Source organism: Haladaptatus marinus (assembly GCF_051194195.1).
Genome location: NZ_JBLZNK010000005.1, coordinates 450704 through 504783 on the forward strand (window position 1 = coordinate 450704; position 54080 = coordinate 504783).

The window sequence follows — 54080 nt, forward strand, 5'->3', positions numbered from 1 at the left end:
ACCGGAGCAGTCCTCCTCGTCATCGTCGCCGTACTCGCGGGCGTCGGTGTCGTCGCGTTCGCGGGCGACGACGGCGGAACCCTCTCGGAACGATGGGTCAGCGATACCGGACGGGACATGAAGGGGAACCACCATGCTCCGGCGGCGGCCACGATAGGTAACCGATCGTTCGTGTTCGCGCCGATTAGCGACCAAGGAAACGGAACGGGGTGTGGCCTGTTTGCGCTCGATGGGAGCAACGGCAGCGTCGTCTGGCGTCACCAAGTTCCACCCGCAAACTGTACGATTCACGCCGTCGCCGACCCGACCGTCGCGGATTTCGACGGTGACGGCACGAAAGAAGTGCTCGCTTCGAGCACGGAAGAGCGAGTTACGGCCTACGACGCGCGCTCGGGCGAGGAATCGATGCGCCACCAACTCGACGACTACGGCTACACGCAACCCGTGGTTGCAAATCTCGCGCCGGATTCCGGGCGAGAAACCGCAGTCGTGGACGTGAAGGGCAGGCTCTCGCTCGTCCGGGCGGACGGAACCGCCCTCTGGTCGCGCAACCTCGAAGGAATGGCGTGGGCACAGCCAGCCGCCGCCGATTTCGACGCTGACGGCGACACCGAACTCGTGGTCGGTGTCGCTCCGCCGGATGGCGGCCGAGTCGTCCTCATCGACGGAAACAACACTACAGAGTGGCAGACCGACGATATCGACGCCTCCATCCTCTGGATGGGTTCCGGACAGGCCGACGACGACCCTGCAATCGAAATTTCCGTCGCAACCTCCGACGGCGAAATCGTTGTCCTCGACGGTGCTGACGGAAGCGTCGAGTGGCGGCGGTCGGTCGGCGACCTCGCGGCGGTGCACGATATCTCGGACGGTGACGGGGACGGCAATCCCGAAGTGTACGCCGTCTCGAAAGAAGGAACGCTGTTCGCGCTCCAAGCGACCGACGGAGACATCGAGTGGAAAACGTCGCTGACGACCGGAACCCAGATGACTCCGCCACCGGTCGTCGCCGACGTAGACGGCGACGACGAGACGGAACTCGTGGCTGCCACGAACGACGGCAAAGTGACGGTCGTCGCGCCGGATTCGGGGAACGTGCTCGCGACGTACGAGCGGTCGGTGCCGATTTACACGCATCCGACGGTCGCCGATTTGGATGGTGACGGTGCCGAAGAAATATACGTCATCTACGGCGACGGACGAGTCGTCGCACTCTTATACGAGTCGTAGTCGGGCCATGAAACATAAGTCCCGACCTCACCAACCGAACGGTCAGACGAATTAATTCAATACTGGAGTAATTCATGTCAGGAACAACAGCAAATCCGGAAAAGCTTCGCGTCGGCGTCATCGGCGGCGGCTATATCGGAACCACAGTTGGAAGGGAATTCGAAGAGGACCGTCGCTCGACAGTCGTCGCAATCGCGGACGTGAGCGAGCTCGCCCGAGACGAAGCCGGAGATATGCTTTACGTCGGTCAGGGGTCTCGGTACGACGATTACGTCGACATGCTAGACGCCGAGGAGTTGGATGCCGTCCTTATCGGAACCCCGCACGCGTTCCATTACGAGCAGGTCACGACGGCGCTGGACAGGGGGCTTCACGTCCTCTGTGACAAACCGCTCACGATAGACCGCGAACACGCACGCGAACTCGCCGAGCGAAGCGACGTCCGCGAGGGCGAACAGGTGTTGATGGTCGGCTATCAGCGTCACCTCAATCAGGCCTTCATCCGGGCGCGCGAGCGATGGCACGGGACGGAGCGGACGCCACGGTTCATCAGCGCCGAAATCACGCAAAACTGGATTTCACGGTTCGAAGACGCCTGGCGAACCAACCCCGACCTTTCCGGCGGTGGCAACCTCTACGACACCGGGAGCCACCTCATCGACGCCGTTCTCTGGACGACGGAGTTGACACCGACCTCGGTACAGGCGAGCATGAAATTCGCCGACGAGGAAAACCGCGTGGACGAACGGGCACAGCTCACGGTCGAGTTCGAAAACGGGTCGTCGGCCAGCATCTCGGTGTACAGCGATGCACCCTGCGTCCGCGAACACATCCACGTCTGGGATGACGAGGGTGCGCTCTATCTCGAAGGACGACAGTGGGAACCGCGTCAGTTGACCGAAATCGAGGAGGACAGCACGACGGTCATTCCGTACATGGACAACAGACGGCACGAGAGCAAGGCCGGAGTGTTCATCGACTGCATCGAAAGCGGCAAGGAACCGCCAGCAACCGCCCGCGATGCGTTCGCCGTGACTGCGCTGACCGAAGCGGCCTACGAATCTGCGCGGACTGGGGAACGGATTTCGATAGACCTCGACTGAGAACAGGTATTTTCGAATTTCGCTTTCGAGTGGTCGGAGTCCTTTAAGTAGTTCTCGCGACAAGAAGTAGATACGAGAGATAGTCCCCGTTGCTTTTCGCGGATTCTTTACTCTTCTAGCACCAGCCCGCCGTGACTACATCGCCGGTTCCGTCCGCTTTTTGTCGGTTCGGCGAAGACCATCGTATAGATGACGACGGGAGTGTGGAGGCGGGTTTCGCGCATCCGAAACTACGACACGCTGTTTTTGACCGCCGGAATCTGGTTTCTCGCGAAGTTCCTCCGCTACGCGTTTCCGGCTCTCTTCCCCGTTTTCCGAAGCGAGTTTGCCGTCTCGAATGCGTTCCTCGGGACGGCGTTCACTGCGATGATGGTCGGCTACTCGCTCATGCAGTTCCCAAGCGGCGTTCTCTCCGACCGGTTCGGTGCAGTGCAGGTCATCGTGGCCGGTGCAGTAGTCGCAGCAAGCGGTGCATTGGTGCTCGGAATCACCGCGCCACTCGCCGTGTTACTCGGCGGAATGCTCCTCGTCGGTCTCGGAACCGGCGTGCACAAGACCGTCTCCATCAGATTGCTTTCACGCGTCTACCCGAGCAAGACAGGACGCGCCCTCGGCGTGTTCGACACGCTCGGTGCCTTCGGCGGCGTCGCCGCACCAACCGCCGTCGTCCTCGTAACCAACGCTGGAAACTGGCACGCGCTCTTTCTCGCCGGGGCGGTGTCCGGATTGGCACTTGCCGGTGGCGTCCTCGCGTACGTGCCTCGGAGGACGCCAACTCACGAAGACGACGACTCGGAGCATGCCCTCGCGCTCGAACGATACCTCACGCTGTTCCAAAGCCGTCGGTTCAGACTGTTCGTCGGTGTGACGCTCTGTTTCGGGTTCGCGTACAACGGCGTCGTCGCGTTTCTCCCGCTCTATCTTACCGAACAAGGGCTCACCGAGACGACGGCATCCGTCGTCTACGGCTCGTTGTTCGCGGTGAGTTTTGTCCAGGTTGTAACCGGTGACCTCTCCGACCGGTTTGGCCAGTTGCCGCTCGCCATCGCCGTGCTCACGGTCGCGGCGGGAGCACTTGGGGCACTGTTCGTCGTGGGAGAAGCAACCGTGTTCGTCCTTGGAGCCATCGTCGTCGCGTTCGGTCTCGGCAGTCACGGCTTCCGTCCGATTCGTGGTGCCTATCTCTCGGCGACGATTCCGGGAGAAGTGGCTGGCGGTGGTCTCGGACTCGTTCGAACCCTGTTGATGGGCGTCGGCGCAATCGCGCCAGCCATCGTCGGCATCGTCGCCGACATCGCGGGGTTTTCGGTCGCGTTCGGACTCCTCGCGGTCGTGATGGCGGGTGCGGTACTTCTGGCCTGCGCCACCGCACTTGCTAGATAGTTCAGGGGAAATCCTATCTGACGTAGTGGGCCGCAATCCACGTCAGCAGGCCGAGGAGAACCAGCGGAATAATTGTGAGTCCGAGGCCGATAATACCCATAAACGTATCGTCAGGCCACGGCGAAAAGAATAGAAAGAGGAAAAGGAAGAACGCGAGGATGAACATCGGTACGATGTTCACCGTGATGTCAAGCAGGGTTTCGCGATCGAAGACGGGGTTGGAATCCGCTTCCGCCATCAGTCGTCACCTCGCTCGGGGCGCGCACTTCCAGCATCTTCCGGCCCACTGCCGTCGGTGAGTGCCGTCTCACGGCGCTTCTCGAACCACGTCCACTCGGGCGAATTCATACCTTCGGCTTTGAGGTTCCAGGGGTCGCCGGATTCGACGAGCGGTCCTTCGAGCCACGACTGAACGATGTTCCAGACGAAAATGAGTTGACCCACAGCGAGGATAAGTGCCCCGAGAGTGGCGACTTGCTGCCACGTCGTAAATTGCGGGAGATAGGTCGCGTATCGACGGGGCATCCCGCCGTAGCCGAGGAACATCATGGCGAAGAACGTGACGTTGGAGCCGATCATCGTGAGCCAGAAATGCCAGTGTGCGAGTTTCTTCTGGTACATCTTTCCGGTGTAAATCGGGAACCAGTAGTAGACGCCCGCGAACAGGCCGACCGCAATCGCGCCCATCACGATGAAGTGGAAGTGACCGACGACGTAGTAGGTATCGTGGAGCACGAGGTCAACCGGGATGGCTGCCAGGAACACACCGGTGACGCCGCCGATGATGAAGTTCTGGACGAAGCCGATACAGAACAGCATCGGCGCAGTCATGCGGAGTCGACCGTTCCACATCGTCGTGATCCAGTTGAACACCTTCACGGCGCTCGGAATCGCGATCGCCATCGAGACGGCCATGAAACTCACGCGAATCCGTGGATCGATACCCGTCGCGAACATGTGGTGTGCCCAGACGCCAAACGAAAGCACACCGATGGCGAGCGTCGAGTAGACGACGAACTTGAACCCGAACAGTTTCCGGCCCGAGAATCGCGGGAGGATGAGACTGATGAGGCCCATCGGTGGGAGGACGAGGATGTACACCTCGGGGTGGCCGAAGAACCAAAACAGGTGTTGCCACAGAATTGGCCCGCCACCGCCATCGACCGCGAAGAAGGTGGTGTCGAAGTTGCGGTCGAGCAGGAGCATGATGAAGGCACTGCCGAGCAGCGGGAACGCGAACAGAATGAGTCCCGACTGCGTGAGCATCGTCCACGAGAACAGGTCGAGTTCGGGCCAGTCGATGTCGCGTTCGGTGAAGATGGTGGCGATGAAATTTATTGCCCCCATCGTCGCGCTGATTCCCGAAAGATGCAGGCCAAGAATCATTAGGTCGGTCGCCGGACTTGGCTGTTCCGCCGACAGCGGCGTGTACATCGTCCAACTCGTCTGCGGGGCTTGGATACCAGTCCCCATCGCCGCGAGCGGGAAGCCGATCCAGACGAGAATCGCGGCGGGCGGCAGGAGCCAGAACGCGATGGCGTTGATGCGCGGGAACGCCATGTCGTCGGCCCCGATGAGCAGCGGGATAAAGTAGTTCGCGAACGCGGCTATCATTGGCGTCCCGAACAGAAGAAGCATCGTCAACCCGTGCGTGGTGAGTAACGCGTTGTAGAACCCCGCCTGCATGAGGTCGGCGTCGGGAGCGAGTAGTTCGATTCGCATCAGGAGGACGCCCAGTCCGCCCCAGACGAACGCGATGATCCCGTAGAGGCCGTACAGCATGCCGATATCCTTATGATCGACCGTCGTCAGCCAGCGGAGTATTCCCGCCGGTTTTTCTGCGTACTCGACTCGTCGCTCTTCGACTTGCCCCCACCCCCCACCTGCGGGTGTGTACGACCGCCAGTCTTCGACCCGAAGGACGAAGAACAGAACGGCAAGGAGGAATCCACCCATCAGGATGGTGAGCGCCAAGTCCATGGTTAGCGCGGCCATCGTAGGGTAGTTGGTTGGAGAAGGGTAATTCCTTTCGGTTGATTGTCATTTATTGCGGGAGAAATATCGTCCAATCAATTACCTGAATTGTTTTCGATGGGAGAGATTTGAAAATCCAGAGTCAAAATCTAGCTACGGAATCTCGACAAACCAACATGACGCGCGCTAGCACAAGCCTGAGGAGTTTACCTCCGAAGGCTTGTGTTGACAGCGTGCGAGGTCTTCGTGAGCGAACGCGAGCGAATGGCTCGTCGGAGCATGCCTCCGACGGTGGATGACCGATTGAAACGAGGGAATCGGTTGGGGAGGCGTGTGGCCTACGGTTGCGGTGGCGGTATTTGGAGTCGTGATTTGCTACAGGAAATAGAGTGAGAAAATCACGAAAACAGGATATAATCAAACGGGAGTGAGCAAATCACGACTCCAAACGAAGCCTGCGAAAGACACAACCTTTCGCGGTACCGGAAAACCGTTGCTTTTCCGTAGCTCGCAAACGCTTCGCGTTTGCTCACCCGTGAAAATCTTCGATTTTCTCCGGCCTCGCTTCGCTCGCCCGTCATCCACTGTCAGAGCTTTTTCTGACAAGCATTCGTTCATTTCGTTCACGAGGAACCGCCCCGCACCGCCAGTTCGCGGCTTCGCCGCTCACAATCGAGATTTCGGAGAAATCTCGCACTCCCCACTCCTCTCCGTCAGCGCGGAGTTGCACTCGGTGTTCGCTTCGCTCTCGACTCACGGCTTCGCCGTTGTCTCGCGGCATTGCCGCTCGACAGTCCGCGGAACGGAGTTCCGCGCTATTCGCTTTCGAGGCGACGCCGTCGCCTCGCTCCCTTCGTGCAAATCGCACTGACGCAACCTTCAGCTGAATAGTCAAGCGACGGGAGGGACGTTGACAGGTCAGAGAAGCCCATTTCGGACACCTTACAGAACTGCCAATCTCGAACTGACTCACCGCGAGAAAATCACGCGATTCAGAAGGGCCACGAGGAACAGACCAATGGTCAGGATAGCACCGAAAAACAACCCGAACAATGGTGTCCCGGCAATCGTTCCGCTGGCAGTCGGGAGTTCCAGCAGAGCAAGAACCCCAGAGACGACGAACCACACGCCAAACCAGAGTTCGGGCCTCGAAGTGATGTGGTCATCGCCGGTCGCGGCCCATTCGTTCATTTTCGCGGCGACGAACAGGTACAGCGTCGTGCCAGCACCAGCGAAAACGCCCAGAAACGGCGTTTCCGGTTCGACGTTCAAGAGGAGGAGCGTGAACGCGGACGAGAGGGCGACGAACACCACAGCCCACAGTTTCGAATGTTGGGCGATATGCTCGTCTCGTCCCCGAGATTCGACATTCATATTCGTTGTATCAACGTTTAGAATAATAAACATACCGTGTGGCTACCAAAATTTGAGGTTTCGCTTCACCGCCTCTCGCTTGAGTTCCTGAATATGCTCGGTTAGCGGGATATCCTTGGGACAAACCTCGGTACACGAAAACTGCGTCTGACAGCGCCAGACGCCATGTTCCTGATCCATGAGATTCAGTCGATGTTCGGTCGTCGCCTCGTCCTCGCGTTCGTCCATGATGAACCGATAGGCCGTGCTGATGGCCGCCGGGCCGAGATACTGGTTGTCGCCCGCCGCGATGTTACACGAGGACATGCACGCCCCGCACCAGATGCAGCGCGTTGCCATCTTGATCTCCTCTCGGTTTTCGCGCGACTGGCGCTGTTCTACCAGTTCATCGTCGGGGAGCGAATCGGTCTGCAAAAACGGTTCGATGGCCTCCATCTGGTCGTAGAAATGTTCCATATCGACGACGAGGTCTTTGATAACTTCCTGATGCGGAAGCGGTTCGACCTGTATCGGTTCGTCCAACTCGGAAACCTGTGTCTTACAAGCGAGTCGCTGGCGGCCGTTGATGAAGACGGCGTCGCTCCCGCAGATGGCTTGCCGACAGGAGTGGCGCACCGTCAGCGTGGAATCGAACGTGTCGCGGGCATAGATAAGCGCATCCAAAACGGTCAGACCGCGTTTGTACGGTACGTGAAAGCGGTCGAATCGTGGTTTTTCCTTCTCGGGGACGTCCGGGTCGTATCGGAACACCTTGAGATGAACCGTATCGGCCGAAGTCTTCTCGTCCTTCCGCGCCTCGGATTCACGCGCATCGCGGCGGCGTCGCCGCTTTTCGGCCATGCGGCGCTCCTGCGGCGACTGGCTAGCCCGGAACTCCTCGGCCTGCGTATCCTCCATCGGTTCTTCCGCACGCATCTGTCCCTCAGAATGCTCCGTCTCCTGTTGACTCACTGGAAACCCCTCTCCGAACCGTATCTCGGGTTCGACGGCAATAAACCTCGTCGTTGAATTGACGCCGTGAAATCGGCTATCCGGTGTGAGGAGTCATGCAGGTGCCAACAAGAACTAATCACCCTCCGTCGTACCGTAAACGATGAAAGCATCCGACCTGCTCGTCGAATGTCTCGAAGCGGAAGGGGTCGAGTACGTGTTCGGCCTGCCAGGAGAGGAACTCGAAGACGTGTTGTTTTCGATTCGCGATTCGGATATCGAGTTCATTCCCGTGCGCCACGAACAGGGCGCGGCGTTCATGGCTGACGTTCACGGACGCGTAACCGGATGTGCGGGAGTCTGTCTCTCGACGCTCGGGCCGGGTGCGACGAACCTTCTCACCGGGGTTGCAGACGCCCACCTCGACAAGAGTCCGCTCGTCGCAATCACGGGACAAGCTGGACTCGAACGGCTCCACAAGGAAAGCCATCAGGCGCTCGATATCGTCCATACGTATCGCTCGGTGACGAAGTGGAACGCACAGTTGAGCGACCCCGAAGTCATCAACGAATCGGTTCGTAAGGCGTTCAAACTCGCCGAATACGAGAAACCCGGCGCGACGCATCTCGAATTTCCGGAAGACGTGGCGGGGGAAGAGACGAGCGCCGAACCGCTCGAAGTCCGAGAACAAGTCCGGCGGCCGGACCCCGATCGAAAGTCGGTCGAACGCGCCGCGGAATTGCTCGAAGCGGCGGAACATCCGCTCATCATCGCGGGCAACGGCGCGGTTCGGACGCGAACGGCCGAAGGACTCCGCGACTTCGTCTCCGAAACCTCGGTTCCGGTCGTCGGGACGTACATGGGAAAAGGCGCGCTCTCGGACGCGGACGACCACTCGCTGTTCACGCTCGATTCGGGCGAGAACGGTGAGTCGGCGGATGCCATCTCGCGGGCGGACTGCGTCCTCGCCGTTGGCTACGATATCGCTGAACACGACCCCGAAAAGTGGAACCCGAACCTCGACAAACGAGTCATCCACCTCGACCACGAACCCGCCGAAGTGTACGAACACTACAACCCGGACGTGGAACTCGTCTGTGACATCTCCGCTGGACTCGAGGCGCTGCTGGAGGAGGTTGACGTGGCCTGTCCGGAAGCGTGGTACCGCGACCAGCGCGAGGCACTCGTCGAACAGATGACGAACACGCCCGAAGAGGACGACCCCGTAACTGTTCGGAACGTTCTCCCCCTCCTGCGCGACGTGATGGCCGACGAGGACGTGCTCATCTCCGACGTTGGAAGCCACAAGATGGCAATCGCACAGGATTTTCCGACCTACGAGCCGAATTCGGTCATCATCTCGAACGGGCTCGCCAGCATGGGCATCGCGGTTCCGGGGGGTATCGCGGCTGACCTCGCGCTTGACTCGAACGTTGTGGTCGCGACCGGGGATGGCGGATTTCTAATGAACGCGGCGGAAATCGAGACGGCGACTCGGCTCGGATGTGGCTACACGATTATCGTTTTCAACGATTCCGAGTATCGACTTATCACCGAAAATCAGGAGGCGGACAAGGGTGAACACTACGGAACCGAACTGACGAATCCCGACTTCGTGACGTTCGGGGAGAGCTTCGGCATCGACGCCGTTCGGGCGGAGTCATGGGACAAAATCGGGGATGCACTGCAATGGGCGGTCGAGAGCGACGAAATGACGCTCGTCGAAATCCCGATGTAGCGTAGTACCGACACGCGCTGGCGGAACGACTATCAGAATTCGACTGTCATTGGTACGCAACGAATGACGAATATGACGGAACATTCGTCGTCGACCGAACTCACCGTGCTTCTCCTTCCAGCGTTTGCCGCCGACGATTTCGTCTCCGATGGCGACCTCCCCAACGAAATCGAAGCGTGGTTCGACGCCTAGGATTTTTCGAGTAAAATCGAGGTTCCCGGTGCAAATATGCCGGTGTATTCTACGGACGACGGAATCGGAATCACGTCCACCGGAATGGGAATATCGGAAGCCGCGACGACCGTCACCTCGATACTTGCCGCGCCCGAACTGGACTGTTCGGACACGTATTTCCTGTCGGTCGGAATTGCGGGGACGACGCCGGAAGTCGGAACGCTCGGGTCGGTTTCATCGCCGATACGGTCGTGGATTGGGACTGCAAACAGCGATGGGCCGAGCGCGACGATTCGGAATCTTCCCGCAACCTCCAACTGCTTTCGTATCGCCCCCGAGATTACGTGTATCGGCTAGACGAGAGGCTCGTCGCAGATGCGTACGACTGGGCACGGGAAGTTGAGTTGCGGGACACGAAGTCCGCACAGCGTTTCCGAGACGAATACTCGCAGGAACCAGCACGCGAAAAACCGTCGATCGGGATCGGAGCGACCCTCAGTGGTGACGAATTCTGGCACGGAAAAACGTACTCCGAAGAAGCCCAGTGGCTCGTCGAGCAGTACGACGCGGGAACCTACGCCACGACCGAGATGGAGGATTACGGAACCGCGACCGCACTCGACCGATTCGATCGACTCCATCGCTATCTAAGCGTCCGCTGTGTCGTGAATTTCGACCGACCGCACGAAGGACAGACGGTTCGTGAAAGCTTGGACGAAGACCTCGGTAAACCGATTATGGAACTCGGAATGGAAAACGCATTCCAAGTCGGGTCGCGGATAGTGGACGGGTTACGAAAACGATGAGCGACTAATCAGTCGTTCACCGTTACGCAGTGGACTCCCAAAGTCGATCTTCCGGTTCCCAGAGCGAGTACGGCCCAGTGCCGAGATACAGAATGCCGACTGACGCGAGAAGCACCGTCAGATTGAGCGGGTTCACCCCGGCAGTGATGATGGCGACGAGCATGACGCCGACGAGTGCGAGCGCCGCGACTCGTCCGGCGATTCCCAGGAGGAGCATGAGGACTGACACCGCCTCGATGGTTCCGACGACGAGAACTAGTATTTCGGGCGCAGGAATACCGAGACTCGCGAAGAATTCGACCTGTCCGCCGTAATCCAGAAACTTCCCCACCGCCGGGAGTGTAACGATTGCGGCAACGAGGATGCGTAAGAGGAGTGGCAGCCATTTGCGAAGTTGGCTCGTCGCACTCACGTTAGACCCCCAACCGGCCGCGAAACATCGACATCCCGGTTCGAATGCGCGAGGGGCGAGCGATGAGTTCCATCTCCGTCTCGGTCAGCTCGAAATCGAAGATGTCGAGGTTTTCTTCGAGATGCGCTCTGCTCGTGGATTTCGGTATCGTCACGACGCCGTCATGCTGGATGACCCATCGAAGCGTGACCTGTGCGGGTGTTTTGTCGTATTTCTTTCCCAGTGTCGTGAGAATTTGGTCGTGCAGTGCTCCGCCGTGAGCAAGCGGACTGTAGGCCGTCAACAGCACGTCGTTTGCTCGGCAGTAATCGAGGAGTTCGCGCTGTGGGTTGTACGGATGGAACTGCACTTGGTCAGTGAGAACTGGCGCTTCGGCGTCCTTTTGCGCCGATTTGAGTTGTTCCTCGTCGAAGTTGCTCACGCCGATATGCCGGGTCAATCCGTCGTTTTGCGCATCCGACAGGGCACTCATCACTTCCCGGGTGGCGGCAATCGGGTTCGGCCAGTGGATGAGCAGTAAATCGACGTAATTCGTCCCGAGTCGTGCCAAACTCTCGTGAACCGAGTCGATGATTGCGTCGTGAGTTCGGTGCATCGGCCACACCTTCGTCGTCAAGAAGACCTCCTCACGGTCAACGGCGGCGTTCTCGATGGCTTGTCCGACCTGCCGCTCGTTTCCGTACGCCTGTGCCGTGTCGATGTGACGATACCCCAAATCGATGGCCGTTGCGACCGCGTTTCGGCAGGTTGACCCCTCCATCCGCCACGTTCCGAGGCCGATTTTCGGAACATCTATGTCCTGTATCGTCTCGTACTCCATGGATGGTAGAGGATAGCAAGGAGTAAATAGGACGTGGCAGACTGGTGTGGCGAACGTTCAGATGTAGCGTTGTCAGTCCGCACCCTTGTACGACACCACCCTTCCCCACGAACTCTTCTTGCCCCACAAGCCGGAGCGCATGCACTCCAACTCCACGATTTGGGAGTTGTCCACGAACAGGTTCACCTCCGGGCCGAAGTTCTTGATGTACCACTCGAACACTTCGGGGTCGGCGGCTTCGAACACACAGTTTTCGATGCCGATTTCGTTGGCAATTGCGAAGGCTACGTCGGTGCGCCATTCGCGAACCTGTTCCGTGATGCCCTCCGATTCGACCATGATTTTGTAGGCTCCGGCATCGAGATGGCGCTGTGCCTCCCGAATCGCACTCGCCGGGTCGATCGCCTCCTCGCTCTCCAACTCTTCGACCGCCGAGGCACCGCCAGCGCCGAACTGGACGTTGATTTCGGGTTTTGCCTTCAAGCCGTGCTCTTGGACGAGGTCGGTGAGTGCCACGAGGTCGTCGGTGTCGATGGCGATGAACCCCGACGAAATTTCCACGATGTCGAAGCCGAGGTCTCCGGCCTCCTCGACGTACTGTTCGACTTTGTCATTGTCGCGCACCAGGACGTTCTCGATGAACCCCCCGGTCGAGACTTGCACGTCGTACTCGTGACAAATCGTGATGAGTTCTTCCACTACGTCCTCGGGCATCAGGGCGAACGACCCGCCGGAGAACTTGTAGATGTCCACGTACTCGCCCATCGTGTCGAGGATGTCTTGGAGTTCGCGCGGCCCCATCGGGTCGTAGTACGGCCCGCGCATCTCCGTGATTCCTTTCTCACGTGGTTTCGATTCGCGCTCGTTGACGTGCAGAAAGTCGAATGCTCTGTCGGTCATGAAACCCCCGAATCTCGTACAACGAACTCCTACAAAGATGTTGGCGACGGGGAGATAGTGGTGTTTGTCTTTTTTGCGATTATGTCTTTTCTGGAGTGTTGCTGGCTGTGGCCGACTCCAATGAGACCGCACCCGCCCACACGCCTCCCCAACTGATTCGCTCACTCGCATGATACTCGGCAGGCCTGCGCGTCCCGCAGGCCTGCCAACGCCCGCGCCACAGAACTTACGAAGATTCGAAAGCCCACCATCCAACCGCCATGGCACGCGCTGGCCCACGTCGGAAGGCACGCCGCCCGGAGACGTGGGCTGACAGCGTTCGAGGGATGACTGAGAACCGGAGTGACGAAGGAATCGGTCGGGGAGGGTGTGGCCTGCGGAGGCGGTCATTTGGAGTCGGTAGTACCCAACAACAGTATGAAAACATAACTCACTCCGGAGACACAGAATTACGATTTAAGGTACATCTCGAAAACAGCGCAATCCACTGTGTGAAAACGAACGGCACGAATCGCGACAAAGATAATCAGGTACCGAAACGTCAGAAGGAACCGGTAATCAGGTCAGCACTTCTTCTTTCCGTCTTTCTTCTGTTTCTGGTCGTTCTCGTTGATTGCGTCGGATTCCGCGACCTGCTTGTTCTTGTTGACCTGTTCTGTGTCGGCACTGCCGCCGTCCGCGGCGTACGCGACCGCACTGTTCTGTTCGTTACCGTTCAACTGCTGAACGTCCTGATCCAGGATACCCTCCGAGGACGATTTCTGCGAACTCGTCCGTACTTTGTGCTGGTGATTTTTCACCCACTGATTAAGGTCGGTGTTCGACATGTCCGCGCCGAAGACGAGGGAGACATTTTCGCCGTCCGCCTGGACGACCTTGCCGCCCTCTCCTGTAGGTTTCTCGCCGACCGAAACTGCGTTCACCAATCCGACACCCATCATCGCCGTCACGAGCAGTACTGCGAGGAGCAGACTGCGTCTCGTCTGTGCTTTCGTTACCATTCGTTCACTGAGTTGGAAGCTTTGTTTCGTTCTCAATCATTGTTTTGTTACTCAAATATTTCATCGATATTTTCTCTAATTCCGGTGTTTACCCATGTTATTGACAGTTTGAAAATCGACAGACACAGGCAATTTTACCGACAAAAACGGTTTAACGCCAGTTGATTGATAATTCTGCCGAAATACGGTCTCGCTTGCAGCGGGTGCGAAACTCCGATAATTGCACATCTAACGTGAACATGATTGAATGAAGCCTACTTTCCGACCGTTTTGACCCACAATATCATAATTTACTTGATAATTGGGCAGTGATACGTCAGGACGGGTGTGACTGTATACGTACCAAGCGGTTTCTGTATCGTTGATACGATCGGGCCGAGAGGACGAATGCAAAGAATCAAACACGCATTCAGCTCCCGCTCCGTGTCGCGCTCGATACGCCCATCGATTCGATAGAAGATCCGACTGACGAACCCCATCCAACAGTACAATCACGGACGGGAGCATTCTGGATACCCCCTCCTCGTTCGCCGAAAGGAGTCGCTCTTAGTATCAAGAGAGGAATCGCCGACAGGGCGAGAACGACAACAGTTCGAAGTCGAATCCAACCTTTGCCACCGTGCTATCGAAGGCGATGGAAAATCGATCGAAACTGGTCGAACGGAAACACGAATTGGCGAGGTACTACCCTTGACCAAGGGTTGTACAGAATTCGACGGTTCAACTACCGTCTCCGTTCGTCGACACGGGAGACTTGCCGTTTCTCGCGCTCGGACATCCCGCACCGTATCGTTCGAGATGCCATAGGAGGCCACCTCCAGCCTCCGGAACGCAGGAGTCCATCGTCTCAGTTGTCGCCTTGGCTGTCGCTGCATCGACACCAGCCCCTGCACCGACATCGGTGGTGCGATCTCCATTATCGCTCGTGCTCTCCCCCACAGCAACCAGCCCGTTCGTCGTGGAATCGATTCCTGCCGTCGCTCCGAAGACGACAGTCACGGCCACGCTAGATACCAACACCGCTAGCAGAATAATTCCGATAGTAGCGTTCTTCGTACCCCATCCTTGCTGTTCCGCCTGAGAATCGCCCCGATTGCCCGACTCCGCCCCCCGTTCGGTCATAGCCCTTCCAAAGTGACGCTCGTCCTTTGTTATTCGGCACGCACCGAACCCGTACTTTGGATTACTGACGTCGAACAGTGCCGAACAAACGATATGCGTCGCTTTCGGGTACTGTATGAAAAAATCGAAACGCGCCACTCGGTAAGGTGATGGTATCCCCGTGATGGTTCAGTTACGACTCGGTACCGGGTTACCACTGGTACTGTTCGATTTCAGCTTCGGAATCTGCGTTTAAGACGTGCTGGTTGGCCTGCTCGCTTTCCTGCTCAGCTTTTGCATCACGATAGATATCGACCGCGTAGTCCTGCTCGTTGTCGTTGACTTGGCTCACGTACTGCTTCTATTGGACTTCAGAATTCGTCTACTAGAAGCTCATTTGCTTCTGTTCGTGTCTCTTCCGCCGCGAATATTTAGTATTGAGTTTGTCAGTTTCAACAGCCACGCCAGCGAACCTGGCGGCAAACGTCCGGGACATCACTAAGCCGGATCTCCGTCTACCCTGCTCTCTATTGAGTCGTCGAGAGCACTCGATAAACGCATCCAATGCTTGATATCGCTAAAAATAAAATTCCGCCGTCTATTGGAGTTAGAACTCGAACTCGTTTTCGAGTTCGTTGTCTTCCGCTTCCTGATCCTGTTCGAGCTCGTTTTCGGCTTCCGCTTCACCGATCTGCGCGTTCTCGTTCGACTGCTCGGCCTCTTGCTCGGCCTCAGCATCGCCGTAGACCGCTATCGCACCGAACTGTTTCTGGTTGTTCCAGTTCGCCTGCTTATTCCACTGCTCCTGCTTGACCTCGGCATTGGCCTTCTGCCACGCCTCTTGATCTTGTTCGAGCTCGTTTTCTTGATCTAGTGCTGCGACAGAGCCGCTGAAGCCAGCCGTGACAACCGTCGCCATGACGGCCATTGCGAGTAGTAACCTAAGTGCTTTCTTCATGATTTTCACCTGGCCCGACATCCGGGACATCTCCGCGCCCCGTGTCGGCCAATTACTCCTGTTGCCGCGACTGTATTTCAACCCACAGTACCGTTCAATTCGACTGTCAGTAACGACGAGAGAGATTAACCCGTATAAGCAAATAAAACGTGTGAAACCTAGAAATTCGGGAGGTGCGAGCAATTATTTTGGAAGGGACTTACTGAATATGGTCGTTCTACTCTCCGATATATTGGCACTCATCCGTTAACATTGACACTCCTTCTGCAATGCCATATGGTACCAGATTGCAAAGACTATTCGAGTTAGCGAGAGATTGGGTGGAGGGCTCAGTCGAGGAGCGCAACGAGATCGGCGATATCGTGATTTTCGAGCTGGAGAACTGTTTCGACGATTTGCTCCCGTCGAGATTCATCATATCGCGTAGTAGCCATCCGGTCGAACTTCGCTTCTATCTGCTCCCACGACATCGAATTGTTCGGGTGCCCTTCGAAATCACCCTTCTCGATGCGGTGAGTCGTTCCATCCCCCATCGTGATCTGGATAACCGCTGGCATCTCGCCGGCTTCGAAGCGGTCGGTCAACACCGAATCCTCGTCCACATCCACGGTTCGAAGGAGTTTCTGAACGTCGTTCCGCCGGATTCGCTCGGGGTCGTACTGCGCATTCGTCATCTCGCCGTCGATAAGTGCCGCTGCCAGCATGTACGGCAATGAGTGGTCGGCCTGCGCCTTCGTCTCGACTTCGTATCGGCTTCCCTCACCGCCACCGATAATGAGTTTCGCGCCCGCGAACGTGTCCAGGTGAATCGAAGCGACGTCGTCGGGGTCGATATCCTCCCGTTCCTTCAGTTCGATGATTCCCTCCACCGCGGACTGGGCGTACGTCTCGGCGACGTACTTCTTCGTCATCACGTCGTGGACGCGCTCGCCCGGCGAGAGATCAACCTCGAAGTCGCCGGCGACGATCTGTTTCCACCCCTTCTGGCCTTCGAAGAGATTCGTCGGGCCTTCGACGCCGTTTTTCGCCAGCATCGCGGAGTAAACACCGTTTCTCGCGGCGTTTGCGGAGGCCAACCCTTTCCACTCCGAGATACCCTCGGTTCGTGTTACCCGGAGGGCATTGTGTGCTGTTCCCGCGATGCCGAGTGCAGACCGGATCGCTTCGCGGTCGAGACCGAGCAGTTTCGCGGCCCCCGCAGTGATGGAAATAACGGTGTGCGTGACGTGGTCCCACCCCCGATCACGAACCGGGGCGTTCCACGCGAGTTCACCCTGTACTTCGTAGGCAATTCCAACCGCAGTGAGGAGGGCGTCCCCGGAACGTTCTTCGTAGTCGCCGCACGCGATTATCCCCGCGATGTTGTCACTCGGATGCGGTGTTTCGCCGGGTGCGAGAAACGAATCCATGTAATCTAGGTAGCGCACTGCGGCCGTGTTCAGCATGGTCGCATCCGGGGGTGACGCCGTTCCACCACCCCAGAGTGTGCATCCCTCACCATTCATTTCCTCGACCGTTTCCCGAACGGCTTCGACCGGTTGTTCTCCCATCGCACCCACCGCGATGCCCAGCGAGTCGAGAATCCGTTTTTTTAGTTCGTCCACTGTTTCTCCGGAGAGGTCGTCGTACTCCGTTTCGGTGACGAAATCTGCTATCTCGGCGGTTGTCGTCATGCGATGTGAGTGCAACCGGCACGACCAAAAGCACACTCGGGCGTTCATCGCGTTTCAACAGGGAAAGTCGGCGTTACTCGTCGATCCAGAATCTGTCGTCGCCGTGGTCGTCCTGCCACGCGAACGCGAACAGGCGTCGTACCGGAAGTCGTGTCAATTCACGACCGTCGTCACTCACACCTCGCGCACCGTGCCACCGCGTCCCGTTGGCGCGAAAATACGACCCATCCTCGTGCTCGAACTCGAATCCGGGATTCTCGAAGGCGTGAATCCCCTCCGCCGAGAAGATGACTGCACGGGTTTCACCGACCGTCGCGGCGACGACGCCACCCGCGGCTTCGACGCGAGGCAATGGGAATCCAAGCGCTTCGCCGTCCGATTCGAGACCGAGGACGACGGTTTTCGGGTCGAGGTCGTCACGATGCCATTCGCGGGAGTCGCCCCCGCGATGGGCGTCCAGTCCGAATCCATCTCGCTCGAAATACGACCGATACGAACCATCGTCGTAATCGATGGGTTCCGGGTCGTCACCGGAACCGCTCGCTTCGCTTTTCCCGCCCGGCGGTTGAAGAACGAGACCATCGGGATGGTGCTCGCGGAATCGTTCCCACGAAAGTAGTCCAGCAGGCAATACCGTGAGTGATTCGCCACGGAGTTCGCCCGCTATTGCCTCACCACTCGACTGTTTCCACTCGGTTTCCGTCTCGCGGTCGTACATCACGAGGTCGTCATCTGCGAGTTTGCCCGAAACACCGAATTCAAGCATGTCGTCGTCAACTCGACGCGAATAAACGACTGCACTACCGCAGAGTGGACACCACGTCACTGCAATCGGGCCGTCGTCCGGGGCGTCGTTGACGATTTCGTGATAGTGGAGATACCGGATCGGATACGCTCTCGCTGACCCGGTATCGGGCTGAAAGACCACGACTCGGTCGTCCGGGTTTCCACCGTACTCTCGCCCGAACTCGGGGGAAGTCCACGCTCGGGATGGCGTCGCGGGGAATGACCTGCCTCACGTTCATACCGAGTCGTTCCGCCGAATAATATAAAAGATCGAGGGAGACGGCGGTTTCGTGGGGGAGTCCGTTACTTCGGATACCGGACGTACGGGCCGGGAAGCAGAGCGCGGAGAGAGAACGACCGCCGACGCGGTGTTTCGTCCTCCTCGTCGGGAGTCACCGTTCTCGTAGCCGTCTCGTTTGATTTCTTTTCTGTTGCTATCATCATGTGTATAAAACACCTCAAACACCTTAATTATGGATCGAATAACCGACCGACAGGGAGGGAATGAATTGAAATACGGAGCCGACTAATCGGTTATTATGAACGTTCCGACGCGTCGGTTTCGACGACGTATCGTCGATGTGCTCGAATCGTTCGTCATCGGAATTTGCTGAGTGTGACAACTGATAACACTCATAGTGGATGTTCCTCTCAGTCCGCTTGTCGCGCGAAGACGGGTAGGTGCGGATTATCTTCGACAACACGGCGTTACGACCGGCGCACGGTTGTCAGGTGAAATGGATAATATGGCGGCGTACGCGCGTCCTGACTTCGACCCCGAAGAGGTTCATCCGAACGTCCGGCGATTTTACGAGCACACGGCCGAGTACGACCTCGCCTATCGAGTTCGATGGCATCGCGGATTTCGATTCGGTGCGAGCCTCGTTCTTCGTCTCATGAAACGCATCGAGCAACTCAACCTTCCCGGCCCGACGGAATCGACGACGGGAACCCTCAGCAGTCGAATCGTCGCCGTCAGTCCGGACGACGACCCACGAGATGGAGCACGGGCGTGGATTCGGACGAACGAATCGGGAACCGCCGTCTTCGTCGCCATCTACGCGAATCACGTTCGAGACGGGACTCGGTACGTCAATATCGCGGTACCGCTCCCCTGGTCGAACCTGAGTACAGTTCTCAACGTCCGACACCTCGACATCGGCGGTGAATCGAACGGTCTCGAACTGACGACGAAAACGGAATCCGGCGACGAAGGCCTCTATTTCGTCACTCCGCTCGGTTCCCTCCCGCTCCCAATGAACCAGCGGTTTCGCGTGTGGCCGGACGGTGACGGAATCGAAGCACGCCACGAGATGTGGCTGTTCGGTAACCGATTCCTCACTATCGAGTACGAATCGCACGCCTGAACACCACTACACATATCTCATTCGAGTAGAATGTTAGTAATATGAAGTTCAGCGACGCCAGTTCGTCGGTACGGTCGGTGCTCCTCTCCCGACCAGCCACGGTGCTCCCGGTGTATCTCGCCGGAACGAGCGTCGGCATGGTCGCACAATCGGTGCCAATCGTCGGAGTTGTGTTGGCCTACCTTCTCCTCCTCGGAACCGGTCGTATCGAGTCGGTCTTCACTGCGTTGCAGGGCGTCGATTTCAGCGGATCGGATGTGAGTGAAGCTGAAATAGAACGCCTCGGTGATGCGATGATGGGACTATTGACACCCGGAACGATCACCGTGCTCCTCCTCTCGGTAGTCGGCGCTATCGTCGTCCTGTTCATCGCTCGCGCCATCGCTGAAGCGGCACAGGTTCATACTGCGACGGCTGCCCTCCGAGACGAGCACGCCATCGCAACGGGAATCACGGGTGCGAGCGAGGATTCGTGGACGTTTCTCAAACTGGCCATCGTTCGGGCACTCGTGTTTCTCCTGCTGTTGGTGCCTGTCGGCCTGCTAGCCGCCTTTGCCGCAATCGTCAGCCCCGCATTGATTCTACTGCTCTTCCTCGCAGTTCTCCTCCTGATTCCGGTGCTGTTCGTCGTCTACCTCCTCTTCCTGTTCGTCCCCCAAGCAATCGTCATCGATGGCCTCGGTGTTCGGACGGGAATCCGTCGAAGTGGTAGTTTCGTCTGGAATAACAAAGCCCGTGTCGCGGCGTATCTCGTCATCGTAGTGGGCCTCGTCGGTATCGTCGGATTCGTCGCGGTTCTGTTCCAGTTCCTCGGTGTCGGCCGACTCCTTGGAATCGCCGTCGCGTTCGGTGTGACGCCAACCCTCAGCGTGTTGAAAACCGCACTCTATCTGGATGAATCTCCCCTCGAATCCCGAAAACGCGGGTCGGTTCGCGGCGCTCTCCGCCGCGGACTCGGTGAACTCGCCTCGTTCGTCTTCGGTCGGCCGGGACTCGTTCTGGTCGCAACCGGCCTGTTCACGGTCGGAATCGTCGGCGGATGGTTCGCAACCAGTCCCTTCGCACTCGACAGTCTCCAGACGAACGTGTCCGAAAACGTGTTCGGTTCAATTCCCGTCGATATGTTCGTCACGCTGACGGCAAACAACTGGCTGGTCGCCATCTCGGCGGCGTTCGCCGGACTCGCCTTCGGTGCACCGACCGTCGTCGCACTGCTGTTCAACGGTCTCATCGTCGGCGGTGTCGTGGGACTGCTCCCTAACACGACGCTCGCGGTTGCGCTCATCGCACCACACGGCATCATCGAAATCCCCGCATTGGCGATTGCAGGCGCGCTCGGCCTTCATCTCGGCGGCGTCGCGTGGCGGTACGTCCGCGGTTCCACGACGGCGGCCGACTTGGCAGGGGAACTCATTCGGGCGTACTATATCCTGCTGGGACTCCTTCCGGTGTTCATCGTCGCGGCGTTCATCGAGGCGTTCCTGACGTGGTGGGTCGCAGCCAACATCATGTAGGTTGAACGAACGTTCCCCACCCGGCTACTGTGCGAGTTCGGCGAACTCGTTCGTGTCTTCGTCAGTTCCGGCGATAATAAGTTGGTCGTCTATCCGAATCGTAAACTCCGGGCCGAGGTCGGTGATGACCTCGCCGTTCCGTTCGACCGCGATGACGGTACACCCCGTCCGGGAGCGAATTTCGGCATCCTTGAGGTTTTGCCCCGCGAGCCGTGGCGCGGTCGTTCGAACGATTTCGACCTGTTTGTCCGGCGAGATTACTTCCTCGTCTTCGAGTATCGTCGAGGCGAGCATCCGACCACTGACCGTTTCGAGCGCGAGAACGTAGTCGGCACCGGCGCTGTACAGTTTGCCGATGTTATCCGTCTCGTTCGCTCTGGCAACGATTTCGACCCCGGGTGCGACTTCGCGCGCGACGAGAGTGGCGAAAATCGTCGTCGTATCGTCGCCGAGGGCGAGAATCAGTGCGTTCGCGTGTTCGACACCTGCGTCGCGCAACGCCGCCTCATCCGTCACGTCTCCCACAACATCGACGCCGGGTTTGTCCTCGATATCGACGACGACGGTGCCCATGGCTGTCGATTGCATCTCCTCTTCGACCGTCGAACCGACTTCTCCGTACCCTGCGACGATGACCGACCTGTGAATCGGAGCGTGCTCGTCCGAAAATGTCATCTCTTTTAGCCGTTCGAGCTGTGCCTCTCGACCTGCCACGAGGAGAATCGTACTTTCGTCCAACACGGTATCCGGGGAGGGTGAACTCTGAAATTCACCACGTCGCCAGAGACCGATAATGCTCGCACCAGTTCGTTCCCGAATGCCACTCTCCGCGAGTTTCGTGTTAGCGACTTCGCCGCCGTCCTGAATGGATAGCTCGACGATTTCGAAATCCTCTCCGATGGTAACCGTCTCGCCGAGGTCGGTAGTCACCGACGCTGTCACCTTTTCAGCGAGACTGTGACCGAGCAGACGTCGTGGCGAGAACACCTGGTCTGCTCCGGCGTAATTGAGATAGTTCGTCAAGTCGGCATCTTCGACGAGGCTGATGATCTGGACATCCTCCGACACTTCTCGAACTGCCAGCGCAATACTCGCGTTCTGTTCGTCAGTCGCATCCGCGATGACGGTATCCGCGCGCCCCGCGTGCACTTTTTCGAGCACCTCCGCCGATTCCGGGTCGCCGTGAACCACGCTGACGTTCTGTTCATACAGGTCGAGTGCTTCTTCTCGGTCGGTGACGACGACAACGTAGTCACGACTCCACGACCGGAGTTCGTCGATGAGCGTTTCCGCGCGCGGAGAGTATCCGCAGATAACGATGTGGTCGTCGAGTTCGTCCATCGACGTCGGCGGACTCGCCCGGATGGCTTCCTGAATCCACGGCGCGACGAACAGCGGCAACGCCATGAAGATGAGGACGACGCCGGTCATCTGCATGATGATGACCAGCACCTGCATTTCCACCGAATCCCAGTAGATAGAGTCTGTCCCGTAACCGGTCGTCGTGAACGTCTCGATGACGATACCGAACGCTTCGAGAAAGCTTCGGTCAACGCCCTCGAACGTCCGCATCGCCCACGAGTAGACGACTGTGTACACGACGAGAACCGTGAAGAATGCACCAACGTAGAGTAGCGCTCGCCGCCGTTGTCGTTTCATCCTCGTTTTTGCTCTGTCATCCAGTCGTCTTTATTTTGCCGCCTTTATTCCGCCGTCCGACATCGACTTGCACTCGGTTCCCGAATGCTCGTGTATATACATCGGGAAGACGGAACAGCCTTGCTGCCTCTATGACGACCCCAACGCTACCGCTCGAATCGCGTCTGAGGGAAAAGAGCGACCGAATCATCGAAGAGTTCGGGGACAATCTCTCCCACACCGACCGCGACCTCGTTGAAGCCAACGTCGTCCGCTGGGTGCTCGGTGGAGAAAAAACCGGGTGAGAGGGCTAGCGTGAATTTTTACCGCAAACCGAAGCCAGAACCGGCAGGATGATCGGTGCGCTGTCAGTTCTGTTCACACTCATGTTGTATCTTGACCCGTGCGGGTGATTAAACACCACCTAGTTCGTTATTCAGCGTAATGGCAACCTATCGTGGTGCGATTGTGGACGTAGACGGGACATTGGTTCGAGGCGACGACCGCCTACCCGGTGCGGACGAGGGCATACGAACACTCCGCGAGCACAGGATAGACCTCCTCCTCTTCTCGAACAACCCGACACAACCGCCGAAGCACTACGTCGATCGACTCAGCGCGCACGACATCCCCATCGACGCCGAACAGGTGCTCACATCGGCACTCGTCACCGCCGAGTTCCTCGAAACCGAGTACGAGGAACGCGACCTGTTCGTTGTCGGCGAGACGTATCTCCGCGACCTCCTGCGTGAACGCGGGTTCACGGTTCGGGACGACCCCGACGCGGGCGAAGTCGTCGTCGGGTCTATCGACCGCGAGTTCGATTACGACGAACTCACCCGTGCCCTCTGGGCGCTCGAAGACGGCGCGGCGTTCGTCGGCACCGACCCGGACGTGACGATTCCAGCCTCGGAACGCCTCGTCCCCGGCTCGGGAGCCATCATCAACGCCATCGCGGGCGTTGCGGGTCGGGAACCAGATCACATACTCGGAAAGCCAGCACCGGAGGCCGGAGCGACGGCACTCGACCATCTCGGCATCCGCCCCGAAGAGTGCCTCGTCGTCGGCGACCGCCTCAACACCGATATCGCGCTCGGCGAACACATCGGCGCGACGACTGTTCTCGTCCGTTCGGGAGTGGCAACGTCGGACGATCTCGAAAACGCTGAAATTCAACCGGACTACGTCCTCGACACCGTCGGGCAGATAGGCGAAGTGCTGGCAGACCGAAGATAGCCACACCGTCGTGCTGGACTCCACCCGACAGTTATCCCGCTTCCCGTTGTCCACTACCCATGGCGCTCTACGACCAAGTGGCCGATCTCCCGCTCGAAATCGAATCCTGTGCGTTCGAAACGCACGAACGCGAAACCTCCAGCGAGTTCACGCGCGTCACGACCGAAATCGTGCTTCGCGGTGCTGGCGAAACCGGTAGAGGCGAAGACGTGACATACGACGAAGACGACCAGTATGCGCTGGCCGACGCTGAATTCGACTTGTCCGACGAGTACACCCTCGACGAGTATTCGACGCATCTCGCCGAACAGGATTTGTTTCCCGAAGGGCCATCCCGCGAGGATTTCCGTCACTACCGACGGTGGGGATTCGAGAGCGCGGCGCTGGATTTAGCGCTGCGGCAGGCAGACACCGACTTACCAACAGTACTGGGTCGTACCACGCTCCCGGTCGAGTTCGTGGTAAGCACGCGACTGGGCGACCCGCCGAGTGCGGAGCGCGTTCGACAGTGGCTGGAAATCGACCCAGAGATCCGGTTCAAACTCGATGCCACGCCGGAGTGGTCTGCCGAACTGGTTTCGGAGCTGACCGATACGGGAAACGTCCGGATCGTGGATTTGAAAGCGCAATACGAGAACACCGAAGTCGGCCAGTCGGCAGACACCGACCTCTATCGGCGCGTTCGGGATGGGCTCCCAGATGTGGTTATGGAAGACCCGGCCTACACCGACGAAACCGCGCCGGTTCTCGACCCTGCTCGGGATCGAATTTCGTGGGACGTGCCGATTACGGACGTCGAAAGCGTGGAGTCGCTCCCGTTCGAACCGAAGTGGTTGAACATCAAGCCGTCGCGGTTCGGAAGCGTCGAATCGTTGTTCGACACGCTCGAATACTGCGAACACCACGAGATTCGACTGTACGGCGGTGGACAGTTCGAGTTGAGCATCGGCCGTGGGCAGATTCAACTGCTCGCCTCTCTGTTCTATCCGGAGTCACCAAACGACGTGGCTCCGCGCGAATACAACGACCCGGAACCGACTGACGGGCTTCCGACGAGTCCGCTCGCTGCGCCGACCGTCGAGGGATTTCGGCGACTGTAGGTTACTCCGGGCGAATTTGAAAACACACCCCTCCGTCGTCACCGTCGCAGACCGAAATCGACCAGCCGTGGGCTTCGACAATGCCTTTCACGATCGACAGTCCCAGCCCCGACCCATCGTCCGCGGTGGTGTGGCCGTGTTCGAACACTGCCGTGCGCTCTGTCGGCGGGATTCCGGTTCCATCATCCTCGACGTTAAAACCGGCAAACTCCGTCGAACCATCTGAATCATCGTCGATTCGTCCGACTCGAACCGTCGTCGAACGTCCCGCGTGTTCTACGGCGTTTTGAAACAGGTTCTCGAACAGTTCTTGGAGGCGGCCCCGGTCGGCATCGACATCGCCGAGTGCGTCCACCAGAAGCGTGCTCTCTCCCGTATCGACGTTCGCCCACGCTCGTCGAACGACGGTTTCCAAATCGACCGACTCGGTGTCACTGACGACCAGCCCTTGCCGTGCCAACGTCAGCAGGTCGTCGATAAGACTCCCCATTCGGTCGAGAACGCCCCTCGATTTCTCGAAATGCACGTCATCACCACGTTCTCTGGCGAGTTCGAGATGGCCCTGCGCGACGTTGAGCGGGTTTCGCAAGTCGTGCGAGACGACGCTGACGAACTCCTCCAATCGTTCGTTCTGGCGTTTGAGTTCCTGTTTTCGTTGTTTTCGCTCGGTCACGTCGCGGGCGGAGCCGAGTTGCGTGGTTTCACCCTCGTAGGTGATTTCGCGCACGTTGAACTCCGCGTGCCGAATGCCGTCGTTTTTGGTCACGATTCGCGCTTCGTAGTGTGGCGGGTAATTTCCACGACTGCGTTCGGCTACGATATGCATGATCCGGTCGCGCTCCTCGGGATGTAACAACTCCCAGATACTCATTTCGAGGAGTTCGTCGCGGTCGTAGCCGCTCAATTCACACACTCGCTGGTTGACGAACACGAACTGGTCGTCGCGGTAGATGTAAATCGCGTCGTGACTCTGTTCGACCAGCGTCCGGTATTTCTCCTCGCTCTCGCGGAGGGCGGTCTGTGAGCGGATTCGTTGGAGCGCTTCGGTGGTGTGTGAGAGCAGCAGTTCAGCCAGTTCCGCGTCGTCGGAATCGAATGCGCCGACTTCTCGCGAACCAGCTTGAAACACCCCCTCCTCGCCGATTGGCGAACTCAGCAGCGACCGATATTCGGCCTGTGCCGGGGCGGAAACCCCCTCTTCTCGCACGTCGTCCAGCACGATAGTCTCGTTGCTTTGATACGACAGACCGGCGACGCCTTGGTCGATTCGAAGTTTGGTGTAGCCATCGTCGGTCATCCCCGTCGAGATGGCTTTGGGGATGAAGTAGCCGTCCTCGACGATATCAACGCCGCAGATGTCGAACTGGAGAATGCTTTCGGCAGCATCGACGGTCAAATCACAGATTTCAGCAGGCGTCTTACACGCTTTCATCTCTGATGCGATTTCGTGAAGTTCCTCGATTTTTCCCTTCTGCTCGCGGAGTGCCGCTTTGATTCGCTCGTGTTCCGCGATGCTCCGGAGGACGCCGACGGTTCCCCGGAACTCGTCGCGATGGGTTAACAGACCGATTCTGGCTTCGCACGGAATCCCCTGTCCGTCCGCGGTTCGAAGTTCCGCTCGCAGCTTTCCAACGTCTTCGTCGCCCTGAAGCAGGTTTTTGATGAGTCGGTCGCCGCGGGATACGTCCACGCCGTCTAGGAGGAGGGAGATATGTTCACCGACGAGTTCGTCCCGGTCGTACCGGGACATCTCCGTGAGAGTATCATTGACGGCAGTCACAATGCCCTCGGTGTCCAGCGTGTACACACCGTCACCCATCGCCTGCACGATGGACTGATAATGGTTGAACCGCTCACGTGGGCGTCGAGCGTCGGTGGTTGCGCGTGTGATAGTCGTCGTCACCGCGGTGGGGCGCTCTTCTTCCGTTTCGGTCGGGACGTATCCCGATACGCCTACTTCGACGGCTTTGCTCGCAATTCGCTCGGTTCCGGAGGTAGTAGAGAGGATGAACGGAACGGTCGGGTGTTGGCCGAGCACTCGCTCGGACAGCGTGATGCCATCTCGGTTCGGAAGTACATTGCCACTAACAACACAGTCTACGGCCCCGCTCTCGATTTCGTCGAGAATTTCCTGCTCGTCGTCCGCAGTACGGACCGTTAACGCTGGTGCATCGCGCTCCAAATCGGCCGGAACGACGCCCGTGTCGGCAAGCGGGTCGAAGTAGAGCACCCGGATGTCCGTTTTCATACTATCGGCTCTCTCTACTATGGACGTTTGTCCCTAAAACTAACACTATTTTTTGTTAAATTATTGTCGTGTTTGGCAGACCGGTTTCGTTGAATCGTTCGGTCTGTTCAACGAAGATGTCACTACGTTGTCGTGCGGCCCGAGCACAGTTTCACCACACAACTCGAAAAACTAGAAAATGAAAACTCCCGTGGCGGTGAGAGCGCCCAAGAAGGATGTTTTACAGAATGATTTATAGATAGCTATCTGGATAGCTCTACAGAAATCTCGTCTGTGCGTAGTTTTTTCTCGTCTGCCCGCGAGTCCCGCGACATGGAGTACACGACACTCGGCGACACGGGAATGGAAGTCAGTCGCATCTGTCTCGGCTGTATGAGTTTCGGGTCGAGCGACTGGCGCGAGTGGGTGTTGGACGAGGACGAAAGTATGCCCATCATCGAACGGGCCATCGACCTTGGCATCAATTTCTTCGACACCGCGAATATGTACTCGCGCGGCGAAAGCGAGCGAACCCTCGGAAAAGCGCTCGACGGTCGTCGTGACGAGATGGTCGTCGCCACGAAGGGCTACTTCCAGATGGACGAGACCAACCCAAACTCGGGAGGGCTATCCCGAAAGGCCATCGAACAGGAACTCGATAACTCGCTCTCTCGACTCGGCATGGACACCATCGACCTCTACCAAACCCATCGCTGGGACGACAGAACACCCATCGATGTAACCCTGCGAGCACTCGACGACGCGGTTCGGCGCGAGAAGGTGCGCTATTTCGGCGCGAGTTCGATGTGGGCATACCAGTTCGCAAATGCCCTGCACACGAGCGAGCGACTCGGACTCGACCGATTCGTGACGATGCAAAACCACTACAACTTGGTCTATCGCGAGGAGGAACGCGAGATGCTTCCGTTCTGTGAAAAGGAAGGAATCGGCGTCATTCCGTGGAGTCCGCTCGCCCGTGGCTACCTCACCCGACCGCACGAGGAGTTCGAGGACACGACTCGGGGACAGACCGACGACTACGCCCACGAGCATCCATATGCCGATAATGGTGGTGCGGAAATCAACGAGCGCGTGCAGGAACTCGCCGCGCAAAAAGGCGTCACGATGGCACAAATCTCGCTGACGTGGCTCTTCCACAAGGAATGGGTGGATGCCCCAATCGTCGGCACGACGAGCGTCGAACATCTGGAAGCCGCCGTCGAAGCGCTCGACATCGACCTCTCGTCCGGCGATATGGCGTATCTCGAGGAACCGTACGAAGCGGTTCACGTTTCGGGTCACCAGTAGGTAAACATATCAACTATTCCAATAGATGCCAAAGCTTTGAAGGTATTGAAGATTGACAGCGTTCTGTGGGGGTATACCATGGGTCAACTGTCCGACTACATATCAAGACGGCGTATTCTCGCAGGGAGCACAGTTCTTCTCACCGGGTCGTTTGCTTCGGGGATGGCACGGCAGACGGCGAGCTCTACACAGAGCCAGCAGACAGCGAGCTCTACACAGAGCCAGCAAGCAGCGAATTCCGCCCAGTCACAATCCTCCACGGGAAGCCGTCTCCTCGTGGAGAATCCGACGAACCAACCGCAGCTGTTCTCGCTCTCGGTGTCGAATCGCCCAATTTCTGCGTACCGCATCACGGACCAGCACGGTAAAACGAAGACGATGAAGAGCAAGGACGAACGCGAGGTTCAAGAGGAGGTTGTGGATGAGATCGAGGATGAAGTCGAGGACAGTGACGAATTTTGGGTCGAAAGCGAAGACGAAGTGGGAGGGAGCGAGGATGAAGGTAAGTTCCCGTCTCCGATGCAGGCGACACAAATCACGCCGAAGTCGAACGTGATTTTCGACAAAAAGTACACAGTCAAACCCGATTCCGCCCACTCGTTCCGATTGCAGAGGATACCGGAGAAAGGGGAACTACTCTATACCCTAAAACAGAAGTCCACGGGAGAGCCGACCTTCGTGGAGTCCTGGGGAACCATGGGCTGTAATTCGCAGTTCGATATCTATCTCAGTCCGTCCGAAACGCGAAGTTCGTGTGGAAGCCAACTCAGCGAATTCGACCTCTCCGGCAAAGCGACGGAACATACGATACAGTTGCAGGGTGCCTCGTCCGGAAACGGATAGAACTCCCTTACCACCGCCTATTGTCGAGTTGAACGGTACCGGAAGCCGTTGCTCTTGCCCCTACGACTAACTCCGTACCGAACGAAGCCCGCATATCATGGCCTTCGATTCCGACCGAGTGACGACAGTTACGTTCGACTCCTACAGCACGCTGGTCGACGTGGATGCCGCCGAAACCGCGCTCGCCGAGCGCGTCGAAAACCCGGAACCCGTCTCGAAACTCTGGCGCGCCCGGTCGTTGGAGTACACCTTCGTCGCCAATCACACCGACTCCTACCAGCCGTTTTACGAGATGAACCGCGACGCCCTCCAATACGCCCTGTCAGCTCACGACGCCGATATCTCCGCGGACGAGCGCGACGAAATTCTCGCCGTCTACCACGAACTCGACGTGTTCGACGACGTGCGCGACGGAATCGAACGGCTCCGTGACGGCGGCTACGACTGCTACGTCGTCTCCAACGGCAACCCCGAAATGCTGGATTCGATGGTCGAACACGCCGATATCGGCGACCTACTCCTGGACACCATCAGCGCCGACGAGGTGGAGACGTTCAAACCCGACGCGGAACTCTACCGCCACGCCGCCGGCCGAACGGGTACCCCAATCGAGGAAATCGCACACGTCACCGCCGGATGGTTCGATGTGCAGGGTGCGAAACACGCCGGAATGCAGGGGGTGTGGGTGAACAGGAAAGGCAAACCGTGGGAACCCTTCGGCGATGAGCCGGATTTCGTTATCGAGACGTTTTACGAGTTGGCGAGCGAGTTGGGTGTGTGAGAAGGTACGTTCTTCGTAGATATTGGAAGGGACGACTGTCTCGTACTCGGGTGATGGGGGCGGATTTCTCGGAGAGGAGCAGCTTGCACCGGCACCAATTTACCACCTCCGTCCGCACCAACAGCAGCAACAATTCCGCCTAAACGTGTTCGTCCAAGAACGCAGCGATGCGTTCGAACTCCTCGATGAGGTTCGCACGGGAAGTCGTATGGTGGCCTTCGTCCTCGAAAATGCACGTCTCGACCGGCACGCCGCGTTCCCGAACCTTCTCGGCGATTTGTTCGGCTTCCCCGACCGGCACCCGCGGGTCGTTCGCGCCATGTTGGATGAACAGCGGGCAGGAGATTCGGTCGGCTTTGTGAATCGGGCTGATTCGTTCGAGGAGTTCCGGGTCGTCCAGTGAACCGTACTCCTGTGCGCGATGCGAGCGTCGCCATTCGCCGGTGTTTTCGAGGAAGGTTTCGAAGTCGGCGATGCCGACGAAATCCACGGCTGCGGCCCAGAGGTCGGGATATTCGGTTATCGCCGCGAGCACCATGAATCCGCCGTACGAGCGGCCGTACGCGACGATTCGGTCGGAATCGACCGATTCGTGGTCGTGAAGCCATTCGACCGCTGCCTGGATGTCGGTAACTGAATCCATCCGCTTTTCCACGTCGTCGAGATGCGTGTACTCCGTGCCATAACCAGACGACCCGCGGACGTTCGGTTCGAAAATCGCGTACCCTTGCTGGAGGAAATACTGCTTCGTCGGGTAGAACCACGGTCGGCGTTGGTGTTCTGGCCCGCCGTGAATGTCCACGATAACCGGGACTTCGTCGTCCGAGTTGACGCTCTCGGGAAGCGTCCAGTAGGCCGGAATCTCCCGTCCGTCAAACGTCTCGTATCGAATCGTTTCCGGTTCGAGGAGGCGTTCTCGGGGGATGCCGAGCGTCCCCGGATTCGACCACCGTTCCGCCGCGCCAGTCTCCGGGTCGAGGATGAAGACGCTCCTCGGGTCGTCGCTTCGACTAAGCGAGAGCGCACACTGCTCGCCGTCCGGGTCGAACGTCAGGTCGTACGCCACGCCTTCGGAGAGATTCGGTTCGGCGAGGGATTCGATTTTGCCGTCCGTGAAACGACCGGCGTGAATTTCGGAGTAGCCATCGACGTTACGACTCCAAACGATTCGACCAGTTTCGGCGTGAAGTGCGAACCCCTCGACGTTCCAATCGTCGCCTGCCTGTATCGTTTCGTGTGCTCCGCTGTCAACGTCGATTCGGGCGATGTTGGCCGTATCCGAATCGTAGTTCGTCACGCAGTAGAGTTCGTCGTCCGGGCCGAACCGGACGTTCCCATAGCGAGTTTCCGTGTCGTCGCTCAATCGGCGATGCTCACCCGTGTCGGGGTCGAGCAGGAACAGGTCGTAGTCGAAACTAGCGTGTTCCTTCGAGAGGACGATGCCGGGTTTACCCCACGTTTCGATACTCAGGAAACCACCCTCCCCTTCGTGGACGAGCGTCGCCTCCGACCCGTCTCGGCCCTGTACGTACACGTCGAAGGTATCGCGTTCGCGGCGATTTGCCGTGAACGCGAACGCCTCGCCGTCGGGACTCCACCCGCCCCACAGATGGATCGCTTCGGGCCTGTCGGTGAGTGGAGTTTCGGTGCCATCCCGCAAGTCGTAGCGGTACAGTTGGTCGTGCTCGTTACTTCCCTCGTCCATCCCGAAAATGGCTTCCGGCCGAGTCGGCGACGCTGAAACGAACGAAATACGCTCGTCGTGTGGCGTGAGTCGAGTAGGATAGGTGTTCGGCGCGTCGAGCGACCAAACCTGCGGCGTGCCGGTCGTGTCGGCGAGAAAGACGAGGTCACCATCGACCGAAATCGTCGGCAATTCGGCGCTGTCGATGCTCAAATATCGTGCGATAGAGTACCGTGGTTTGGGCATAGTACCGTCGAAGAACGGGGACGGCAAAAGGATTCGGCTGGGGTGTCCGTTTCCCCGGTACTCAACCGGAACGAGAGAGCCGAACTCAAAACGCCACGCCTCGCGCCGTTTTTGATTCCAAGAATTTCGCCCATCGAGAGCTTTGATTAGTAGCTCCAGAGTGGCAGTAGTTGTCCTCGAACGATGGTTTCGGTACCGAATCCCGAATCACTGAACGAAATCCGCTCGAAATACGCTGTCGAGACTCGTACCGCCGTTTTCGAATTTCCGTTCTATTAACCACAACGACCGAAAGCGTCGTTCCCCTATGATTACCCATGAATATCGTCCAGAGCCTCGTGGATGCCGCGACGTTTTTCGGCGACATGGCATGGAAAACGTGGTGGGCGCTGGTGCTCGGGTTCACCATCGCAGGGGCGGTACAGGCGTTCGTCAGCGAGGAACGAATGACGAACCTGCTCGGCGGAAGAGGGCTGAAGGAGGTCGGACTCGGCAGTCTCTTCGGCTTCCTCTCATCGAGTTGCTCGTTCGGGGCCGTCGCCACGACGAAATCGCTGTTCAAGAAGGGAGCATCGCCGGAATCTTCGTTCGCTGGGTTCCAGTTCGCCAGCACGAACCTCGTCATCGAAATTGGACTCGTGATGTGGATTCTGCTCGGTTGGCAGTTCGTCGCCGCCGACGTCTTCGGTGGGATATTGATGATCCTCCTGCTGGCGGGTATCACGAAATACGTCGTTCCCGACCGATGGTTCGAGGCCGCCCGAGAACACGTGCGGTCGGGCGACGAGAAGAGCGACAGCGTCCGCGACCCGGTTTGTGGAATGGAAGTCGACCCCGAGGCTGACGACACCCTGAGCGTCGAGATGGACGACGGAACCGAATATTTCTGTTCGGAGTCGTGCAAGGAAACCTACGTAAATCAGCGGGAGGACGCGACGTGGCGGGACAAACTGTTCACCGTGTCGGGGTGGAAAAACGCCTTCCGAAACGCCATCGGCGAGTGGGAAATGCTTTGGGAAGACCTCGCCGCCGGGTTCGTCGTCGCTTCGCTCCTCGCGGCGTTCGTCCCTCGGTCGTGGTGGGCAGAGTTGTTCACGATCGCGCCAGAAGGCACCGTCGCATGGGTCGTCCTCGGGGCCGCAATCGGCGTGTTCGTCGGTGTCATCACGTTCGTCTGCTCGGTGGCGAACGTCCCCTTCGCGCTCGTGCTGTGGAACGCGGGAATTCCGTTCGGTGGCGTCATGTCGTTCATCTACGCCGACCTCATCGTGCCACATATCGTGGATATGTACCGGAAATACTACGGGAAACGGCTGGCCGTAACGTTGTTCCTCGCGATCTTCGCGGTGGCAACCCTGACGGGAATCGCCACCCATTACACGTGGGCCGCGGTTAGTCTGATTCCGAAGCGGGGGCAAACCGGTGGGACGGTGCCGGACACCTACACGACGGTTCTCAACGTTGTCTTTACCGCCGTCTTCCTCGCACAGGTGTACGTGACCTACTTCGAATCGAGCAGTGGACGGGAGGAAACGACGCCCCACGCAGATTGAATCCGCCTCAAGAACTACTTCCATCGGTGGTCAATAACACATGATGACCTACTACGACAAGCGTCACGTGGCCGGCGAGTTCGAGGACGTCGTCGCCAGAACCACGGCCGCACTAAGCGACGAAGGCTTCGGAGTCCTGAGCGATATCGACGTGAGTGAAGCGTTCGAGAAGAAACTCGACATCGAGTACCCCGAATATCGGATTCTCGGCGCGTGCAACCCGTCACTGGCTAAAGATGGATTGGACGCGGAACGCGACCTTGGGGTTCTACTCCCCTGCAACGTCGTAATCTACGAAGCCGATGATGGCATCGTTGTCAGTGCGGTTGACCCAGAGGCGATGCTCTCGGTCGTGGACAATCCTGAAATGGACGACATCGCGGCGGACGTTCGGGCGCGTTTCGACCGCGTCTTCGATACGCTTTCAGGAAGGTAGCAACTCGGAGCGGTTCGTCGCGAAGGACACGAGAGAAGAGAAGAGAAGAGAAGAGAAGAGAAGAGAAGAGAAGAGAAGTAGGGAAAACCTGTCCCTAAACATAACAAGAATACGTCCTTATGTACGTGAGAGTCCAATATCCAAACTGCGGTCGAATATGGCAAAGAGTGAAAGAATAGACACAGGAGACTCGGACAAGGGCGCTGGGGATGCCCTTCCGGACGAGTCACGCCGAACGTTCATGAAAAAGGGTGCGCTCGCGACGAGTGCGCTCGCGCTCGGTCTCGGGAGTGTTGGTGCCGCCGCCGCCCAGCGGCAGGAAAACGTGCTCGTATACACGTACGCCTACCACCCGAACGTCCCGTTCCGCATCACGAACGCGCTCGAACAGTCAACCGTCGTTCGACTGCTGGCGCGTCCCGGTGGGGGGGATGTGGCCGAAATCAGCCAACCCGACGACTACAGCGGATGGGTTATCCGATACGACCTCGGCGGACCGGACGCCGCAATCACGGCAATGATGTTCGCACGAGACGCCAGCTTCAGTCGAGGCGAGCGGTATCGATTCTCGGGGGACGCAACGGTATTCAGTAGCGAACTCAACCTGCTGAGTACCACTGCGCGGCGTACCTTCTGAGGAAAGCGGGGGGTCGTCCCCGCTCGTCCGCTCCCGAACGACGGACGAAACCTGCCTTTTTCTGCGCCCGCTATTCGAGTGTGCGTGCGAATTGGCTGGCAAACGTCTCGACTTCGTCCCAGTCGGTATACTCGTAGTCCCGTGACGTGTCCGTTCCACCGCCCATCCTTCGGGCGATTCGCCTCATCACGAACCGTTTGAACGTCCCATATTGGCTGTATTTGAGTGCGCCGGGGACGACCACTATGCTGTCCGGCCTCCACCCGGTGGCCGCGAGGAACTCATCGACCAATCCTTTGGCCGTTGCCTGCGACTCGTCGGTTCCCTCCGCGGCGGTCAGACTCACCGAGAAAAATGCCGATGGCAGTCGGTTCAACTCTTCCGCGTGTTCCCGCACGAACCGAGTCACGTATCCCTGATGTTTGCCCATGTGAATCGACGCGCCGATGATGACGGCGTCGTAGTCCGAAAGGCGAAGCTCATCGGGGCCGTGCTGTCCGTGAATCAGCGTTGCGTCGTGTCCCCTGGAGTCGAGAACCCCTGCGATTCGTTCCGCAATCGTCGCCGTGTGACCTTCGGTCGAGCCATAGAGAACGAGCACGTGCGCCATCACCTACCGCCCCCAAACCAGTCGTTCAGATTCCACCGAATCGGATGTACAATCGTCGATTCACCCCATTCCACCGACGGCATTCACCGACAAAAACGTAGGGCAAACGAATAGCGGTCGAATGATATTTCCCAAGCCGGAACGTTACTGATAGCCGAGCGCCTTCAGCTGATTCGTTATGTCGGATGGGAGTTCGACCGCCTCGCTCCCCTCGTCGGTCTCGATTTGTTCGATTCGAGACTCGACCGCATCGTGCAGGTAACCGTTAATTTCGGAACCCTCGTATTCGGCCCACAAATTTTCCTGTTCGTCCGGGTCACGGCGTCGGTCGTACAGCTCTCGACGTTCGGACTCAGTATGGTAAATGTACGACCAATCGGCGGTTCGAGCGCTCACGATGAGTTCACCGTCGTCGAGATGGCGTGGAATCGGCTGATAGGTGACGTGGTCGCCACGAACCGCGACTGAGGTGACCGGCACTGGATCCATGTCGTCGCCGAATAAACTCCCGCCGGAAAAGCCGTGTTCGACACCCATCGCCTCACAGACGGTGGCCGGAATCGATTCGAGACCGACCGCACGTTCGACGGTGTTCGGGTCGTTTTCGCGGCCGAAGTCCGAGTTTCCATCGGAGTTCCGGACGATTAGCGGGACGTGAACCAGTTCCTCGTAGAGTTTCGGATAATGTGCCAGATGGCCATGTTCCATGAACTCCTCGCCGTGGTCGCCAGCGAGAACGATGCAGGCATCGTCACGGAATCCTCGCCGGTCGAGTGCCGAGAGCACTCGACCGACGCTCGCGTCCACTTGCCGGATTGCGGCCCGGTAGAGCGCTTCGAGGTCGGTCAGGGTATCGTCGCCGACTTCACGACCTAATCCGGCCTTGGCGTGGGCACGGAGCATTTTGAGAGACCCGACGTTTGCGCCAGTTTCGTCGCGGACGAACTTCGGCGCGGGAACGTACGGCGTGTGAACGTCCATGTAGTGAACCCAGAGGAAAAACGGTGGTTCCGCCCGCTCGACGAAGTCGATGGCTCGGCGCTCCACGTCGAGCATCCGGGAGACGTTTCGCGCACCACCTTCTTTTCCGAGGAGTTGCCGAAGCGGTGAGACGGCAACTTGGAGCCACGCCTGCACTGTCGGATGGGCGGTGAGATACTTGCTGTAGAGGCTGTCCCCTGTCCCCGAGGTGAACGACTCGAACTCCTCGAAACCACGGTCGTAGCCCCAATGTTCGGTTAGAAATCCGTTTGCACCGTTAAATCCCGCTGTCGAGATACCGGCCTCCTGCAACGTTTCGGCCAAAGTCGGCTCGTCCGCCACGCCGATTCCCCGCGAATCACCGAACACCTGCTTCGCGCCGAGAATCGACGGAAACGAAAACGGCGTCCAGTTGCTGTGTGCGAACGCGTTTTCGAAGACGGTTCCTCGTTCACCGAGGGTGGAGACGACGCCGTTCGCGGGCAGGGCATCCGCCCGGAGCGAATCGACGGTGAACAGCACGGTCACTGCTGTGTCGTTTGCACTCATTCTGTCGGTTGCGGAATTTCCGCTACCTGAGAGTTCGTCACAGGGGTAAAATAGCTTGCGAGAGAAATGACAGTTTGTCGTAGGAGTTCTCTATAGTGCTCGCGATTTCGGAATCGATTTTTTACAGTGGCAACCATCGTTTGCTGTATGGGCGAGCCGAACGACATTCCGAGATACGACACAGACATCGAAATCGTCGAGTCCGATTCCAAATGGGCCGACCGCTACGAGCGCGAGACCGAGCGTCTGCGGGAGGCAGGCGGTGACGAACTGGTCTGAATCGAACACTTCGGAAGCACCTCCGTCCCGGGACTGCCAGCGAAGCCCATCATCGACATCGGACTGATGTACACCGAAATGGAGGCCGCCAGAGACGCAGTCGAGCGGTTCGAGAGCGTCGGCTACCGATTCGGACGCGAGCGGGACGGCTGGTTTTCGCTCCATCGTTGGGCCGACGACGGACAGCAGTTCAACGTCGGCGTCTGTTCGGCCGGTTCCGAGACGTGGCGGCGGGGCATCGTGTTCCGCGAGTATCTTCGTGACCATCCCGACGCGCGTGAGGAGTACGCCGCCATCAAGCGCGCCGCCGCCGAAGAACATCCCCGAGATGCGTCTTCGTACACCGACGCGAAGAGCGACACCATCGACTCGATACTCCAACGCGCCGACGAGGAAGGGTACGAGGAGAAAATCTGACCTGAAGTCGCCCGCTTCAGCTACTCCGATTGCGAAGCGGTGGCGGAAAGCTCTTCGATAAGGCCTATCTGTCCGAACAGGAGAATCACCGTCGAAACGGCTACCCCGCCGAAAAAGACGACGAGGGTGACCCACCCGCTACTGATGAATGGGAGCGATGAAACCGAGACGGAGAACAGCACCCACCCGAACGCCAGCCATTTCTGTCCCCGACGATAGCGGACGACTCCGGTGATGACACCAACGGCCACTACCAAACCGAGTGCGATTTCGATAGCGACGAAGTCAGCGACGATGAGAATGCCGAGCACGCTCATCGCGATAAAACCCGCATCGTCGACATCGTCCATCATTCACCGAAGGCAACAAGTTCGGGCGATATAATCATTTCCGTGTCGTCACCCGAAAACCGACCATCGCTAGTACGGGTAGTCCATCTGTCCTTTGATGACTTCGCGAGTCGTCTCGTCGGCCAGCTCGGAACAGAGCCAGAGGCCGAGGTCGATTCCCGAAGTGACACCGCCAGCCGTCACGACCCGACCATCCCGAACGATGCGCTCTTCGACCACGTCGCAGTAGTCGGCCAGTCGGCTGTATGCGTCGGGATGGGTGGTGGCGCGCTTGCCGTCCAGAAATCCAGCTGCGCCGAGCAGGAGCGACCCCGTGCAGACCGAGGCGATCCACTCGGAATCCGCAGTTGCCAGCCACGATGTGAACCCGTCATCCTCGGCGAGTTCACGCGCCACGAACCCACCCGGCACGACGAACATGTCGTATCCCGAAAGCGGTTCGTCAACCACGTCGGGAACGAGTTCGAGTCCGGCATTCGCGGTTACGCGCTCGGTTCGAGCACAGACATCCCACGAGACATCGTCGCGGAACCCCATCGTATCGAGTCGGGTCAGTGGGTCGTAGATGCCGACGAAATCGAGCGCGGTCATGCCGTCGTACGCGACGAACGCGATATCCATGGCGAGGAGTTCGCAGGCGGACTGCTTGATTGTTCGTGTGGAGTTCGCTTACTCTTGCGGGAAAGTACACCGGAAAAACGACACTCGTCCGTACCGAAGAACACGACACAATCACTGCACTCGAACGCGACGGCACCGTCCGCTGGCAGTTCGAGAACCCACACGGGTTGGCGGATGTTACGGTCGGGGACAATACGGCTTACACCACGGGCGAGGACGGCTATTTGTACGCCCTCGATTTCTGACGAAACAAAAAAACCTACTGCGCTTCTTCGACCCGACGTGGTGCCTCGATTTCTTCGACGCGTTCAACGGTGCCGTCGAGGATGTGAACGATGCGTTCCGCATGTTCCGCGATGTCGCGCTCGTGGGTAACCATCAGGACGGTGTGGCCGTCGTCGTTGAGTTCCTCGAAGAGACCCATGATTTGTTGGCCCGTCTCGCTGTCGAGGTTGCCGGTCGGTTCGTCGGCCAGAATGATTGCGGGGTCGTTTGCCAGTGCGCGGGCGATGGCGACGCGCTGGCGCTGCCCACCCGACAGTTCGTTCGGACGGTGGTCGCCCCTGCCACGGAGGCCGACTTTGTAGAGCAGGTCGTCGGCACGCTCCTGTCGTTCCGAGCGGGAAATCCCCTGAAAAACGAGCGGGAGGGCGATGTTTTCGCGGGCTGTCAGTCGCGGCATCAGGTTGAACGTCTGGAAGACGAAGCCGATTTCCTCGCCGCGAACCATCGTTCGTTCGGCATCAGAGAGTCCCGTTACTTTGCGCCCGTTGACGTGAACCGTCCCTTCCGTCGGCGTGTCGAGACAACCGATGAGATTGAGGAGGGTGCTTTTCCCCGACCCACTCGGCCCCATGACTGCGGTGTACGACCCTCGCGGAATCGACAATGTCACGCCATCCAGCGCATGAACCGGCTCTCCGAGGTGGTACGTCTTCCGAACGTCAGTCAGTGTCACGGCGTCCCTCGGCCCCTCGTCGGACTCCGTCACGGAGTGGCTGGCGGCCATATCCACCCTTACCATCCCCACTGTCTAAACCCTGCCCCATCGCACGGATGTCGGCCCGTGGAAAATAACGCCTCTCGCTGAAACTATCAGTGATAAACGACGTGTGCAGATGCGATTTTCCGGCAGAGCATGCCGGACACCACCGAACTTATTGTCCACCGGTGACCTCCCCAGAGTCATGAAAATCGATGGGAAACGACTCAAGGACGATATCGAAACGAACGCCGAGTTCGGCGCGCTCGACGTGGACGGGCACGGGCGAACCGTCCTTACCGGAACCGAAGCCAACCGACAGGCGAGAGAATACTTCGTAGAACGACTCGAAGACGCCGGACTGGAAGTCCGAGTGGACGCGGTCGGAAACATCGTCGGACGGTGGACACCCGAAAGCGCCGACCCGAACGCAAATCCTGTCGCGGCAGGGAGCCACCTCGATTCGGTTCCGGAGGGCGGAATCTTCGATGGCCCACTCGGCGTTTACTCCGCACTCGAAGCGGTTCGGGCGATGCAGGACGCAGGCGTCGAACCGAGTCGTCCGGTCGAAGTCGTTTCGTTTACCGAAGAGGAAGGCCAGCGGTTTGCCGACGGACTGCTCGGGTCGTCAGTCGCAGTCGGCGAACGGTCGCTCGAAGACGTGCTCGAATTGCGAGATGGACAGACGACGCTAGAGGAGGCACTCGAAACGATGGGATTCCGCGGCGAGGGCAGAATCGACGCGAGCGAGTGGGATTCGTGGCTCGAACTCCACATCGAACAAAGCGAGCGCCTCGAACGCGCCGAGCTCGCCGTCGGTGTCGTGACGACGATTACGGGAATCACACACTGCCACGTGGATGTTGTGGGCGAGGCAAATCACGCAGGGGCGACCCCGATGCCCGAACGAATCGATGCGCTCGTCGCTGCGAGCGAGTTCGTGCAGGACGTGGAGCGGGGAGCCAACGAGGTCGGCGAGACGACAGTCGGGACGGTCGGCAAACTGAACGTTCGGCCGAACGCGACGAATGTCGTTCCGGGCGCAGTCGAGATGGGCGTCGATATTCGAGACGTGAGCTACGACGCGATGAACGAACTCGTCTCGCTGGCGCGAGAGTCGCTTTCGCGCCTCGAAGCGGAGCGTGGCGTCGAAACGAGGTTCCTCCGGGAGTTCGACGTCGAACCGATAGAAATGAGCGAGCGCTGTCGGCAGGCCGCACATGATGCCGGTGACGATTCCGATATCGAACTGCTCGACCTCCACTCCGGGGCCGCCCACGATACGATGAACATCGCGAAAGTGACCGACACGACGATGCTCTTTGCGCAGTCACGGGACGGAATCTCACACAATCCCGCCGAGTGGACCGAGTGGGAGGACTGCGCCAGTGCGACGCAAGTACTCGCCGGCGCGCTGTCGTCGTTGGCGAACTAATTCCGACTCTGTCGTTTTGCCACGTCGTAACCCGTCAACTGTCGCAGTTCTTCCTCGGATAGGCCGTTGCCACCCGCATCCATCTCGTCGATGCCCACGCCACTGGTGACGATTCCCCGGAACGCCTCTTCGAGCGAGAGGTCGACATCGACGAGTCGGTCGTCGGGGACGTTGACGACGAACCCGCCCATGACGGGGTTCGGTGCCATCGGGAGAAAGACGGTCGTCATCGACGCTTCTCCGACCGCCTCCTCGATTCCTTCCGGTGTTTCCGCGGTCACGAATGCGAACGTGTAGGTGCCGTCAGTGGGAAATTCGAGCAGTTTCACGTCACGGAAGTGGTCGGCATCGCTCTCGATCATGGCGTCGCCCATTCGCCGAAAACTCCGATAGACGGTTCCGAATCCAGGTACGCGACTGATCGCATTGTCGAAGTTGTCGATCGCACGCTCGCCCATCGGCGAGTGCGCGATGAACCCGACGACCAGAATCAACGCGGAGACGGTTGCGGCCGTAACACCACCCAGGACGTATATCGAGGATATCGATACGAATTCGAGTAGCGGCCTGAGTACCTTCGCCACGAAATTCAGTAAGACTACGAGTACGTAGACGGTGATGAGCAGCGGAACGACGACGGTCACGCCGGTGAGTGTCGCCTCGCGTAAAATTTCAAATGGTGATAAATTCTCAGAGTCGTTCATCGTTCAGGACACTCGGACGGGACATAAAGAGCGTACCGCCTGCACATTCCAGCAGTGAACAGTTAGCACTCGCTTGCCAGCAGAGTCATTCGTCTAAGGCACCTAGGACGGTGCATGAGTACAATCACAATCGTGCGACTACCGGCCTCCGGGTTCGCACTGCGGGCGACGCTGGAACGGGTTCCGGGGGTCGAGTTCGAAGTCGAGCGCGTCGTTGCCTCCGAAGCCGAGCGAGTGATGCCGTACATCTGGGCGACGGCGGAGCCAGACCAATTCGACTCCCTCCAAGCCGCGCTCGAAGACGATCCGTCCACGGAGAACGTGGAACTGCTCGTGGATTTGGATGAAGAATGGCTATTTCGGATGTCGTGGGTTCGCGAGACGGAGTTCGTCATCCACATCCTGGTCGAGGAAAGCGGTACTATCATCGATGCCAACGGCAAAAACGACGGGTGGCAACTCAGAATCCTCTTCCCTGACCGGGAGGCGCTGTCGGCGACGTATGAATTCTGTGAAGAGAGCGGCATCCCGATCGAAGTCGAGCAGATATATCAGTTGAACGAATCTCCACGGAGAGGACAGTACGGACTCACTGAAGAGCAGTACGAAACCCTCGTGACGGCGCTGGAAGCGGGCTACTACGACATCCCACGGGATATTTCTGGAGAGGAACTGTCCGCCGACCTCGGCATCTCACACCAGGCTCTGTCCGAGCGTCTCCGTCGTGCGTACAAAAATCTGATTTCGAACGCGCTCGTCGTCGGGGAGAACGAACTCCGATAATCACGTCGTCGAATCGCCTCTGTCACGCTCGTCCGGTTTCGTCTCCGGTTGATCAGTCATCTCGCCCGGTGGGGGTTGCAAATCCGATGTTTGGACAGCCTCGACTTCTGTCGCTGTCGGAGCGTCGGGCGCGTCCGACGCTCCGGGGAGCATTTTCGGGAATACCTTCCAGAGAAACTGGACGGCGATGACCATGATGAGCGGACCGAGGAAGATACCGTACCAGCCGAAAATCGGCGGGCCGAGAAGATATGCGAACATGATAAGCCCGGTGTGGAACATGCGGCCGGAGAGATACGGGCGGACGTAGGTTCGGATGATGTTGTCGAAGACGAACCCCATGAGCACGTAGAATAGAATCGGGAACCAGAGTCGAGTCAAATCGGTTTCGACCGCGATAACGGCCAGAAATAGGACGACGATGAGATACACGATGGAGCGCCCAACGAGCGGGATAAGGGTCGCAAGTCCGGTCGCGATGGCGATGAGCATGGTCTGAGGAATTTCCATTCCGGGCGGCGCGATGAGGTTCAGCCCGTTGTAGATTATCACGGAGACGATGATGATGACGAAAATAGTGAGGGTGTAGCCGAAGTAAACGGAGTTCAGACCGCGGTCGACCGCATCAAGATAGTCGTAGGTCGTCGTTTCCCTGTCGGCAACCGTGTTTCGGAACCAGCCAGCGATCCTGTCCTCATCACGCACCAAGAAAAAGACGAAGACGAGGGCGAGAAACAGATTGTAGGCTTGTGTTGCAAACGTCCCGACGATGGTTCCGAACTGTTCGAGCAGGTTTCGAACCGATGGCTCGCGGAGCAACTGCGTTGTAGAGTTGTACAACGTCATGGGGTCGGTCGGTATCGTACCGACATCGTATCCCGGAAAGAGCGTTCGCACGAGTTGCTCGATATCCGCTGGTCGTATCGCCGACAGTTGGCCGAACGCGATGGCGACGATGGCACTGAGCAGTCCGATAAACGGGAGAATGATGAGAGCCATCGTGAGCAGTGATGCGAGACCGGAGGACACTCCCCGGCGTCGAAGCCATCTGGCGATGGGCCGAGCGACGTAGTACAGAAACAGTCCGAACACTATCCATCCGAGATATGTATCGAGCGAGACGACGAGAACGATAGCGACCGCGATTCCAAACAGCCACCACCCGATTCCGACGCCGTCAGTCCCCTGGTTCGTTCGAAATTTCACCCCACTCCCCCCGCCACCAATGGGTACGGGTAGCATGGGGAAAGTTCGTTCGGCGGGAACGACCGCGGTAGCGAACGATACCGAAGCGATCATTCGGAGCAGACAGTAGATGCGAATCGTCGAATCCGCGTTTCGAGGTCGTTCTCGTGTGACGATTCGGATAGTCGCCGTCCGTGTGTATCGACGGAGGAAAATCGGAGAGACCAGAGAGATGGGAACCAGTGGAGGAGATGTTTATGCAACCGACGACGAAGGTTCCGTCGCCGGAGCGAGATACTCCATCCCCCAGTCGCGCATGGACATGATAACCGGGCGAAGCGAGTCACCGTGGTCGGTGAGCGAGTATTCGACGCGAACCGGTTTTTCGTTTACTATCGCGCGCGAAACGAGTTGTTTGTTTTCGAGATCTTCGAGGCTGTCCGAGAGCACTTTGCTCGAAATCCCATCGACATCCCGCTTCAGATCATTGAACCCTCTCGGGCCGTGTTCGAGCAGACGATGAATGATTACAGGGTGCCATTTTTTTCCGATAAGCGATGTTGTCGAGGTAATTGGACACCACTCTTCACCCTCACACCAGATTTCCAGTCGGTTTAACGTTTCAGTCATCTCTACTCTGTCTAGAGTCCCGACAAGCATAGGGTTACCGCTAGTAACTAGGTTTTATTTAGTAATCATACATGACGGTGCCAAGTAAAACGCAACTGGCGGAAGTGCCAATTACTTCTTGAACTCTCGACAGCACAGCCGTCTAGTTCGGAAAAAGAACGTTTGGGGCGGGTCGAAATTGTCAGTACGTGATAATATCGTAGTCATCTTCGATCAACTGTCGCATGCTGGGATGGGTCTCGAACTCGCAATCCACGTCTGAGTCGCTCTCCTCGGCTGCTTGTTCTACCTCGAAGGCACCGGCGCAGTACTCACAGACGGTGACGTAATCTTCGAGGGACGTAAATAGCGCGTGTGCTGGATGGTCTTCGTTGGCGAGTTCGTCCACCTACTGAGTGCCTGCACCGTCGAAGATTATCTCCAGTTCGTCGCCAGCCTCTTCGAACTCCTTTGCGGCCTGCAGTGCGTTGGTCAATCGGTCTAGATCTGCGTACGATTCGGTCGCGGCCAGAATTACGATTGCGGCTTTCGCCATACGACGCAGTTTGGCTCCGGCACATAGATTCTCTCGGAATCGGTCGAGTTCACCGATGTCTCGGTTCGGCACGAAGGTGGACTCCGCTACCGATCCTCGCCGTTGAGGCGAAGCGTGTCGAAAAACCGTCTTTCAACTCGGCTAGAAAGCAGGTCGAACAAGGGAACGTCGTCGTCCAAATCGTCGGCAAAGATACCGAGCTGTAACCGTGCCCTGGCCATGTCTCGATGGCCATCCGCACTTCCGATATCGCCAAACGCCTCATTTAGTACCGCACCGATGTTCACCCTCGGGTCGATAGACCGTGCGCTCATCCGTACGGAATCGCCGACGATACCTTCGACGAGTACCGTATTCACCCCTTCCAGATTCAGGAGATAGTCCGCGGCTTGCGGGAGCGCATCACTCTCGCTCGTCCGACCGATACAACTCGCCAAACTCGACCCGCGAACCTCGCGACGCCGAATCGCCTGACTGATGGCATCCATCGTCGCCGGTGTATACGCCGACCCGTACAGTTGGTCGAGAATTTCGATATCGACATACGGACAGATGAACGTCGCGGCGTTGTACTCTCGAAGCGTGGGATGGCGGATAAAATCGAGTCGTTCACGATGCAGTGCGAAAAGCAACGTCGATGCCAACCGTGACGACGGTTCGAGTTCCAGTTCTCGGAGATAGTCAATCAAGATAGACGTTGTCGCGCCGTACTCCGGTCGAATATCTGTAAAGGTCGCCTCCGGGTCGTCCGTGACGGGGTGGTGGTCGATTATTATCGCGATTTCCGAACCGGGTGCTCGTGGAATTTCCGGATCAATGTGCGCGTGATCGACCAGCGCGAGCGACGAATACGAATCGACTGATTCGTCCGTCGAGATGTGGTTGAGTTCGATATCGAGCAAGTTGATTAGTGCCCGATTCTGCTGGTGAGAGATTTCACCGTCGTAGAATATTGCGACATCGTCGGTATCAGCGTGCATGGCTAGTTGTTTCAGCGCAAGCGCACTTGCAATACAGTCGGGGTCGGGATTCGTGTGTCCGACTATCCCGAGAGAGTCGAGATCTCGGAGTAATTCATGTAGTGTGTGAGCATCCCCCATAGTATAGATGATTCGAGCGAACCATAGAAAGCTAGCGGTACAGTTCTTCAACTATAAATATTTTTAATTTAATAATATCATCAATCGAATAGCGATGCCACCGTTTCGGGGTTCAGACCGTTATTGCGGCGACGAGAACAGAGTTCCGAACGTCGTCTATCGCTGTAATCGACATATACATCGGGCAACGTCCAGTTGCAATCGTGAACCGTCTACTCCATCTATCCGCCAATCGAACGAACCGATACGATGTATGGCACCGAAATACCGAGGACGAACGCGACGACCAACACGGCGACGATTTCTCGGGCAGATTGCGGCGGGTGTGGTGATTGGGGGTAGCGGTGTCGTCACTGCACAGCAAGATGGGGAAACGATCGACCCGAGCGAAACGATTCGGCTGCGCGCTCAAGTGCCAGGATGGCGGGGGCAAGCACCCGAATCCATCGGTGGGCTTCGGAACCCTCGACTGACATTACAAGACAGCGAAATATACACCGTCGAGTGGACGAACGTCGATGGGCAACCGCACACGTTCTCGATTCAAAACAGCCAACAAGAGAGCGTAAAGGCTATCCAACAGCTACAGAGTCCGGTACCAACGACGACGGAAGGGGGCCAAGGAAACGGCGGTAACCAACAAACGACCACGACGGAACAGGGGACGATTCCACAGGACGAAACGGTCGAAGTTACCGACATTCTCTCGGAGCGCGGAGCCACGCAACGACTTCGATTCGAAGCGACCGGGGAGATGGCGGTTTACCTATGTACGATTCACCCGGAGAGCATGGTCGGGTCATTGCGGACGCGGAGCTAACGATTCTTTTCTGGAAGCGCTGTCAATGCGGACGTGAATCCAGTAGGTAGTGTATACCAGCGTACTATTCATTCACACGTCGCTCATACTCTTGCGGTAACGAGACGTGATTCGAACCCGGAGTACGATGAATCGAAATACACACGGCGATAGCCATTCTCACAGGGACCGATACTCCTGCGAACGTTGTCGAGACGATGCTGTCATCAGAGTCGTTCGAACCGCCATCGACGGGGCCTCACACCCGATTCGAAAATCCTCGCCCGCCACCTCAGCGCTGTGTCAGGACTGTTTTGCGCGATTTCGGGCGGACCCAAACACGTCGTTCAAAACGCTGTTCGAAGACGAATCCACCGCGTCTAACCAGTACATCAAGGTCGAACGGCTGTCGTCGTGAGCGATGGGCAGCATTCGCGCCCGGTGCGTTTGGTGGCTCGACGGCGTGCATTCGACGGCGATTTCGAATTCATCCCTCGTACCGGGAAACCGGAAGTGGGGACACCACAGCGACCATATCGGGAGAAATCGGCGGGTTTCCCTCGCCAAACTCGTTCACATCGACTTTGAGTTCGAACTCGCCGCCGACGTTCCGTCGCTCTCCTTGTGTCAGTGAGACGATTTCGAGTTCGTCACCGACATCGAAATCGAGGTCTTCGTGTGGGAAAATGACCGTTATCTCGTTGACCGTGTCGAGATACTGGACGAGGAAGGCATCGTGGTTCGAGAGGTCGATGGCGAACCCGCGAGCACCGGTCACGGTCGGTTTTCGCTCGAGCGGGCCAGCGACCACTTCGAGCGGTTCGTTCGGGTAGATGTCGGTATCCAGCATGTACACGGGGACTGCGTCGAGCGCGTCATCCTCCTGTTGGAAGAACCGTGCCTGAACGGCTGGCACGCCCATCGCAAGGCCATACGTCGCCATCGTTCCGTATCCAAGTACAGTTCGGCGTGGGACATCTGTGTCCCCTTCTTCGGACGATCTGAAGTTCGGTCGTATCATGTTGGTTCTCCGGTGCGGGAAGCCATGCACCTGTTCGAAAGCGTTGGATCGAACCAGTTCGAAGACAGGAGACAACATCTGTGATAATAAATACTATGGGAATCGACACGTGTCAGACGATAGACTGACGCGGTTTGAATACGGACGCGATTGAACGGGAACACGATGGGGCGATGTACTCGTCGAAGGAGGGAGTCGTTAGCACAGTGCTACGGGTCAACACGAGTACCATCTCCGATGCGACCGAGAGTCGGTATCGGACAGTTGTCGGCCTATTTCGTCGCTCTGTCCCCGATTCATTACGAGCACGGGGATATGCGGCGAGATTACGGGTGGACGAACGCCCTGCTCACTGCGATTCTCTCCGTCGGCGTCGTCGGTTTTACCGTCCGGGCACTGCTGGCGGGCATATTCGTCGCGTTCGTGACCACGGACATCCTTCTCATCGTTCTCTTCAACGTCGGTATGACCGCGGTGGTGGGACGGTTGCTCCTTTCGTCCGTGCAGGTACATCCACGAGACCGTCGTCAACGGAAAATACGAAATGAGAGGACACGACCCGTTCGGACGTACTCGCGCCATCGACAGTCACACCGGTCACCGACCAGTATCGACCGACTGTAACGAATCAGGAATTCGATGGCAGCCCCGTACCTACGCCTCGGTCAGCGTCTCGAACGTCGCCGGATTCTCCCAGAGTTCGCCCAGCGTCGCAGCCGCCAGATACCGTGTCGGTGCGGCGACCCACTCCGTCGTCACGCTGGAATCGGCTGGCGGTGCCGTCGGTTCGAACCACCATGCCACGTACCGTCCGTCGGTGAGTTTCGCGGTTGGATACATCTGCCCGTTCACCGAAACATCGACGCGTGAGTCAGGTTCGACCGGCGGGGCGTCTTCCGGCGAATCCGCGACTAACACCTCTATTTGAACACTTCGCTCGCTCATACAGATTCACCGTTGACTGTCGCGTCCGCCGTGTCGGTTCCGCAGACGGGTGCGACAGTGACGAGTTCCATATCGTGACACAACGGAGTCCACCTACAAGAAGGTCAGTCAGGCGCATGTCTGACGGTTTCTACCGGCGTGTTTTGTTTCGATTAGGTTCCGAAGGAATCGATTACGGTTGAATCTCGACGGCTGTATCAGACAGCAACCACTGTTCATCGCTCTCGTCGGGATTGCGAAGTTCTATCCACCCGGTTTCGGAAACGACCATCTCACAGTCCGGCTTTCTAGCCATTAGATAGCCTCACAGCGTCCGAAAACGGTCGTTTTGGAGCGGTTCGTAGTTCCGTATGGCGTGTGGTTCGAAGCGAGCATGGGGGTTTCTTCAGGGAGATGAACGCTCGAAACCCACTTTGGTATGACCATCCTTCCAATGAGTAAACACTCCTTACGCATCAACTTGCGGGAATTTTCGGGGTTTGCGCTACTTTGATGCTCGATCGAGCACTAAAACGGCCGTATGAGCCTCGTGATGGCAATCGTCGCTTTCATCATCGGATTTCTCTCGGGAACGGTAACGCGTTGGTTCGCCGGACTGGCCGCATTCATCGCACTCGTCCTCGTGATTCTGCAACTCACTCCCGACCCGTTCCTCCCGTTCGCGGAGTACGTCGTTCAGGAGTATTACATCGGAAACGAACTCCTCTTCATTTCCGGATTCCTGTTCGGTATCGACGCCAAAAGGACGAAAGAGGTGGTCGTCGAACGACGGGCAACCACCGACTGAAGGAACGTTCGAGTTGTGGGCGGAGGATGGTCGCCATCATCTTTATTCTCGTTCTCACCGTTTCACGTGTCCATGAGGATGGGGACAGCAAAAACGGACGAGTTGGGCGAAACGGGAGAAGCGAGTGAATCGACTGAAACGGGAGAAGCAGGCGTCCAAATGGTCGTCCTCTGGATTCTGCTCACAGTTGTGCTGTTCGCTCTCACCAGACGAATGCGCCGACGGAAAGATTCGAACGAAACGGCAGACTGATTCGGAAGTGAGCAATCGCGAGGATACGAACAGCATCCCCGAGTATTAACCACACTGCCGTCGTTTGGCGATGTATGGCCGATATCCTTCCGGAGGAGACGAAACGATTCGTTCGCGCCGCACTTCCCGAACCGGACGAAACGCTGAAAGCGATGGAAGAGCGCGGTGAGGGGTTTCCAACTGTCGGGCGTGAAGTCGGACAGTTCCTTCGATTACTCGCACACGTCACGGACGCGAAGCGAATCTTCGAATTCGGATCGGGATTCGGCTATTCGGCCTACTGGTTCGCCGACGCACTCCCCGAGGACGGTCAAATCGTCCTCACGGAGTACGACACGGACGAACTGCGCGAAGCCCGTGGATACCTCGAATCGGCCGGGTTCGCCGACCGTGCCGTCTTCGAACACGGCGACGCAATGGACGCCATCGAACGCCACGACGGGCCGTTCGATGTCGTGCTCATCGACCACAACAAAGACGGCTATCCCGAGGCGTTAGACGCCGTGCGCGACAAGGTCGCCCCCAGCGGCGTCATCGTCGCCGACAACGCGATGGTCAGCGGCGTCCAAGATTTCGACGCGATTCTCGCCGCGCTCGAAGGTAACGACCCAGAGATGGACGAGGAAAGTCGCGGTATCGCAGAGTATCTGCTGGCGATGCGCGATGACGAGGAGTTCGAAACGTCGGTGATTCCCCTCGGCGAAGGAATCGCAGTGAGCTACCGGCGATAGAATTACTCGTGGGCAGAACGCGTTTTTCAGCGAGGAACGAATGAGTCAGAACAGTATCGACGGGACAGTAGCGATGAGTAGTGGAATCGAGTCCTCACCCGATTCGAGTTTGGGTCGGACTGAGACCCGTCTCGATTCCCTGTTCACGCACGAAAGGCTGAATCCATCGGGAAGACGATGCAGAATGGCACCCCGGCCGAACCAACGAACGGGATACGATTCCACAGGCCGACGATTACCTCCTCGAACTTGAGGGCGTCACCACGACGGTCGTGTTCGGTGGGTTGGATGGCAGCGATGGCGAACCATTGGACTGCTTGCCGACACGCTGACGGAACGGTTTTTCACCAGCGTGAGTCACTGAGCGACGGTTCCGTTCACGTCCGCCGACTGCCGGGTTGCGGGTCGACGTGCGGTTTCGCCATCAAATCCGAAAATCGCGCGTCGTCCAACCAGTCGAGCAACTTCACGAGTTGCTCGGTCGCCGCCTCGAATATTTGCTCGCCCTTTTCGGGCGTTGCGTCGGTCTGGTCGCCGAGAACCCCGTTTTCCGTGTTGTCGATTGCGTCGTAGTAGTTGCGTGCGCCGTGAATCGTGAAGTTTCCGTCTCGGAGGTCAGCAAGGCCCCCATCCCGAGCGTTTGTGAGTTGGTTCGTTCGGACCAACTCGCCCGCGATGTGCATGATCATCGCCGTCTCCTTCGGCCCGCCGTGGGGGCCATTGTACTCGAACAGGTCGCTCACGAGGTCCGGAATCGACTCGTCCCACATCCATTCGACGGCGAAAGCGACTTGGTCCTCACGAAGTCGCCGACCGACTTCGCGGAGGTGTTGCATGTTCCCGCCGTGGGCGTTGACGTACACGACGCGGTCGATACCGTGGTACGTGAGGTTCCGTGTGAAGCTTTCGACGTAATCGCGGAACGCTCGCGCATCCACCCACATCGTTCCGTGGAACTGCTTGTGATGGGGACTGACGCCGATGTTTATCGTCGGCGTGCAGAGGTAGCCCGCTCGGTCGGCGGCCTCCCGTGCTAACGCTTCCGCGATGAGATGGTCGGTTGCGAGCGGCAGATGCGGGCCGTGCTGTTCGGTCGAACCCAGCGGCACGACGGCGACGGACTCTTCGGCGACGTAATCGCCCAGTTCCGGCCACGTCTTGTCGGCGAGGTACATGTTTGGAATAGTGTGAGGGAGAGGGCATAAAATCCCGCTCGGCGGAAATCGAACGAGGTCAGAGGAAACAGTGGCCCGCGATGTCGAAACTGCACGGTTCGAACGCGTACACTTCACTCGACGGTACCGTGACGACAGCGAGTGAATCCGAGAGCGCAATAGACGAGTTGGGAACATTACTGACTGCGACGAAACCGATCTTTTCGCCGGTTCCCGAGTCGAAAATGCCGATGCCGTGATTTGTTCTGTTTTTTGTAATTCTGACGTAAATCGCGTCGTCAGTGAGGGCAGGAGTCGAGATGGCAACTCCCGAATTGGTGTATCGCCACACCTCATTGCCAGTTTTTGGGTTCAGGGCGATGAGATTTCTAAGGTTTTCGCAGTAGTAAACCCGGTTCCCCTCCCGTTTGCTCGCCATAGTTCGTTTCCGGTTGTCGCGTCCAATGCAACGATATCACCTGCTTTGTCATCGTTTATTTCGGTAGAGGCGTACACACGTCCATCAGCGATAGTCGGTGGGCCGTCCACTTTGAGTTCCGTCTGCCATACGATGTCACCAGTTTTCCCATCCAATGCAACGATGCCGTACTCCATCACGGAGAGATACACGACACCATCCACGTACGCTGGCGGATACGTCCAGCCATGATAGTCAACGGGCGAAATGTACTTCCAGGCGACTTCTTCCGTAGAATCGTCGATGGCGTAGAGTCCTTCCTTTGCATTCGGCCGCTCGATATCTTCCGTAATGCTCGCGGTGGGGGCGTACACCAATCCATCAGCGATGACCGGGTGTGCAGTCCGCTGATTGGTGTTTTGTGGGCCGCCGTGCATCGAAACGTACCAGCGTTTTTCCCCATCGGAAGTCAGACTGTGTACTCCGTCAACGGCTTGCAAGTAGATGTTTCCATCCGAAAACACGACCGAGTCACGGTTCCCGTTTGTCGCGATAGCGCGTGACCGTGATGTCACCCGTCGTCTCTCCCGTTTCGATGTCGAGAATTCGAACCCCGACTTTCGAAGGAGCACCGGTCAGTTCGTCGCTCGCATAGCCGATGTACACCTCGTCATCCACGAGAACCGGCGAGGAGTCGTTGTAACCGTCCGGAACGTGAGTAGACCACTTCACCGTCGGATTCGAACCGGGGCCTCGATGCTGTGGGGCATAGCCGCTGTTTCGATTGTCGAACCCGGCACGAGTCCATTCACCGCCGATCTCATCATCACCCAAACATCCCGCGAGTGCGCCGAGGGAACCGGCACCGAGCGTAGCGAGGAAGTCGCGTCTGGAGGACATGGCTACGGCTATCGGCACCCACGGGATAAGTCTTCAGATTTGAATTTTCTGTGAAGTCGAAAGGAACGAACCGATTACAGCCGCTTTGTCATTCGGTGCCGTTTGGTTTCAAAATCGTCCCGCAGGTACAGCGACTGTGCGATGTCGTTGTCGGCGTGAACGTCCAGCGAGAGATACACACAGCCTTCCCGACGTGCCCACCTTTCCGCACGCCAAAGCAGGCGGGAGGCGATGCCGTCCTGCCTGCGATTCCGAACGACGTACAGACCGTCGATGTATCCACGGGAACCGCGGGCGAACACCGGCGGCGATGCCCTTTTTCGACGGCCACGTAGCCGACCAGTTCGTCCACATCAGCGGCGACGAAGGTGGCGATGTCGTCGTCCGAATAGCGGTCCTTGATGTGCGAAAAAAACGTTTGCGCGAACCCCGTGCTCGGCGAGCGTGTCGAACTCGTCTATCGTCGCCATCTCGCGAGCGAAGGGCAATCAGAGGTCGTCCACGAACGGGACGAGTTCGGTTGCTCGAAGTCGCCGGATTCGCATCAGCGGCGTGCCTCGTCGGTGTGCTCCGCGACGTACTGTTCGACGTTCGGGCGTGCCTCCTCGCGCTTTCGTTGATGGTCGCGCAGGAACGTTTCCAGTCGGTCTTTTGCGATATCCTTCAGTTCACCCGAGAGCATTTCGCCGGATTCGTACTCGGTTCGAATTCGGTTCAGTTCGTCGTCGTCCGCCACGAGGTGGTACGCGAGCAGTTCGAACACCATGTCTTCCTCGACGTTTGCGCCCTTCTCGCGGTGCTCTTCGAGGCTGACCCGGCCACCCGTTTTCGCCTCGTCGATTTTGCGGTTCGCGTCCGGAATGGAATCGGTGAGGGCGATGTAGCTTTTCGGGTCGGACGAACTCATCTTCCCACCCTGCAATCCCCGCATGAATCGATGGTACGTACTTGCGGGCTTTAGGTACGGTGCATCGCGGTA

At 58.1% G+C, this 54080-nt stretch carries 66 protein-coding genes (2 of these 66 running past the window's edge); 28 read left to right on the forward strand and 38 right to left on the reverse strand.

The window, feature by feature from the left end; all coding sequences use genetic code 11:
- The 3 genes from ACN2TU_RS19530 to ACN2TU_RS19540 form a co-directional block, all read left to right on the forward strand.
- Positions 1-1230, forward strand: the 3' portion of a protein-coding gene (locus ACN2TU_RS19530; RefSeq protein ID WP_435157701.1) for an outer membrane protein assembly factor BamB family protein. It extends 150 nt beyond the left edge of the window; 1230 of the gene's 1380 nt are visible here — the last part of the coding sequence; its start codon lies beyond the left edge, outside the window; its stop codon occupies positions 1228-1230.
- Between the two features lie 74 nt (positions 1231-1304).
- A complete protein-coding gene (locus ACN2TU_RS19535) occupies positions 1305-2333 on the forward strand; it encodes a Gfo/Idh/MocA family protein (protein ID WP_435157703.1) in 1029 nt (342 codons plus the stop codon).
- Between the two features lie 189 nt (positions 2334-2522).
- Positions 2523-3716, forward strand: coding sequence for an MFS transporter (locus tag ACN2TU_RS19540; protein WP_435157704.1), 1194 nt, complete (start codon positions 2523-2525; stop codon positions 3714-3716).
- 13 nt (positions 3717-3729) lie between these two features.
- Here ACN2TU_RS19540 and ACN2TU_RS19545 read toward each other — a convergent pair whose 3' ends face one another.
- From ACN2TU_RS19545 to ACN2TU_RS19565, 5 genes are all read right to left on the reverse strand, one after another.
- Positions 3730-3954 (reverse strand): DUF6684 family protein, encoded by a 225-nt coding sequence (locus ACN2TU_RS19545; protein WP_435157705.1) that lies wholly within the window; start codon positions 3952-3954, stop codon positions 3730-3732.
- Positions 3954-5672: a cbb3-type cytochrome c oxidase subunit I gene (locus ACN2TU_RS19550; protein WP_435157837.1), complete on the reverse strand. Its 1719-nt coding sequence runs from the start codon at positions 5670-5672 to the stop codon at positions 3954-3956. Before ACN2TU_RS19550 ends, ACN2TU_RS19545 begins: the two co-directional genes overlap by 1 nt.
- Before the next feature lie 595 nt (positions 5673-6267).
- Positions 6268-6558, reverse strand: a complete 291-nt coding sequence (locus tag ACN2TU_RS19555; RefSeq protein ID WP_435157706.1) for a hypothetical protein — start codon at positions 6556-6558, stop codon at positions 6268-6270.
- A 101-nt stretch (positions 6559-6659) separates the two neighbouring features.
- Positions 6660-7064, reverse strand: a complete 405-nt coding sequence (locus ACN2TU_RS19560) for a hypothetical protein (protein WP_435157707.1) — start codon at positions 7062-7064, stop codon at positions 6660-6662.
- A gap of 42 nt (positions 7065-7106) precedes the next feature.
- Positions 7107-7979 carry a succinate dehydrogenase/fumarate reductase iron-sulfur subunit gene (locus ACN2TU_RS19565; RefSeq protein WP_435157838.1) on the reverse strand — a complete coding sequence of 291 codons (873 nt, stop codon included), beginning with the start codon at positions 7977-7979 and terminating at the stop codon, positions 7107-7109.
- 178 nt (positions 7980-8157) lie between these two features.
- On the opposite strand from ACN2TU_RS19565, the gene ACN2TU_RS19570 reads away from it, so the two are divergent.
- From ACN2TU_RS19570 to ACN2TU_RS19585, 4 genes are all read left to right on the forward strand, one after another.
- A complete protein-coding gene (locus tag ACN2TU_RS19570) occupies positions 8158-9732 on the forward strand; it encodes an acetolactate synthase large subunit (protein WP_435157708.1) in 1575 nt (524 codons plus the stop codon).
- Positions 9733-9795: 63 nt separating this feature from the next.
- On the forward strand, positions 9796-9924 hold the full coding sequence (locus ACN2TU_RS19575) for a hypothetical protein (protein WP_435157709.1): 129 nt from the start codon (positions 9796-9798) through the stop codon (positions 9922-9924).
- Positions 9925-9960: 36 nt separating this feature from the next.
- Positions 9961-10263: a hypothetical protein gene (locus ACN2TU_RS19580; RefSeq protein WP_435157710.1), complete on the forward strand. Its 303-nt coding sequence runs from the start codon at positions 9961-9963 to the stop codon at positions 10261-10263.
- The gene (locus tag ACN2TU_RS19585) at positions 10251-10712 is read left to right on the forward strand and encodes a nucleoside phosphorylase-I family protein (RefSeq protein WP_435157711.1); all 462 of its coding nucleotides are present in this window, start codon (positions 10251-10253) and stop codon (positions 10710-10712) included. The genes ACN2TU_RS19580 and ACN2TU_RS19585 overlap by 13 nt, the downstream gene beginning before the upstream one ends.
- A 22-nt stretch (positions 10713-10734) precedes the next feature.
- On the opposite strand, the gene ACN2TU_RS19590 is transcribed toward ACN2TU_RS19585, so the two are convergent.
- The 10 genes from ACN2TU_RS19590 to ACN2TU_RS19635 form a co-directional block, all read right to left on the reverse strand.
- Positions 10735-11124: a DoxX family protein gene (locus tag ACN2TU_RS19590; protein WP_435157712.1), complete on the reverse strand. Its 390-nt coding sequence runs from the start codon at positions 11122-11124 to the stop codon at positions 10735-10737.
- 1 nt (position 11125) lies between these two features.
- Positions 11126-11944 carry an aldo/keto reductase gene (locus tag ACN2TU_RS19595; RefSeq protein ID WP_435157714.1) on the reverse strand — a complete coding sequence of 273 codons (819 nt, stop codon included), beginning with the start codon at positions 11942-11944 and terminating at the stop codon, positions 11126-11128.
- 72 nt (positions 11945-12016) lie between these two features.
- Positions 12017-12844, reverse strand: a complete 828-nt coding sequence (locus ACN2TU_RS19600) for a phosphosulfolactate synthase (protein WP_435157840.1) — start codon at positions 12842-12844, stop codon at positions 12017-12019.
- A gap of 563 nt (positions 12845-13407) precedes the next feature.
- Entirely contained in the window at positions 13408-13845 is a 438-nt protein-coding gene (locus ACN2TU_RS19605; RefSeq protein WP_435157715.1) for a hypothetical protein, read from the reverse strand.
- A gap of 720 nt (positions 13846-14565) precedes the next feature.
- Positions 14566-14967 (reverse strand): hypothetical protein, encoded by a 402-nt coding sequence (locus ACN2TU_RS19610; RefSeq protein ID WP_435157717.1) that lies wholly within the window; start codon positions 14965-14967, stop codon positions 14566-14568.
- A gap of 190 nt (positions 14968-15157) precedes the next feature.
- Positions 15158-15298, reverse strand: coding sequence for a hypothetical protein (locus tag ACN2TU_RS19615; RefSeq protein ID WP_435157719.1), 141 nt, complete (start codon positions 15296-15298; stop codon positions 15158-15160).
- 255 nt (positions 15299-15553) lie between these two features.
- A complete protein-coding gene (locus ACN2TU_RS19620; RefSeq protein ID WP_435157720.1) occupies positions 15554-15904 on the reverse strand; it encodes a toxin transporter in 351 nt (116 codons plus the stop codon).
- Between the two features lie 329 nt (positions 15905-16233).
- Positions 16234-17577: an MmgE/PrpD family protein gene (locus ACN2TU_RS19625; protein WP_435157722.1), complete on the reverse strand. Its 1344-nt coding sequence runs from the start codon at positions 17575-17577 to the stop codon at positions 16234-16236.
- 73 nt (positions 17578-17650) lie between these two features.
- Positions 17651-18505, reverse strand: a complete 855-nt coding sequence (locus tag ACN2TU_RS19630) for a DUF3179 domain-containing (seleno)protein (protein ID WP_435157723.1) — start codon at positions 18503-18505, stop codon at positions 17651-17653.
- 161 nt (positions 18506-18666) lie between these two features.
- Positions 18667-18807 carry a hypothetical protein gene (locus ACN2TU_RS19635; protein ID WP_435157724.1) on the reverse strand — a complete coding sequence of 47 codons (141 nt, stop codon included), beginning with the start codon at positions 18805-18807 and terminating at the stop codon, positions 18667-18669.
- Between the two features lie 302 nt (positions 18808-19109).
- On the opposite strand from ACN2TU_RS19635, the gene ACN2TU_RS19640 reads away from it, so the two are divergent.
- Both ACN2TU_RS19640 and ACN2TU_RS19645 read left to right on the forward strand, forming a co-directional pair.
- Positions 19110-19730, forward strand: a complete 621-nt coding sequence (locus ACN2TU_RS19640; RefSeq protein WP_435157725.1) for a hypothetical protein — start codon at positions 19110-19112, stop codon at positions 19728-19730.
- Positions 19731-19771: 41 nt separating this feature from the next.
- Positions 19772-21244: a stage II sporulation protein M gene (locus ACN2TU_RS19645; protein ID WP_435157726.1), complete on the forward strand. Its 1473-nt coding sequence runs from the start codon at positions 19772-19774 to the stop codon at positions 21242-21244.
- 24 nt (positions 21245-21268) lie between these two features.
- On the opposite strand, the gene ACN2TU_RS19650 is transcribed toward ACN2TU_RS19645, so the two are convergent.
- A complete protein-coding gene (locus ACN2TU_RS19650) occupies positions 21269-22903 on the reverse strand; it encodes a potassium channel family protein (RefSeq protein ID WP_435157727.1) in 1635 nt (544 codons plus the stop codon).
- A 131-nt stretch (positions 22904-23034) separates the two neighbouring features.
- On the opposite strand from ACN2TU_RS19650, the gene ACN2TU_RS19655 reads away from it, so the two are divergent.
- The 3 genes from ACN2TU_RS19655 (at position 23035) to ACN2TU_RS19665 (ending at position 25218) form a co-directional block, all read left to right on the forward strand.
- A complete protein-coding gene (locus tag ACN2TU_RS19655) occupies positions 23035-23187 on the forward strand; it encodes a hypothetical protein (RefSeq protein ID WP_435157728.1) in 153 nt (50 codons plus the stop codon).
- A 139-nt stretch (positions 23188-23326) separates the two neighbouring features.
- Positions 23327-24118, forward strand: a complete 792-nt coding sequence (locus ACN2TU_RS19660) for an HAD-IIA family hydrolase (protein ID WP_435157729.1) — start codon at positions 23327-23329, stop codon at positions 24116-24118.
- A gap of 59 nt (positions 24119-24177) precedes the next feature.
- The gene (locus ACN2TU_RS19665) at positions 24178-25218 is read left to right on the forward strand and encodes an enolase-like domain-containing protein (protein ID WP_435157730.1); all 1041 of its coding nucleotides are present in this window, start codon (positions 24178-24180) and stop codon (positions 25216-25218) included.
- A 1-nt stretch (position 25219) separates the two neighbouring features.
- On the opposite strand, the gene ACN2TU_RS19670 is transcribed toward ACN2TU_RS19665, so the two are convergent.
- Positions 25220-27466: a PAS domain S-box protein gene (locus tag ACN2TU_RS19670; protein ID WP_435157731.1), complete on the reverse strand. Its 2247-nt coding sequence runs from the start codon at positions 27464-27466 to the stop codon at positions 25220-25222.
- Positions 27467-27778: 312 nt separating this feature from the next.
- On the opposite strand from ACN2TU_RS19670, the gene ACN2TU_RS19675 reads away from it, so the two are divergent.
- The 3 genes from ACN2TU_RS19675 to ACN2TU_RS19685 all read left to right on the forward strand — a co-directional run bounded on the left by ACN2TU_RS19675 (position 27779) and on the right by ACN2TU_RS19685 (position 30377).
- Positions 27779-28753, forward strand: a complete 975-nt coding sequence (locus ACN2TU_RS19675; RefSeq protein WP_435157732.1) for an aldo/keto reductase — start codon at positions 27779-27781, stop codon at positions 28751-28753.
- Between the two features lie 162 nt (positions 28754-28915).
- Complete coding sequence (locus ACN2TU_RS19680; protein WP_435157734.1) at positions 28916-29596, forward strand: hypothetical protein; 681 nt, start codon at positions 28916-28918, stop codon at positions 29594-29596.
- Positions 29597-29693: 97 nt separating this feature from the next.
- Positions 29694-30377 carry a haloacid dehalogenase type II gene (locus ACN2TU_RS19685; protein ID WP_435157735.1) on the forward strand — a complete coding sequence of 228 codons (684 nt, stop codon included), beginning with the start codon at positions 29694-29696 and terminating at the stop codon, positions 30375-30377.
- Between the two features lie 139 nt (positions 30378-30516).
- Here the strand turns inward: ACN2TU_RS19685 and ACN2TU_RS19690 are convergent, their stop codons facing one another.
- Positions 30517-32307: a S9 family peptidase gene (locus ACN2TU_RS19690; protein ID WP_435157736.1), complete on the reverse strand. Its 1791-nt coding sequence runs from the start codon at positions 32305-32307 to the stop codon at positions 30517-30519.
- Between the two features lie 317 nt (positions 32308-32624).
- Between ACN2TU_RS19690 and ACN2TU_RS19695 the strand changes: the two genes are divergently transcribed.
- From ACN2TU_RS19695 to ACN2TU_RS19705, 3 genes are all read left to right on the forward strand, one after another.
- Positions 32625-33860 (forward strand): permease, encoded by a 1236-nt coding sequence (locus tag ACN2TU_RS19695; protein WP_435157737.1) that lies wholly within the window; start codon positions 32625-32627, stop codon positions 33858-33860.
- A 43-nt stretch (positions 33861-33903) separates the two neighbouring features.
- Entirely contained in the window at positions 33904-34296 is a 393-nt protein-coding gene (locus ACN2TU_RS19700; RefSeq protein ID WP_435157841.1) for a DUF302 domain-containing protein, read from the forward strand.
- Positions 34297-34453: 157 nt separating this feature from the next.
- Positions 34454-34933, forward strand: a complete 480-nt coding sequence (locus ACN2TU_RS19705) for a hypothetical protein (RefSeq protein ID WP_435157738.1) — start codon at positions 34454-34456, stop codon at positions 34931-34933.
- Positions 34934-35003: 70 nt separating this feature from the next.
- Here the strand turns inward: ACN2TU_RS19705 and hemG are convergent, their stop codons facing one another.
- Positions 35004-35543, reverse strand: coding sequence for a menaquinone-dependent protoporphyrinogen IX dehydrogenase (gene hemG / locus ACN2TU_RS19710; RefSeq protein WP_435157739.1), 540 nt, complete (start codon positions 35541-35543; stop codon positions 35004-35006).
- Between the two features lie 144 nt (positions 35544-35687).
- Positions 35688-37073 carry a sulfatase gene (locus ACN2TU_RS19715; protein WP_435157740.1) on the reverse strand — a complete coding sequence of 462 codons (1386 nt, stop codon included), beginning with the start codon at positions 37071-37073 and terminating at the stop codon, positions 35688-35690.
- Positions 37074-37220: 147 nt separating this feature from the next.
- Here ACN2TU_RS19715 and ACN2TU_RS19720 point away from each other — a divergent pair, with 147 nt between their 5' ends.
- Both ACN2TU_RS19720 and ACN2TU_RS19725 read left to right on the forward strand, forming a co-directional pair.
- Entirely contained in the window at positions 37221-37352 is a 132-nt protein-coding gene (locus ACN2TU_RS19720) for a hypothetical protein (protein ID WP_435157741.1), read from the forward strand.
- Positions 37353-37769, forward strand: a complete 417-nt coding sequence (locus tag ACN2TU_RS19725) for a GrpB family protein (RefSeq protein WP_435157842.1) — start codon at positions 37353-37355, stop codon at positions 37767-37769.
- A 20-nt stretch (positions 37770-37789) separates the two neighbouring features.
- Here the strand turns inward: ACN2TU_RS19725 and ACN2TU_RS19730 are convergent, their stop codons facing one another.
- Both ACN2TU_RS19730 and ACN2TU_RS19735 read right to left on the reverse strand, forming a co-directional pair.
- Positions 37790-38122, reverse strand: a complete 333-nt coding sequence (locus tag ACN2TU_RS19730; RefSeq protein ID WP_435157742.1) for a hypothetical protein — start codon at positions 38120-38122, stop codon at positions 37790-37792.
- Between the two features lie 66 nt (positions 38123-38188).
- Positions 38189-38740: a DJ-1/PfpI family protein gene (locus tag ACN2TU_RS19735; RefSeq protein ID WP_435157743.1), complete on the reverse strand. Its 552-nt coding sequence runs from the start codon at positions 38738-38740 to the stop codon at positions 38189-38191.
- A 35-nt stretch (positions 38741-38775) separates the two neighbouring features.
- On the opposite strand from ACN2TU_RS19735, the gene ACN2TU_RS19740 reads away from it, so the two are divergent.
- Complete coding sequence (locus ACN2TU_RS19740; protein WP_435157744.1) at positions 38776-38985, forward strand: PQQ-binding-like beta-propeller repeat protein; 210 nt, start codon at positions 38776-38778, stop codon at positions 38983-38985.
- A gap of 14 nt (positions 38986-38999) precedes the next feature.
- Here the strand turns inward: ACN2TU_RS19740 and ACN2TU_RS19745 are convergent, their stop codons facing one another.
- The gene (locus tag ACN2TU_RS19745; RefSeq protein WP_435157745.1) at positions 39000-39749 is read right to left on the reverse strand and encodes an ABC transporter ATP-binding protein; all 750 of its coding nucleotides are present in this window, start codon (positions 39747-39749) and stop codon (positions 39000-39002) included.
- A gap of 178 nt (positions 39750-39927) precedes the next feature.
- Between ACN2TU_RS19745 and ACN2TU_RS19750 the strand changes: the two genes are divergently transcribed.
- A complete protein-coding gene (locus tag ACN2TU_RS19750) occupies positions 39928-41157 on the forward strand; it encodes a Zn-dependent hydrolase (RefSeq protein WP_435157746.1) in 1230 nt (409 codons plus the stop codon).
- Here the strand turns inward: ACN2TU_RS19750 and ACN2TU_RS19755 are convergent.
- Positions 41154-41861 carry a DUF502 domain-containing protein gene (locus ACN2TU_RS19755; RefSeq protein WP_435157747.1) on the reverse strand — a complete coding sequence of 236 codons (708 nt, stop codon included), beginning with the start codon at positions 41859-41861 and terminating at the stop codon, positions 41154-41156. The two genes, ACN2TU_RS19750 and ACN2TU_RS19755, sit on opposite strands and share 4 nt — an antisense overlap.
- A gap of 114 nt (positions 41862-41975) precedes the next feature.
- On the opposite strand from ACN2TU_RS19755, the gene ACN2TU_RS19760 reads away from it, so the two are divergent.
- Positions 41976-42644: a helix-turn-helix domain-containing protein gene (locus ACN2TU_RS19760; protein ID WP_435157748.1), complete on the forward strand. Its 669-nt coding sequence runs from the start codon at positions 41976-41978 to the stop codon at positions 42642-42644.
- On the opposite strand, the gene ACN2TU_RS19765 is transcribed toward ACN2TU_RS19760, so the two are convergent.
- The 5 genes from ACN2TU_RS19765 to ACN2TU_RS19785 all read right to left on the reverse strand — a co-directional run bounded on the left by ACN2TU_RS19765 (position 42645) and on the right by ACN2TU_RS19785 (position 46094).
- Positions 42645-43850 carry an AI-2E family transporter gene (locus tag ACN2TU_RS19765; protein WP_435157750.1) on the reverse strand — a complete coding sequence of 402 codons (1206 nt, stop codon included), beginning with the start codon at positions 43848-43850 and terminating at the stop codon, positions 42645-42647.
- Between the two features lie 234 nt (positions 43851-44084).
- A complete protein-coding gene (locus ACN2TU_RS19770; RefSeq protein ID WP_435157751.1) occupies positions 44085-44459 on the reverse strand; it encodes a winged helix-turn-helix transcriptional regulator in 375 nt (124 codons plus the stop codon).
- 181 nt (positions 44460-44640) lie between these two features.
- On the reverse strand, positions 44641-44847 hold the full coding sequence (locus ACN2TU_RS19775; protein ID WP_435157753.1) for a hypothetical protein: 207 nt from the start codon (positions 44845-44847) through the stop codon (positions 44641-44643).
- Complete coding sequence (locus ACN2TU_RS19780; protein ID WP_435157754.1) at positions 44848-45066, reverse strand: hypothetical protein; 219 nt, start codon at positions 45064-45066, stop codon at positions 44848-44850.
- Positions 45067-45080: 14 nt separating this feature from the next.
- Complete coding sequence (locus ACN2TU_RS19785) at positions 45081-46094, reverse strand: DHH family phosphoesterase (protein ID WP_435157756.1); 1014 nt, start codon at positions 46092-46094, stop codon at positions 45081-45083.
- A gap of 253 nt (positions 46095-46347) precedes the next feature.
- On the opposite strand from ACN2TU_RS19785, the gene ACN2TU_RS19790 reads away from it, so the two are divergent.
- Entirely contained in the window at positions 46348-46914 is a 567-nt protein-coding gene (locus tag ACN2TU_RS19790; protein ID WP_435157758.1) for a cupredoxin domain-containing protein, read from the forward strand.
- Positions 46915-47380: 466 nt separating this feature from the next.
- Here the strand turns inward: ACN2TU_RS19790 and ACN2TU_RS19795 are convergent, their stop codons facing one another.
- On the reverse strand, positions 47381-47914 hold the full coding sequence (locus ACN2TU_RS19795; protein WP_435157759.1) for a hypothetical protein: 534 nt from the start codon (positions 47912-47914) through the stop codon (positions 47381-47383).
- 237 nt (positions 47915-48151) lie between these two features.
- On the opposite strand from ACN2TU_RS19795, the gene ACN2TU_RS19800 reads away from it, so the two are divergent.
- Positions 48152-48538, forward strand: a complete 387-nt coding sequence (locus tag ACN2TU_RS19800; RefSeq protein WP_435157761.1) for a hypothetical protein — start codon at positions 48152-48154, stop codon at positions 48536-48538.
- Between the two features lie 30 nt (positions 48539-48568).
- Here the strand turns inward: ACN2TU_RS19800 and ACN2TU_RS19805 are convergent, their stop codons facing one another.
- Together ACN2TU_RS19805 and ACN2TU_RS19810 are read right to left on the reverse strand one after the other, a co-directional pair.
- Positions 48569-48859 (reverse strand): hypothetical protein, encoded by a 291-nt coding sequence (locus tag ACN2TU_RS19805; RefSeq protein ID WP_435157763.1) that lies wholly within the window; start codon positions 48857-48859, stop codon positions 48569-48571.
- 172 nt (positions 48860-49031) lie between these two features.
- A complete protein-coding gene (locus ACN2TU_RS19810) occupies positions 49032-49154 on the reverse strand; it encodes a hypothetical protein (RefSeq protein ID WP_435157764.1) in 123 nt (40 codons plus the stop codon).
- A 225-nt stretch (positions 49155-49379) separates the two neighbouring features.
- On the opposite strand from ACN2TU_RS19810, the gene ACN2TU_RS19815 reads away from it, so the two are divergent.
- The 3 genes from ACN2TU_RS19815 (at position 49380) to ACN2TU_RS19825 (ending at position 50629) form a co-directional block, all read left to right on the forward strand.
- Positions 49380-49646 (forward strand): hypothetical protein, encoded by a 267-nt coding sequence (locus ACN2TU_RS19815; protein WP_435157765.1) that lies wholly within the window; start codon positions 49380-49382, stop codon positions 49644-49646.
- Between the two features lie 72 nt (positions 49647-49718).
- Positions 49719-49898 (forward strand): hypothetical protein, encoded by a 180-nt coding sequence (locus ACN2TU_RS19820; RefSeq protein WP_435157766.1) that lies wholly within the window; start codon positions 49719-49721, stop codon positions 49896-49898.
- 74 nt (positions 49899-49972) lie between these two features.
- Positions 49973-50629, forward strand: coding sequence for an O-methyltransferase (locus ACN2TU_RS19825; RefSeq protein ID WP_435157767.1), 657 nt, complete (start codon positions 49973-49975; stop codon positions 50627-50629).
- A 377-nt stretch (positions 50630-51006) separates the two neighbouring features.
- On the opposite strand, the gene ACN2TU_RS19830 is transcribed toward ACN2TU_RS19825, so the two are convergent.
- The 6 genes from ACN2TU_RS19830 to trpS form a co-directional block, all read right to left on the reverse strand.
- On the reverse strand, positions 51007-51804 hold the full coding sequence (locus ACN2TU_RS19830) for a creatininase family protein (protein ID WP_435157769.1): 798 nt from the start codon (positions 51802-51804) through the stop codon (positions 51007-51009).
- Positions 51805-51862: 58 nt separating this feature from the next.
- Positions 51863-52222, reverse strand: a complete 360-nt coding sequence (locus ACN2TU_RS19835) for an outer membrane protein assembly factor BamB family protein (RefSeq protein ID WP_435157771.1) — start codon at positions 52220-52222, stop codon at positions 51863-51865.
- A complete protein-coding gene (locus ACN2TU_RS19840) occupies positions 52156-52776 on the reverse strand; it encodes an outer membrane protein assembly factor BamB family protein (protein WP_435157774.1) in 621 nt (206 codons plus the stop codon). The genes ACN2TU_RS19835 and ACN2TU_RS19840 overlap by 67 nt, the downstream gene beginning before the upstream one ends.
- Positions 52733-53101, reverse strand: a complete 369-nt coding sequence (locus tag ACN2TU_RS19845) for a hypothetical protein (protein WP_435157775.1) — start codon at positions 53099-53101, stop codon at positions 52733-52735. The genes ACN2TU_RS19840 and ACN2TU_RS19845 overlap by 44 nt, the downstream gene beginning before the upstream one ends.
- A 74-nt stretch (positions 53102-53175) precedes the next feature.
- Positions 53176-53403, reverse strand: a complete 228-nt coding sequence (locus ACN2TU_RS19850) for a GNAT family N-acetyltransferase (RefSeq protein ID WP_435157777.1) — start codon at positions 53401-53403, stop codon at positions 53176-53178.
- Between the two features lie 242 nt (positions 53404-53645).
- A protein-coding gene (trpS, locus tag ACN2TU_RS19855; protein WP_435157778.1) for a tryptophan--tRNA ligase crosses the window boundary here: on the reverse strand, positions 53646-54080 show its final stretch. 672 nt of this gene lie beyond the right edge of the window; 435 of the gene's 1107 nt are visible here — the last part of the coding sequence; the start codon falls outside the window, past its right edge; the stop codon is at positions 53646-53648.

Excerpts from the sequence above, each read along its gene's own strand:
- ACN2TU_RS19535 (WP_435157703.1), top strand. The coding sequence starts at position 1,305 with ATGTCAGGAACAACAGCAAATCCGGAAAAGCTTCGCGTCGGCGTCATC.
- ACN2TU_RS19540 (WP_435157704.1), top strand. The coding sequence starts at position 2,523 with ATGACGACGGGAGTGTGGAGGCGGGTTTCGCGCATCCGAAACTACGAC.
- ACN2TU_RS19545 (WP_435157705.1), bottom strand. The coding sequence starts at position 3,954 with ATGGCGGAAGCGGATTCCAACCCCGTCTTCGATCGCGAAACCCTGCTT.
- ACN2TU_RS19550 (WP_435157837.1), bottom strand. The coding sequence starts at position 5,672 with ATGGGTGGATTCCTCCTTGCCGTTCTGTTCTTCGTCCTTCGGGTCGAA.
- ACN2TU_RS19560 (WP_435157707.1), bottom strand. The coding sequence starts at position 7,064 with ATGAATGTCGAATCTCGGGGACGAGACGAGCATATCGCCCAACATTCG.
- ACN2TU_RS19565 (WP_435157838.1), bottom strand. The coding sequence starts at position 7,979 with ATGCGTGCGGAAGAACCGATGGAGGATACGCAGGCCGAGGAGTTCCGG.
- ACN2TU_RS19570 (WP_435157708.1), top strand. The coding sequence starts at position 8,158 with ATGAAAGCATCCGACCTGCTCGTCGAATGTCTCGAAGCGGAAGGGGTC.
- ACN2TU_RS19575 (WP_435157709.1), top strand. The coding sequence starts at position 9,796 with ATGACGAATATGACGGAACATTCGTCGTCGACCGAACTCACCGTGCTT.
- ACN2TU_RS19580 (WP_435157710.1), top strand. The coding sequence starts at position 9,961 with ATGCCGGTGTATTCTACGGACGACGGAATCGGAATCACGTCCACCGGA.
- ACN2TU_RS19595 (WP_435157714.1), bottom strand. The coding sequence starts at position 11,944 with ATGGAGTACGAGACGATACAGGACATAGATGTTCCGAAAATCGGCCTC.
- ACN2TU_RS19600 (WP_435157840.1), bottom strand. The coding sequence starts at position 12,844 with ATGACCGACAGAGCATTCGACTTTCTGCACGTCAACGAGCGCGAATCG.
- ACN2TU_RS19605 (WP_435157715.1), bottom strand. The coding sequence starts at position 13,845 with ATGGTAACGAAAGCACAGACGAGACGCAGTCTGCTCCTCGCAGTACTG.
- ACN2TU_RS19610 (WP_435157717.1), bottom strand. The coding sequence starts at position 14,967 with ATGACCGAACGGGGGGCGGAGTCGGGCAATCGGGGCGATTCTCAGGCG.
- ACN2TU_RS19620 (WP_435157720.1), bottom strand. The coding sequence starts at position 15,904 with ATGAAGAAAGCACTTAGGTTACTACTCGCAATGGCCGTCATGGCGACG.
- ACN2TU_RS19625 (WP_435157722.1), bottom strand. The coding sequence starts at position 17,577 with ATGACGACAACCGCCGAGATAGCAGATTTCGTCACCGAAACGGAGTAC.
- ACN2TU_RS19635 (WP_435157724.1), bottom strand. The coding sequence starts at position 18,807 with ATGATGATAGCAACAGAAAAGAAATCAAACGAGACGGCTACGAGAACG.
- ACN2TU_RS19640 (WP_435157725.1), top strand. The coding sequence starts at position 19,110 with ATGGCGGCGTACGCGCGTCCTGACTTCGACCCCGAAGAGGTTCATCCG.
- ACN2TU_RS19645 (WP_435157726.1), top strand. The coding sequence starts at position 19,772 with ATGAAGTTCAGCGACGCCAGTTCGTCGGTACGGTCGGTGCTCCTCTCC.
- ACN2TU_RS19650 (WP_435157727.1), bottom strand. The coding sequence starts at position 22,903 with ATGAAACGACAACGGCGGCGAGCGCTACTCTACGTTGGTGCATTCTTC.
- ACN2TU_RS19655 (WP_435157728.1), top strand. The coding sequence starts at position 23,035 with ATGACGACCCCAACGCTACCGCTCGAATCGCGTCTGAGGGAAAAGAGC.
- ACN2TU_RS19660 (WP_435157729.1), top strand. The coding sequence starts at position 23,327 with ATGGCAACCTATCGTGGTGCGATTGTGGACGTAGACGGGACATTGGTT.
- ACN2TU_RS19665 (WP_435157730.1), top strand. The coding sequence starts at position 24,178 with ATGGCGCTCTACGACCAAGTGGCCGATCTCCCGCTCGAAATCGAATCC.
- ACN2TU_RS19670 (WP_435157731.1), bottom strand. The coding sequence starts at position 27,466 with ATGAAAACGGACATCCGGGTGCTCTACTTCGACCCGCTTGCCGACACG.
- ACN2TU_RS19675 (WP_435157732.1), top strand. The coding sequence starts at position 27,779 with ATGGAGTACACGACACTCGGCGACACGGGAATGGAAGTCAGTCGCATC.
- ACN2TU_RS19680 (WP_435157734.1), top strand. The coding sequence starts at position 28,916 with ATGGCACGGCAGACGGCGAGCTCTACACAGAGCCAGCAGACAGCGAGC.
- ACN2TU_RS19685 (WP_435157735.1), top strand. The coding sequence starts at position 29,694 with ATGGCCTTCGATTCCGACCGAGTGACGACAGTTACGTTCGACTCCTAC.
- ACN2TU_RS19690 (WP_435157736.1), bottom strand. The coding sequence starts at position 32,307 with ATGCCCAAACCACGGTACTCTATCGCACGATATTTGAGCATCGACAGC.
- ACN2TU_RS19695 (WP_435157737.1), top strand. The coding sequence starts at position 32,625 with ATGAATATCGTCCAGAGCCTCGTGGATGCCGCGACGTTTTTCGGCGAC.
- ACN2TU_RS19700 (WP_435157841.1), top strand. The coding sequence starts at position 33,904 with ATGACCTACTACGACAAGCGTCACGTGGCCGGCGAGTTCGAGGACGTC.
- ACN2TU_RS19705 (WP_435157738.1), top strand. The coding sequence starts at position 34,454 with ATGGCAAAGAGTGAAAGAATAGACACAGGAGACTCGGACAAGGGCGCT.
- hemG (WP_435157739.1), bottom strand. The coding sequence starts at position 35,543 with ATGGCGCACGTGCTCGTTCTCTATGGCTCGACCGAAGGTCACACGGCG.
- ACN2TU_RS19715 (WP_435157740.1), bottom strand. The coding sequence starts at position 37,073 with ATGAGTGCAAACGACACAGCAGTGACCGTGCTGTTCACCGTCGATTCG.
- ACN2TU_RS19720 (WP_435157741.1), top strand. The coding sequence starts at position 37,221 with ATGGGCGAGCCGAACGACATTCCGAGATACGACACAGACATCGAAATC.
- ACN2TU_RS19730 (WP_435157742.1), bottom strand. The coding sequence starts at position 38,122 with ATGATGGACGATGTCGACGATGCGGGTTTTATCGCGATGAGCGTGCTC.
- ACN2TU_RS19735 (WP_435157743.1), bottom strand. The coding sequence starts at position 38,740 with ATGGATATCGCGTTCGTCGCGTACGACGGCATGACCGCGCTCGATTTC.
- ACN2TU_RS19745 (WP_435157745.1), bottom strand. The coding sequence starts at position 39,749 with ATGGCCGCCAGCCACTCCGTGACGGAGTCCGACGAGGGGCCGAGGGAC.
- ACN2TU_RS19750 (WP_435157746.1), top strand. The coding sequence starts at position 39,928 with ATGAAAATCGATGGGAAACGACTCAAGGACGATATCGAAACGAACGCC.
- ACN2TU_RS19755 (WP_435157747.1), bottom strand. The coding sequence starts at position 41,861 with ATGAACGACTCTGAGAATTTATCACCATTTGAAATTTTACGCGAGGCG.
- ACN2TU_RS19760 (WP_435157748.1), top strand. The coding sequence starts at position 41,976 with ATGAGTACAATCACAATCGTGCGACTACCGGCCTCCGGGTTCGCACTG.
- ACN2TU_RS19770 (WP_435157751.1), bottom strand. The coding sequence starts at position 44,459 with ATGACTGAAACGTTAAACCGACTGGAAATCTGGTGTGAGGGTGAAGAG.
- ACN2TU_RS19785 (WP_435157756.1), bottom strand. The coding sequence starts at position 46,094 with ATGGGGGATGCTCACACACTACATGAATTACTCCGAGATCTCGACTCT.
- ACN2TU_RS19790 (WP_435157758.1), top strand. The coding sequence starts at position 46,348 with ATGGCACCGAAATACCGAGGACGAACGCGACGACCAACACGGCGACGA.
- ACN2TU_RS19795 (WP_435157759.1), bottom strand. The coding sequence starts at position 47,914 with ATGATACGACCGAACTTCAGATCGTCCGAAGAAGGGGACACAGATGTC.
- ACN2TU_RS19800 (WP_435157761.1), top strand. The coding sequence starts at position 48,152 with ATGCGACCGAGAGTCGGTATCGGACAGTTGTCGGCCTATTTCGTCGCT.
- ACN2TU_RS19805 (WP_435157763.1), bottom strand. The coding sequence starts at position 48,859 with ATGAGCGAGCGAAGTGTTCAAATAGAGGTGTTAGTCGCGGATTCGCCG.
- ACN2TU_RS19810 (WP_435157764.1), bottom strand. The coding sequence starts at position 49,154 with ATGGCTAGAAAGCCGGACTGTGAGATGGTCGTTTCCGAAACCGGGTGG.
- ACN2TU_RS19815 (WP_435157765.1), top strand. The coding sequence starts at position 49,380 with ATGAGCCTCGTGATGGCAATCGTCGCTTTCATCATCGGATTTCTCTCG.
- ACN2TU_RS19820 (WP_435157766.1), top strand. The coding sequence starts at position 49,719 with ATGAGGATGGGGACAGCAAAAACGGACGAGTTGGGCGAAACGGGAGAA.
- ACN2TU_RS19825 (WP_435157767.1), top strand. The coding sequence starts at position 49,973 with ATGGCCGATATCCTTCCGGAGGAGACGAAACGATTCGTTCGCGCCGCA.
- ACN2TU_RS19830 (WP_435157769.1), bottom strand. The coding sequence starts at position 51,804 with ATGTACCTCGCCGACAAGACGTGGCCGGAACTGGGCGATTACGTCGCC.
- ACN2TU_RS19835 (WP_435157771.1), bottom strand. The coding sequence starts at position 52,222 with ATGGCGAGCAAACGGGAGGGGAACCGGGTTTACTACTGCGAAAACCTT.
- ACN2TU_RS19845 (WP_435157775.1), bottom strand. The coding sequence starts at position 53,101 with ATGTCCTCCAGACGCGACTTCCTCGCTACGCTCGGTGCCGGTTCCCTC.